Annotated in this window: 43 protein-coding genes; 18 read left to right on the top strand and 25 right to left on the bottom strand. The window is 68.4% G+C overall.

The genetic code is table 11. From position 1 onward, the window contains the following. Nucleotides 1-109: 109 nt before the first annotated feature. Both ACVOK1_RS09135 and ACVOK1_RS09130 read right to left on the bottom strand, forming a co-directional pair. A complete protein-coding gene (locus ACVOK1_RS09135) occupies nucleotides 110-439 on the bottom strand; it encodes an EF-hand domain-containing protein (RefSeq protein ID WP_481561824.1) in 330 nt (109 codons plus the stop codon). After that, entirely contained in the window at nucleotides 436-1638 is a 1203-nt protein-coding gene (locus ACVOK1_RS09130; protein WP_481561823.1) for a DesA family fatty acid desaturase, read from the bottom strand. Before ACVOK1_RS09130 ends, ACVOK1_RS09135 begins: the two co-directional genes overlap by 4 nt. Nucleotides 1639-1827: 189 nt before the next feature. On the opposite strand from ACVOK1_RS09130, the gene ACVOK1_RS09125 reads away from it, so the two are divergent. After that, nucleotides 1828-2613 carry an ABC transporter ATP-binding protein gene (locus ACVOK1_RS09125; protein ID WP_108770568.1) on the top strand — a complete coding sequence of 262 codons (786 nt, stop codon included), beginning with the start codon at nucleotides 1828-1830 and terminating at the stop codon, nucleotides 2611-2613. A 75-nt stretch (nucleotides 2614-2688) separates the two neighbouring features. Here the strand turns inward: ACVOK1_RS09125 and ACVOK1_RS09120 are convergent, their stop codons facing one another. Beyond that, nucleotides 2689-3891 carry a DUF4785 domain-containing protein gene (locus ACVOK1_RS09120; RefSeq protein ID WP_481561822.1) on the bottom strand — a complete coding sequence of 401 codons (1203 nt, stop codon included), beginning with the start codon at nucleotides 3889-3891 and terminating at the stop codon, nucleotides 2689-2691. An 11-nt stretch (nucleotides 3892-3902) separates the two neighbouring features. Continuing rightward, on the bottom strand, nucleotides 3903-4781 hold the full coding sequence (locus ACVOK1_RS09115; protein WP_116864375.1) for a lipase family protein: 879 nt from the start codon (nucleotides 4779-4781) through the stop codon (nucleotides 3903-3905). Between the two features lie 243 nt (nucleotides 4782-5024). On the opposite strand from ACVOK1_RS09115, the gene ACVOK1_RS09110 reads away from it, so the two are divergent. Then, on the top strand, nucleotides 5025-5864 hold the full coding sequence (locus ACVOK1_RS09110) for an acid phosphatase (protein ID WP_481561821.1): 840 nt from the start codon (nucleotides 5025-5027) through the stop codon (nucleotides 5862-5864). Between the two features lie 176 nt (nucleotides 5865-6040). Here ACVOK1_RS09110 and ACVOK1_RS09105 read toward each other — a convergent pair whose 3' ends face one another. After that, on the bottom strand, nucleotides 6041-8308 hold the full coding sequence (locus ACVOK1_RS09105; RefSeq protein ID WP_481561820.1) for a TonB-dependent receptor: 2268 nt from the start codon (nucleotides 8306-8308) through the stop codon (nucleotides 6041-6043). A 161-nt stretch (nucleotides 8309-8469) separates the two neighbouring features. Between ACVOK1_RS09105 and ACVOK1_RS09100 the strand changes: the two genes are divergently transcribed. Both ACVOK1_RS09100 and ACVOK1_RS09095 read left to right on the top strand, forming a co-directional pair. After that, nucleotides 8470-9528, top strand: a complete 1059-nt coding sequence (locus tag ACVOK1_RS09100; RefSeq protein ID WP_481561819.1) for a TIGR00266 family protein — start codon at nucleotides 8470-8472, stop codon at nucleotides 9526-9528. A 146-nt stretch (nucleotides 9529-9674) separates the two neighbouring features. Next, nucleotides 9675-10667, top strand: a complete 993-nt coding sequence (locus tag ACVOK1_RS09095; protein WP_481561818.1) for a patatin-like phospholipase family protein — start codon at nucleotides 9675-9677, stop codon at nucleotides 10665-10667. 41 nt (nucleotides 10668-10708) lie between these two features. On the opposite strand, the gene ACVOK1_RS09090 is transcribed toward ACVOK1_RS09095, so the two are convergent. Both ACVOK1_RS09090 and ACVOK1_RS09085 read right to left on the bottom strand, forming a co-directional pair. After that, nucleotides 10709-12706 carry a hypothetical protein gene (locus ACVOK1_RS09090; protein WP_481561817.1) on the bottom strand — a complete coding sequence of 666 codons (1998 nt, stop codon included), beginning with the start codon at nucleotides 12704-12706 and terminating at the stop codon, nucleotides 10709-10711. A gap of 86 nt (nucleotides 12707-12792) precedes the next feature. After that, the gene (locus ACVOK1_RS09085; protein WP_079224542.1) at nucleotides 12793-13275 is read right to left on the bottom strand and encodes an Lrp/AsnC family transcriptional regulator; all 483 of its coding nucleotides are present in this window, start codon (nucleotides 13273-13275) and stop codon (nucleotides 12793-12795) included. A gap of 125 nt (nucleotides 13276-13400) precedes the next feature. On the opposite strand from ACVOK1_RS09085, the gene phhA reads away from it, so the two are divergent. Then, entirely contained in the window at nucleotides 13401-14294 is an 894-nt protein-coding gene (gene phhA, locus ACVOK1_RS09080; protein WP_406233724.1) for a phenylalanine 4-monooxygenase, read from the top strand. Between the two features lie 9 nt (nucleotides 14295-14303). Here phhA and ACVOK1_RS09075 read toward each other — a convergent pair whose 3' ends face one another. Continuing rightward, nucleotides 14304-15506 (bottom strand): Fic family protein, encoded by a 1203-nt coding sequence (locus ACVOK1_RS09075; protein ID WP_481561816.1) that lies wholly within the window; start codon nucleotides 15504-15506, stop codon nucleotides 14304-14306. A gap of 135 nt (nucleotides 15507-15641) precedes the next feature. On the opposite strand from ACVOK1_RS09075, the gene ACVOK1_RS09070 reads away from it, so the two are divergent. Continuing rightward, nucleotides 15642-16310: a DMP19 family protein gene (locus ACVOK1_RS09070; protein WP_481561815.1), complete on the top strand. Its 669-nt coding sequence runs from the start codon at nucleotides 15642-15644 to the stop codon at nucleotides 16308-16310. A 46-nt stretch (nucleotides 16311-16356) separates the two neighbouring features. Here the strand turns inward: ACVOK1_RS09070 and ACVOK1_RS09065 are convergent, their stop codons facing one another. From ACVOK1_RS09065 to ACVOK1_RS09020, 10 genes are all read right to left on the bottom strand, one after another. Beyond that, nucleotides 16357-17454: a GDSL-type esterase/lipase family protein gene (locus tag ACVOK1_RS09065; protein ID WP_481561814.1), complete on the bottom strand. Its 1098-nt coding sequence runs from the start codon at nucleotides 17452-17454 to the stop codon at nucleotides 16357-16359. A 103-nt stretch (nucleotides 17455-17557) separates the two neighbouring features. Beyond that, entirely contained in the window at nucleotides 17558-18313 is a 756-nt protein-coding gene (gene kduD / locus ACVOK1_RS09060) for a 2-dehydro-3-deoxy-D-gluconate 5-dehydrogenase KduD (protein WP_108745609.1), read from the bottom strand. 80 nt (nucleotides 18314-18393) lie between these two features. Further along, complete coding sequence (kduI, locus tag ACVOK1_RS09055) at nucleotides 18394-19242, bottom strand: 5-dehydro-4-deoxy-D-glucuronate isomerase (protein ID WP_481561813.1); 849 nt, start codon at nucleotides 19240-19242, stop codon at nucleotides 18394-18396. Between the two features lie 249 nt (nucleotides 19243-19491). Then, complete coding sequence (locus ACVOK1_RS09050; protein WP_481561811.1) at nucleotides 19492-20550, bottom strand: LacI family DNA-binding transcriptional regulator; 1059 nt, start codon at nucleotides 20548-20550, stop codon at nucleotides 19492-19494. Nucleotides 20551-20588: 38 nt separating this feature from the next. Beyond that, on the bottom strand, nucleotides 20589-22181 hold the full coding sequence (locus ACVOK1_RS09045) for a family 43 glycosylhydrolase (protein WP_481561810.1): 1593 nt from the start codon (nucleotides 22179-22181) through the stop codon (nucleotides 20589-20591). Between the two features lie 34 nt (nucleotides 22182-22215). Next, on the bottom strand, nucleotides 22216-23364 hold the full coding sequence (gene pelA, locus ACVOK1_RS09040) for a pectate lyase (RefSeq protein ID WP_481561809.1): 1149 nt from the start codon (nucleotides 23362-23364) through the stop codon (nucleotides 22216-22218). After that, nucleotides 23361-24644: a TRAP transporter large permease gene (locus tag ACVOK1_RS09035; RefSeq protein WP_108767194.1), complete on the bottom strand. Its 1284-nt coding sequence runs from the start codon at nucleotides 24642-24644 to the stop codon at nucleotides 23361-23363. Before ACVOK1_RS09035 ends, pelA begins: the two co-directional genes overlap by 4 nt. Nucleotides 24645-24647: 3 nt before the next feature. Then, on the bottom strand, nucleotides 24648-25178 hold the full coding sequence (locus ACVOK1_RS09030; protein ID WP_164072981.1) for a TRAP transporter small permease: 531 nt from the start codon (nucleotides 25176-25178) through the stop codon (nucleotides 24648-24650). 10 nt (nucleotides 25179-25188) lie between these two features. Further along, entirely contained in the window at nucleotides 25189-26190 is a 1002-nt protein-coding gene (locus ACVOK1_RS09025) for a TRAP transporter substrate-binding protein (protein ID WP_200751316.1), read from the bottom strand. A gap of 40 nt (nucleotides 26191-26230) precedes the next feature. Continuing rightward, the gene (locus ACVOK1_RS09020; protein ID WP_108767191.1) at nucleotides 26231-27058 is read right to left on the bottom strand and encodes a 2-keto-4-pentenoate hydratase; all 828 of its coding nucleotides are present in this window, start codon (nucleotides 27056-27058) and stop codon (nucleotides 26231-26233) included. A gap of 174 nt (nucleotides 27059-27232) precedes the next feature. On the opposite strand from ACVOK1_RS09020, the gene ACVOK1_RS09015 reads away from it, so the two are divergent. The 4 genes from ACVOK1_RS09015 to ACVOK1_RS09000 all read left to right on the top strand — a co-directional run bounded on the left by ACVOK1_RS09015 (nucleotide 27233) and on the right by ACVOK1_RS09000 (nucleotide 31440). Then, nucleotides 27233-28252, top strand: a complete 1020-nt coding sequence (locus tag ACVOK1_RS09015; RefSeq protein WP_481561825.1) for an alpha/beta hydrolase — start codon at nucleotides 27233-27235, stop codon at nucleotides 28250-28252. Continuing rightward, on the top strand, nucleotides 28249-29874 hold the full coding sequence (locus ACVOK1_RS09010; RefSeq protein ID WP_481561808.1) for a carboxylesterase/lipase family protein: 1626 nt from the start codon (nucleotides 28249-28251) through the stop codon (nucleotides 29872-29874). The genes ACVOK1_RS09015 and ACVOK1_RS09010 overlap by 4 nt, the downstream gene beginning before the upstream one ends. A gap of 1 nt (nucleotide 29875) precedes the next feature. Beyond that, nucleotides 29876-30733, top strand: a complete 858-nt coding sequence (locus tag ACVOK1_RS09005; protein WP_200751314.1) for a rhamnogalacturonan acetylesterase — start codon at nucleotides 29876-29878, stop codon at nucleotides 30731-30733. 119 nt (nucleotides 30734-30852) lie between these two features. Next, a complete protein-coding gene (locus tag ACVOK1_RS09000; RefSeq protein ID WP_481561807.1) occupies nucleotides 30853-31440 on the top strand; it encodes a cysteine dioxygenase family protein in 588 nt (195 codons plus the stop codon). A 52-nt stretch (nucleotides 31441-31492) separates the two neighbouring features. On the opposite strand, the gene ACVOK1_RS08995 is transcribed toward ACVOK1_RS09000, so the two are convergent. From ACVOK1_RS08995 to ACVOK1_RS08985, 3 genes are all read right to left on the bottom strand, one after another. After that, nucleotides 31493-35311, bottom strand: coding sequence for a LamG-like jellyroll fold domain-containing protein (locus tag ACVOK1_RS08995; RefSeq protein WP_481561806.1), 3819 nt, complete (start codon nucleotides 35309-35311; stop codon nucleotides 31493-31495). 75 nt (nucleotides 35312-35386) lie between these two features. Then, on the bottom strand, nucleotides 35387-38569 hold the full coding sequence (locus ACVOK1_RS08990) for a TonB-dependent receptor (RefSeq protein ID WP_313204748.1): 3183 nt from the start codon (nucleotides 38567-38569) through the stop codon (nucleotides 35387-35389). A gap of 225 nt (nucleotides 38570-38794) precedes the next feature. Further along, a complete protein-coding gene (locus ACVOK1_RS08985) occupies nucleotides 38795-41557 on the bottom strand; it encodes a TonB-dependent receptor (protein WP_481561805.1) in 2763 nt (920 codons plus the stop codon). A 285-nt stretch (nucleotides 41558-41842) separates the two neighbouring features. On the opposite strand from ACVOK1_RS08985, the gene ACVOK1_RS08980 reads away from it, so the two are divergent. Continuing rightward, the gene (locus tag ACVOK1_RS08980; protein WP_108767184.1) at nucleotides 41843-42862 is read left to right on the top strand and encodes a sugar kinase; all 1020 of its coding nucleotides are present in this window, start codon (nucleotides 41843-41845) and stop codon (nucleotides 42860-42862) included. Beyond that, complete coding sequence (gene eda / locus ACVOK1_RS08975; RefSeq protein ID WP_481561804.1) at nucleotides 42849-43487, top strand: bifunctional 4-hydroxy-2-oxoglutarate aldolase/2-dehydro-3-deoxy-phosphogluconate aldolase; 639 nt, start codon at nucleotides 42849-42851, stop codon at nucleotides 43485-43487. Before ACVOK1_RS08980 ends, eda begins: the two co-directional genes overlap by 14 nt. 191 nt (nucleotides 43488-43678) lie before the next feature. Here eda and ACVOK1_RS08970 read toward each other — a convergent pair whose 3' ends face one another. After that, nucleotides 43679-45565: a sigma-54-dependent Fis family transcriptional regulator gene (locus tag ACVOK1_RS08970; RefSeq protein WP_481561803.1), complete on the bottom strand. Its 1887-nt coding sequence runs from the start codon at nucleotides 45563-45565 to the stop codon at nucleotides 43679-43681. Between the two features lie 238 nt (nucleotides 45566-45803). Here ACVOK1_RS08970 and adh point away from each other — a divergent pair, with 238 nt between their 5' ends. From adh to ACVOK1_RS08945, 5 genes are all read left to right on the top strand, one after another. Beyond that, complete coding sequence (gene adh, locus ACVOK1_RS08965) at nucleotides 45804-47333, top strand: aldehyde dehydrogenase (protein ID WP_481561802.1); 1530 nt, start codon at nucleotides 45804-45806, stop codon at nucleotides 47331-47333. Nucleotides 47334-47408: 75 nt separating this feature from the next. Further along, entirely contained in the window at nucleotides 47409-48437 is a 1029-nt protein-coding gene (gene adhP, locus ACVOK1_RS08960) for an alcohol dehydrogenase AdhP (protein WP_481561801.1), read from the top strand. A gap of 133 nt (nucleotides 48438-48570) precedes the next feature. Further along, nucleotides 48571-48948 (top strand): DUF779 domain-containing protein, encoded by a 378-nt coding sequence (locus ACVOK1_RS08955; protein WP_313051741.1) that lies wholly within the window; start codon nucleotides 48571-48573, stop codon nucleotides 48946-48948. 98 nt (nucleotides 48949-49046) lie between these two features. Continuing rightward, complete coding sequence (locus ACVOK1_RS08950; protein ID WP_481561800.1) at nucleotides 49047-49442, top strand: hypothetical protein; 396 nt, start codon at nucleotides 49047-49049, stop codon at nucleotides 49440-49442. A 117-nt stretch (nucleotides 49443-49559) separates the two neighbouring features. Next, nucleotides 49560-52361, top strand: coding sequence for a TonB-dependent receptor (locus ACVOK1_RS08945; RefSeq protein ID WP_481561799.1), 2802 nt, complete (start codon nucleotides 49560-49562; stop codon nucleotides 52359-52361). An 88-nt stretch (nucleotides 52362-52449) separates the two neighbouring features. Here ACVOK1_RS08945 and ligD read toward each other — a convergent pair whose 3' ends face one another. The 3 genes from ligD to ACVOK1_RS08930 all read right to left on the bottom strand — a co-directional run bounded on the left by ligD (nucleotide 52450) and on the right by ACVOK1_RS08930 (nucleotide 56343). Beyond that, a complete protein-coding gene (gene ligD / locus ACVOK1_RS08940; protein ID WP_481561798.1) occupies nucleotides 52450-54912 on the bottom strand; it encodes a DNA ligase D in 2463 nt (820 codons plus the stop codon). Nucleotides 54913-54915: 3 nt separating this feature from the next. Beyond that, complete coding sequence (gene ku / locus ACVOK1_RS08935) at nucleotides 54916-55845, bottom strand: non-homologous end joining protein Ku (RefSeq protein WP_481561797.1); 930 nt, start codon at nucleotides 55843-55845, stop codon at nucleotides 54916-54918. Nucleotides 55846-55944: 99 nt separating this feature from the next. Next, on the bottom strand, nucleotides 55945-56343 hold the full coding sequence (locus ACVOK1_RS08930) for a hypothetical protein (RefSeq protein ID WP_108767175.1): 399 nt from the start codon (nucleotides 56341-56343) through the stop codon (nucleotides 55945-55947). Between the two features lie 147 nt (nucleotides 56344-56490). Between ACVOK1_RS08930 and ACVOK1_RS08925 the strand changes: the two genes are divergently transcribed. Next, nucleotides 56491-56814: a hypothetical protein gene (locus tag ACVOK1_RS08925; RefSeq protein WP_108767174.1), complete on the top strand. Its 324-nt coding sequence runs from the start codon at nucleotides 56491-56493 to the stop codon at nucleotides 56812-56814. The last annotated feature ends 174 nt before the right edge of the window (nucleotides 56815-56988 follow it).

Below are 56988 nucleotides of genomic sequence, written 5' to 3'. Positions count from 1 at the left end.
GCCGCCCGCGGGGGGGGGGGGGGGGGCGGCGGGGGGGGGGGGGGGGGCCCGCGGGCGGGGGGGGGGGGGGTGGGCCCCGGGCGCTACCAGCGATCGCGGAACTGCAGAGTCAGCGCGGCGGCGCAGAAAGTTCACGTGCATCCAGGTAGCCATCGCCGTTGGCATCCTGCTTGTGGAAGCGCTGCACGATCACCTGGCGCTGCTGTTCGCGGGTGATCGGCCTGCCCTTGCCACCCGGCAGTTCGTCGGCGGTCAGCACGCCGTCGCCGTTGCGGTCCATGTGGTCGAAGGCATACAGCATCCACTGCACGTACTCGGCTTCGCTGACCTTGCCGTCGCCGTCGCTGTCCATGCGCTGCAGGTAAGTGGCGGTGTCGGTGACCTGCGCGGAGGCGACCAGCGGCAGCAGGCACAGCAGCGGAACCAGCAGCTCCCTCATGCGCCCACCAGGGTGTAGCCCTTCAACCGCGCGGCGTAGGCCTGCAGGGCGGCAATGCCGCTTTCCTCGGCCTCGTGGCACCACGCCTGCAGGTGGCGCAGGCGCTCGGCGGCATCATGGCCGCGGGCTTCCAGCAGCGCGGCCAGGCGCGCGCGGTACTCCACCAGGGTGCGGATGCGCGGGCGCTGCGCGACCCATTCGCTGAGCTGGGCACGGCTGTCCGGCTGCAGCCAGCGGCCATCGTTGACCAGGCCCCGGCGCAGGCGGCGCGGCAGCAGGCGGCGCAGCTTGGCCCCGGCCTGGGTGGCCTCTTCGCGCAGGGCCGGCATGAACACGTTGCGCTGGTAATCGGTCATTGCCTGGAAGCGGTGCGACAGCAGCGCCTTCAGGGTCTCGGCATCGGGCACGGCGATGTTCGGGCGCACGTCCATGGCTGGCGCCACCCGCAGCACCTTGGCCAGGCGCAGTGCCTGCAGCAGGCGGATCGCGCTCCAGCCGATGTCGAACTCCCAGCGGCGCATCGCAAAGCGCGCCGAGCTGGGGAAAGCATGGTGGTTGTTGTGCAGTTCCTCGCCACCGATCCAGAACGCCCACGGCGTCAGGTTGGTGGAGGTGTCGGCCGACTCGTAGTTGCGGTAGCCCCACCAGTGACCCAGGCCGTTGACCACACCCGCCGCCCAGAACGGAATCCAGGCCATCTGGATCGCCCACAGGGCCACGCCGGGCAGGCCGAACAGCACGCTGTTGATGACCAGCAGCAGCACCGGGCCAAGGGTGGCGCGCGGGGTGTACAGGTGGCGCTCGATGGCATCGTCCGGCGTGCCGCGGCCGTACTGATCGATGTCCGCACGCATGCCGCGGGCTTCGCGGTACAGCTCCACGCCATGCCAGAACACCTTGCCGATGCCGCGGGTGACCGGGCTGTGCGGGTCATCCTCGGTTTCCACCTTGGCGTGGTGCTTGCGGTGGATGGCCACCCACTCGCGGGTGATCATCGAGGTGGTCAGCCACAGCCAGAAGCGGAAGACATGTGCGACCGCCGGATGGAAATCGACCCCGCGATGGGCCTGGCTGCGGTGCAGGTACAAGGTGACCGAGAAGATGGTGAGCTGGGTGAATACCAGCAGCACCGCCAGCATGGCCCAGCCGCCCAGGCCGAACACGCCACCGGTGAGCAGGGAGATCAGGGCATCGGGCATGGCGGCACTCCAGATCGACGCGGGGATGGCAGACATGATGGGCGCTTAAGTTGCAAACTGCACCCTCGCGGCGGTGTTCGTGCACCGTCATAAAGTGCCACCGTTCACAGTTGGGGACCTGAGTTGTCGAGCCTTGATCCGCGCGCCCATGCCGTTACCGCTGCCCCGTCCACCGGGGCGCTGCCCCCGCTGATCGAACTGGACCACGCCAGCGTGGTGCGCGGACAGGTGAAGGTCCTGCACGGGCTCAGCCTGCGCATCGCGCAGGGCCAGCACACCGCGCTGCTGGGCCCGAACGGCTGCGGCAAGTCGACCTTCATCAAGCTGATCACCCGCGAGCTGTACCCGCTGGCCCAGGCCGACGGGCGGGTTGCGGTGAAGGTGCTGGGGCAGAACCGCTGGCAGGTTGATCGGCTGCGCTCGCAGCTGGGCATCGTCACCGGCGACCTCAGCAGCAACCTGTCCGACATGCCCGGCCTGACCGTGGAACAGGCCGTGCTGTCCGGCTTCTTCGCCAGCTATGTGGTGCCGGCGTTCCGCGAGGTGACGGCGGACATGCGGGCACGGGTGGGCGAGACGCTGGCGATGACCGGCGCGCTGGCCCTGCGCGAACGCGCCTATGCGGAACTGTCGGCCGGCGAGACCCGCCGCGTGCTGATCGCCCGCGCCCTGGTCAACCGGCCGCAGGCATTGCTGCTGGACGAGCCGTCCACCGGCCTGGACCTGGTGGCGCGCCAGCAGCTGGTCGCGACCATGCGCGTGCTGGCCCAGCAGGGCATCACCCTGGTGCTGGTCACCCACCATATCGAGGAAGTGATTCCCGAGATCGAGCGGGTGGTGCTGCTGCGCGATGGCCGCGTGCTGGCCGATGGCACCCGCGAGGAACTGCTGCGCGACGAGCCGCTGTCGGCGGTGTTTGGCGGTGCGATCAGCGTGGTGGAACAGAATGGGGTCTTGACCGCGTACGCGGGGTAATCGGCAGCCGAGCATCGGCTCGGCGCTACATCATGCAACGCGGCGGGCCGGTGTATCCGGCCCGCCAGGTTCTGCTCAGAACCGCAGCGCCAACGCGCGCGATTCGATCGGCGCCATCCGGCTCTGGTCCTGCAGCTGCAGGTCACGCAGCTCATACGGTGCGCCGAAGCCGGCCGGCAGCGCGGCCTGGTCGAACGGCAGCACCAGCACGCCACGGCCTGCACCTTCGAACCACGCCGCCGCATGCGCCTGTGCCACCGGCTTCAACTGGCCATCGGCGCCGGTGGCGTACAGCGTGCCGCGCGCCTCGTAACGGCCCGCGGCGGCCACCTGCAGCGGCAGGCTCACCTGGCGGCTGGCCGCATCGGGCGTGGCCTGGCCGCTGAAGCGTGCCGTAGGCTGCGCCACCGCGAAGGCCACCTTGCCATCGCGCAGCACGCCATCGGCCTGGGCAAACACCTGCAGTTCCCACAGCCCCTGCACCGTGCTGGCTTCGGCCGGAATGCGCACCTGCGCGCGCAGGCTGCCATCGGTGGTGCGCAGCAGGCGTTGCGGCCAGCTGCGGCCATCCGGTGCCACCAGCAGGGCTTCACCGCCCAGGCTGTTGCGGCGCGTGGCCAGCGTCGCCGTACTGGCACCATCCTCCAGCAGTCGCGCCTGCAGCTGCACGCTGCCGCCGGCCAGTACCTGCGCCTGGCTGGCCTGCACCTCCAGCCGCACCGGGCTGTTGGGTTCCAGCACCTGCACCACGTAGCGGCCCTGCGCCTGCGCGCTCTGCAGCCGGTAGGCGCCCACTGCGCTGCTGGCACCGGTGCGCAGCATGCTGCTGCCATCGTTCACCGCCATGCCCGCGGCCTGCAGCTGCCGCGCATCGACGCTGCGCGCCACGCTGGTGCGGCCGGCCGCATCGCGCACCTGCAGGGCGTCGGCGGGCAGCGCGCGGGCACCGGCGCCCGGACTGACCTGGATCACCGCATCCGGCGCGGTCAGCGGCAGGTCCAGGCCGCGTTGCAGCTCGGCGGCGTCGACCTGCTGCCAGTAGCTGCGGCTGACCGCCGCGTAAGCGCCCGGTGCCTGCAGCGGCTGCGCCGGATCCAGGGCCCAGGCGAAGGCCAGCGGCACGCGTTCGCTGTCATCGGCCGGCAGCGGCGCGGCCACCAGTGCCGCGGGCACCTGGTCACCGGCAGCGGCGGCACGCAGCGCCTGCGCGGCATGCACCGGTGCGACGGCGAGTGCGGCCAGCACAGCCGCGGCCAGCAGGGTGGAATGGATCTTCATGGTCATCTCCCTCACTGGGTCAGGTCGTTGCGCAGGATCGTGCCGAGGCCGAAGCACTCGCGGCGGCTCTGGTTGTGGCTCAGCGGCTCGGCGCCCTGGGTGCGCGCCTTGTCGGTGAACCACAACGTGCCCGCGGCCTTCTGGCTGCTGCACTCCAGGAAGCCGTCCGAACAGGACGACAGCCAGTTCTGGGTGAACTCCAGGCCGACGTTGGCCGCGTAGCCGCCGCAGTAGCTGTTGCTATCCCACACAGCCGATTCGACATCGCTGCCGACCACCGCGCGGAAGGGCTTGGGCAGTGCCGGTCGGCCTGCGGTGCCGTACAGGTTCTGCGCGTTGTAGGTGGCCATGTGGCCGACCTGCTGCATGCGCACCGCATCGTTCTTGTAGCCCAGCAGCCAGCCCAGCGAGGTTTCGAAGGTGTTGCCGTTGAGCACCGCGTCGGCCAGCGGCGTGCCCGCCGAGGACGGCGCCAGCGCGGTGACCTTGCGCACCGTGCTGATGATCTTCGGGTAGCGGCTGTCGTAGGTGGGGTTGGACAGGATCCAGCGCACCACGTTGCCGCCGTTGGAATGGGTGATGACCACCAGCTGGGTGATGCCGCGGCTGTCGATGAAGCTGGTCAGCTGGTTGGCCAGGCAGCCGGCAGCTTCCGGCTTCCACATGTACTGGGTGAAATCGCAGTTGATGACCACGTAGTTGCTGCTGTTCGGCAGGCCCTGGCGCACGGTGTCGATGATCGCCGGCTGCCAGTAGTCCTGGGTGGCATCGGTCTGGGCGCCGGTGCCGTGCACGAAGGCCACGCCGTAGACATCGGCGGCCTGCGCCGGGGTGCAGGCCAGGCCCAGCAGCAGGGCCAGGGCGGTACTTCCTGTTGCGGTGCTGCGCATCGCATCTCTCCCTCGTCAGCGGATCCCCCCGGCCCGGCTGTGGCCCGATGCTGGCGGCGAACGCGCGTGAAAGTCCGTGCGCTGCGCCCGTATTCGGGAGATTGGCGAAGATGGATGATCTTGTTGCAGGATAATGACTACCCAGAGCCACCATGCCGGGTCTGGCCGTATGACCCATGGACGCTGCGGGCGGCAGGAGGGGCTGCGATCATGGCCGCTGTGTTTCCTGTCTCGAGCCTGCCCATGTCTTTGCCTGCCCTCCCCGCCCGCCCCCTGCTCGGCCTGGCCATCGCCCTGTCGCTGGCCGGTTGCGCGTCCACCGCCACCACACCGACCGCGGTGGAATCCAACGTCACCACCAAGGCGGTGGGCTACCTCGACAAGGCCGCCGTGCCGGCCAGCATCGCCCTGGTGCCGGCGCCGCCGGCAGCCGGTTCGGCCGGCTTCGCGCTGGATGAGCAGGTCAGCCGCGAAGCCCGCGCCCTGCGTGGCACGCCGCGCTTCAGCCAGGCGACCCGCGATGCCGAACTCGGTTTCCCGGCTGGCGCCAACCAGTTCTCCTGCGCCGCCGACATCGACGTCGACGCGGTGAAGACCCCCGCCCTGTACCGCCTGCTGGAGCGCAGCCGCATCGATGCCAGCGCGGCCACCAAGGCCGCCAAGAACCAGTACCAGCGTCCGCGCCCCTTCATGGTCAACGGCGAGCCGACCTGCACGCCCGACGATGAAGCCGGCCTGCGAAAGAACGGCTCCTATCCCTCGGGCCACACCTCCATCGGCTGGGCCTGGGCGCTGATTCTCTCGGAGATCGCGCCGGACCGCGCCGATGCCATCCAGGCGCGTGGCCGCAACTACGGCGAGAGCCGCCTGGTGTGCAACGTGCACTGGCAGAGCGACATCCTCGAAGGGCGTTTCATGGGCGCCGCCGCGGTGGCGCGCCTGCATGACAACGCGGCGTTCAACAAGGATCTGCTGGCGGCGCGCAAGGAGATTGCCGACGCTCGCAAGGCCGGCCTGCATTCCAGCCGCGACTGCGCGGCCGAGGAAGCGGTGCTGAAGGTGCGGCCGGAAAGCGCGCTGTAAGGTCACGCGGATCCCGATGGGGTCAGAGCCCTTTCCTGCGGAAAGGGATCCGACCCCGGCAGGGTCAATGGGGGTCAGATCCCTTTCCGCAGGGAAGGGCTCTGACCCCCGCCGCAGAAAGCAGAAGGGCCGGCATTGCGCCGGCCCTTCTTCATTGCATCACGCCATCAACCGCATCAGAACTTCGCGGTGAACTCGACGCCGAACGTGCGCGGCTCGTTGAGGAAGCCGGTCAGGTTGTTGAAGTCGATCGCGCCGACCACGCGGGTCTGGTTGGTCAGGTTGCGGCCGAACACGGCCACGTCGTACTGGCCGTAATCCCAGTTGTAGCCCACGCGCAGGCCACCTTCCAGCGAGCTGCGGCTGCGGAACTCCGGCGACTCGTACAGGAAGAAGTTCACCGCGCTCTTGTACGCCCAGTCGGTGTAGACGTAGACCTCGCTGGCATCGTTCACCGGGAAGCCGGCACGCAGGGTCAGGTTGTGGATCCACTTCGGCGCCTGCGGCAGCGGGTTGCCGTTGACCAGCGCGTAGGTGCCACCGTTGATGATGGTGGTCGGGTCGGTGATGGTGCAGCCACCGCCACAGATCGCCACGGCCAGATCCTTGTCCTTGATCTCGGTGTCGTTGTAGCTGCTGCCCAGGGTCATCAGCACGTGGTCGGTCAGGTACGCCTCGAAGTCCAGCTCGAAGCCCTGGCCGATGGTCTTGTCGGCGTTGAGCAGGGTGGCGGTGTTGTTGCTGCCACCGACGGCGATCAGCTGCTGGCCATCGACGTTGTAGCGGAACACGTTGAAGCCCAGGCGGGCGCGACGGTCGAACAGGTCGGCCTTGATGCCGGCTTCATACGAGATCACCTTCTCCGAATCGGCCTGGGTGACGCCACCGAAGGCCAGGCGGCCCTGGATCGACGGTGCACGGAAGCCCTTGGCCACGCGCGCATAGGCGTTGATGTTGTCGGTGATCTGGTAGACGCCGCTCAGGTCCCAGCTGACATCGTCGACATCGCTGTTGGCCAGGTACGGGCCGCTGACCGGCGTACCGCCCGGCACGGCCTGCAGCACGCTGGCGGTGAAATCCTTCTTGTCCTGGGTGTAACGCACGCCGGCGCGCAGCTTGAAGCGATCAGTCACATCCAGGTCGCCCGAGGCGAACGCGGCCCAGGCCTTGTTGCGCTGGCTCTGCACGGCGTGGCCAGTCTGCGGGTTGCCCGGGGTCAGCGAGTCGTAGTTGAAGCTGTCGATGGTCACGTCTTCATCGAAGTAGAAGACGCCGGCCTGCCAGTCGAAGCGGCCCCACTCGTTGGATTCGACGCGGAATTCCTGCGTCCACTGGCGGTGACGCGGCAGGCCGTCAGCCGATTCGGACGGGAACGGAATCAGGCCCGGGCCGGAATTGCCGGCGCCCAGGAAGGCCGCACCGTAGCCGCCATCGACGTCGCCGTGGTTCAGCGATTCGGCGGTTTCATAGCCGGTGATCGAGTGCAGGGTGACGCGGCCCAGGTCCCACTTGATGCGTGCGCTGCCGCCCCAGGTTTCCAGGTTGGAGAAGTTCAGGCCGTCGGTGGAGACCTTGTCGCGGTCGAAATTCTCGACCAGCGCGTTGCTGCCCGGCTGGATGATGTTGGCGCGGAACAGGCGCGCAGTGCCGTTGAGCTTGCGCTTGTGCAGGTTGAACAGCGCTTCGACATCATCGCCTTCGTACAGGAACTGCACGCGGCCAGCGGCCTCGTCATAGCCTTCGAAGCCCGAGCTCGGCGCGTTGGCGACGGTGTTGTCGACGTAGTTCTCGCGGCGCTGGTACAGCGCCGACACGCGCGCCGACCAGCGGCTGGTCAGCGGGCCGCCGTAGGCGCCCTGCACGTTCCAGGTGTCATACGTGCCGTAGGACATCTTCACGTAGCCGTCGGCGTCCTGCGACGGACGGGCCGAATCGAACTTCACCACGCCGGCCGGGGTATTGCGGCCGAACAGCGTGCCCTGCGGGCCACGCAGCACTTCCACGCCGGCCAGGTCGAACAGCGGGAAGCCCTTCAGCAGCGGGCTTTCCTGCACCACGTCGTCATACACCAGCGACACCGGCTGCGAAGCGTTGAGATCGAAGTCGGTGTTGCCCAGGCCGCGGATGTAGAAGCGCGGGAAGGCACGGCCGTACGACGATTCGATGTTCAGGCTCGGCACGCGCGCGGACAGGAAGCGGATGTCGTCGCCGGCGGAGCCGAGCACATCCAGCTTCTCGCCCTGGATCGCGGTGATCGCGACCGGCACGTCCTTGGCGTTCTCGACGCGGCGCTGCGCGGTGACCTGGAGGGCATCGAGGGCAACCGGATCCTTGGCAGCGGGGGTTTCCTGGGCGGCTGCTACCAGCGGCAGCAGGGCGGAAAGAGCGGCAACGAGGGGACGCGCGACCGGAGTGCGGCCACGGAAAGTGCGGGTCGGAGACATGGCGGTAGGCTGTGTTTGGAGGGGTAGTGAAACGGCGCTACCAGATAATTGTTGCAATACAGCACCTACGCCGCAAATGCCGATCGTTCATGGCCCCTCACCGGCGGTGCCCCCGGCGGGCCGCTACACTCGGCATTTCCCCTTGCCACAGAGCTGCTGCGATGACCCAGTGGTACTTCCATGCCGCCGGCCAGGCCGAGCGGATCGGCCCGCTCGACGAGGACGCTGCGCGCCATTTTGCGCAGGCCAACCCGCACGCGCTGGCCTGGCGCCAGGGCATGGAAGGGTGGACACCCGTGTCCGAAATCAGCGTCCTGCATGGGTCTGCGGCAGCGGCAGCGCCTGCCGCACCCGCCCCGGCACCGCCGGTCCTGCCCGCTGCAGCACCGGCCACGACTGAAACCGTCAGCAGCAGCGGCGGCCACGGCGATCCGATCGATTTCCGCATCGTCGGCCATGAAATGCAGTTCGTGGAAATCGGCCTGGACCCGGGTGAAAGCGCGATCGCCGAAGCCGGCGCGCTGATGTTCAAGGAATCCACGGTGCAGATGGACACCGTGTTCGGCGACGGCTCGCAGGCCAGCAGCGGCTTCATGGGCAAGGTGATGGCCGCTGGCCGCCGCGTGGTGACCGGCGAAAGCCTGTTCGCCACCGTCTATACCCAGACCGGCACCGGCCGCGGCAAGGTCGCCTTCGCCGCGCCCTACCCCGGCACGGTGCTGCCGATGAAGCTGGACCAGCACGGCGGACGCCTGATCTGCCAGAAGGACAGCTTCCTGGCCGGCGCGCGCGGCGTGCGCATCGGCGTGCAGTTCCAGCGCAGGATCATGACCGGCCTGTTCGGCGGCGAGGGCTTCATCATGCAGAAGCTGGAAGGCGACGGGTGGGTCTTCATCCATGCCGGCGGCTGCGTGGTCGAGCGCGAGCTGGCGGCCGGCGAGCGTCTGGACGTCGATACCGGCTGCGTGGTGGCCTACCACCCGACGGTGGAGATGGACGTGCGCCGGGTCAGCGGCATCAAGAGCATGCTGTTCGGTGGCGAGGGCGTGTTCCTGGCCACCCTGACCGGCCCGGGCAAGGTCTGGCTGCAGTCGCTGCCGTTCTCGCGCCTGGCCGGGCGCATGTGGATGGCCGCGCCGCAGGGTGGCGGCCAGAGCCGTGGCGAAGGCTCGATCCTGGGCGGCCTGGGCCGCACGCTGGGCGGCGACAACCGGTTCTGACCCTGCACTTTAGCGCCGGGCAATGCCCGGCGAGCACAGCGGCACCTGAACCATCCGCCGGGCATGGCCCGGCGCTACCCATGGATTTTGCATCCTTCGGTATGCTGGCGCCCTTTCCTGAATCCGGCGCCCCGAGCGCATTGCCGATGAGCCTGTTCCGCCCCCGTGTGCTGCTGTCCGTCGCCCTGCTCGGCCTGCTGGCCGGTTGCGGTGGCGAAGAGGTCCGCCCCACTCCGCCGCCGCAGCCGACCCTGGTACCGCAAGCCAAGCCGATCAAGATCGGCATCGCCCTCGGTGGCGGCGCGGCCAAGGGCTTTGCCCACATCGGCGTGATCAAGATGCTGGAAGCCAACGGCTTCGAACCGGTGGTGGTGTCAGGCACCAGCGCCGGCAGCGTGGTCGGCGCGCTGTATGCCAGCGGCATGGACGCGTTCCAGATGCAGAGCAAGGCCGTGGCGCTGGATGAAGCCAGCATCCGCGACGTGCGTCTGTTCTCCGGCGGCCTGGTGCAGGGCCAGAAGCTGCAGGACTACGTCAACGAGCAGGTGGCCAACCGCCCGGCCGAGAAGCTGAAGAAGCCGTTCGCCGCGGTCGCCACCCAGCTGGAAACCGGCGAGCGCGCGATCTTCGTGCGCGGCAACGTCGGCCAGGCCGTGCGCGCGTCCAGCAGCATCCCCGGCGTGTTCGAGCCGGTGAAGATCGGTGGCCGCAACTACATCGACGGCGGCGTGGTCAGCCCGGTGCCGGTCGATGCCGCGCGCCAGCTGGGCGCCGAGTTCGTCATCGCCGTGGACATCTCCAGCAAGGCCAGCGGCAAGGCGCCGACCGGCATGCTGGGCATCGTCAACCAGTCGATCTCGATCATGGGCCAGCGCCTGGGCGAGCAGGAACTGGCACGCGCCGACATCGTCATCCGGCCGAAGGTGCTGGACATCGGCGCCGCCGATTTCAGCCAGCGCGGCACCGCCATCCTCGAAGGCGAGAAGGCCGCGATGGCAGCGATGCCGCAGATCCGCGCGAAGATCCTGCAGCTGCAGAAGGCACGCGCCGCTGCACTGGCACCGGCGGCACCGGTGGTGCCGAAGTGCGATGAGCCCTCGCGCCTGGGCAAGCTGATGGGCCGCAAGGACAAGTGCTGAGTGTTGCGGCGCGCCGCTGCTGAGCGGCGCGTGATCGTGTCCTAACGCGCAGGCCGGTAACCGCTGGCCTGCTGCCGCTCGCGCCTGCGGGCCTGGCGCGCCTGTTCCTGCAGCGCCGCGGTGTGCTGCAGCTGTTCCATGCCATCGGCCGGCACGTGCAGCTGGCGGCGGGCACGGGTCAGCGCCAGGTACACCGCGCGCACCGGGTTGTGCCAGATGCGCGCGCCCTGCCCCGCACTGAAGCACCCCGGCGACAGCGAGACCACGTCGAACTGCAGGTTCTTCGCGTGTTCGGCCAGGCACAGCACCACGCGCCCATCGGCGGGCGTGTCCTGGTCATCCAGTGCCTGCAGCAGTGACTGCACGCGGTCGGCGGAGGCGAACAACGCCTGCAGTGCGCCCTGCCCTTCGCCGGCCTGTGTGGACAGGAAACGCTCCTGCGTCTGGTTCGACCCGCTGTCGCGACGGCGCCATGCATCCAGCGGCCCCTGCAACGCGCTGCGCAGCGCGCGCAGCGATGCCGGGTGCAGGTAGGGCCGCAATCCGTGCGCGTGCAGCTGTGCCGCATCCAGGGCCAGATCGGCGACGTTGCCGTGGATGCGCAGGCCTTCGCGTGGCACCTGCGACCAGTCGCGGTAATGCAGCACGCCGGTGGCGCGGTCGGCGGCACCGACGAACGGACCGCTGTCCTGGCCCAGGCCGTCCAGCGCCAGCGTCTGGTTGACCAAACCATCGACCTGGTTGCCCTGGCGCACCGACTGGTGCATTTCCAGCACCTTCGATGCGGCCCAGCGCGGCACGGTGCCGGACAGGCACTGGTGCGGATCACCGAGGCTGACCACGCCGGGCGCATGGCCGGCCAGCAGCTGCTTCCACGACGGGCTCAGATCGTGCGCCTCGTCCACCAGCAGCATGCCCATGTCCTGTGGCGGGGTGACGCCGCGCAGCGCCAGCCACTTGCCGATGTGCGCGGGGCTGAGGCTGAGCAGCGTGCTCCGCTGCAGCTCGGCATCGAACATGCTGCGCCAGACGTGCTCGGCCGCCGCCAGGTAAGGCGCCACGTCGAGCATCGCGGCCGGCACCGAACGGTCGAAATGCTGGAAGGCCATGCGCGGTGCGGACGAGGCGCACCAGCGGTTGATGGCCTCGAAGGCGGTCAGCAGCACCTGCTCCGGGCTGCGCCCGCCGATGCCCTGCAGGCCGATGCGGCCGGCGATCTCGCGCGGGGTGCGGGTGCTGCGTCGGTAGCTGGCGATGAAACCGCCGGTCTGGCCACTGCGCGCGGCGTGCTGGGCCACGCGGTTGGCGAATTCGATCTGGGTCAGCAGGCGCACCGCCGTGCTGGCCGGCACGCGGGCGCGAAAGGCTTCGACCTGCCCGCGCGACGGCGCGATGTAGGTGTAGCGGCCCGGCCGCGCGTCCATCAGCGCCAGCACCAGATGGCCCTTGCCGGTACCAGCGTAGCCATCGAGGTCGATCAGTTCGTCCGGGTTGGCGGCGATCGCCCGCAGCACGCGGGCCTGCTCGGAGGTGTACAGGCCATGGTGTTCGACCGCCCGCGCATCGCTGGCAACGGCCTCGTCCTGGTCGTCGTCCTCATCATCGCTGGCGAACGCGGCCGGGAAACGGATCTCATGTTCGGCCAGGGTTTCCTGGCAGGCCTGCTGCAGGGCCAGGCCGGGGTACTCGCTGGGCGACTGCTCAGTGAAGTCCTGCAGGATCTCCGCCGGAGCCAGCAGCACGCCATGGGCGGCCAGCGCGGCCAGCCAGGCATCGAGTTCCGGCTGGCCACCGCCACCGGCACCGGCAAGCTGCGCGGCCACGCCGTCATGGCTGGCGAACAGCGCGCAGGCCTCGTGCAGCAGGCGCTCGATTTCCGCGGGTGTGTGCAGGCGCGCGCGACACAGCTGCGCGGCCATCAGCCCGGCCTGTTCCAGCGCGGTCTGCGGCGGCGTGCCATGGGCGATGTAGCGCGCCAGCGACTTGCGCTGCAGCGGCAGGAAGGTGGTGGTAAGCACCGGGTGCTGGAGTTCGGACATGCCTGGAACCGGAAAGGAACGCTGCGGCGCGCGCAGGGCGGTGATGCTCGGCTACCCGCCCGGCGCCGTCAAATCGCGGCGGCCGTTCATTCCAGCTGCGACAGCGGCAGCGCCTGGAAGCCCTTCACCGTGCGCAGCACGAAGCTGGAATTGGCATCGGCCACGCCGCCGGCGTTGAGCAGCCTGTCCAGCAGGAAGCGCGAGAAGTGTTCAAGGTCGCGCACGTAGACGTGCAGCAGGTAGTCCATGTCGCCGGTCAGGGCATGGCAGGCCACCACCTCATCCCAGCCCTGCACGCTGTCCACGAAGTGGCCGATGGCGGCCTGGTCGTGCTTTTCCAGCTGCACGCGAACGAAGGCCTGCAGGCCCAGGCGCAGCTGGCGCGGCTCCAGGCGCGCGCCGTAGCCGACGATCACCCCTTCGCTTTCCAGCCGCTGCAGGCGGCGCAGGCAGGCCGACGGCGACAGGTTCACCCGCGTCGCCAACTCCGCGTTGGTGGCGCGACCATCACGCTGGATCTCGGCCAACAGGCGTATATCCGTGCGATCGAACTGGACTTCTCCGGCCATTGCTGCTCCGCAACACGGTGAGTACGCAAGGATATTGCGCCACGGGGCCTGTTACGCGCAACTTTTGCAACCCTGTTGCGCGCGCCCTGCCCTAGCATCACCGGTATCCCTTCAAGGAGTGCCCCATGGACCTCGCCCAGCCCCGCCGCGTCGAACACCAGCAGACCGACAAGGGCTACGTGCCGGTGTACACCACCGCGCTCGTCGAGCAGCCGTGGGAGACCTATACCGCCGACGACCACGCCACCTGGAGCACGCTGTACCAGCGCCAGCGCGAACTGCTGGTCGGCCGCGCCTGCCAGGAGTTCCTGGACGCGCAGGACGAGATGGGCATGAACGCGCACATGATCCCGCGCTTCGACCAGCTCAACGAAGTGCTGGGCGCGGCCACCGGCTGGACCCTGGTGGGCGTGGAAGGCCTGCTGCCGGAACTGGATTTCTTCGACCACCTGGCCAACCGCCGCTTCCCGGTGACCTGGTGGATCCGCCGCCCGGACCAGATCGACTACATCGCCGAACCGGACCTGTTCCATGACCTGTTCGGCCATGTGCCGCTGCTGATGAACCCGGTGTTCGCCGACTTCATGGAGGCCTACGGCCGCGGCGGCGTCAAAGCCCACGCGATCGGCCCGGACGCGCTGCAGAACCTGACCCGCCTGTACTGGTACACGGTGGAGTTCGGCCTGATCGACACCGCCGACGGCCTGCGCATCTACGGCGCCGGCATCGTCTCGTCCAAGGGCGAATCGCTGTACTCGCTGGAATCGGCCGCGCCCAACCGCATCGGCTTCGACCTGCAGCGGATCATGCGTACGAAGTACCGCATCGACACCTTCCAGAAGACCTACTTCGTCATCGACAGCTTCGAGCAGCTGATGCAGGCGACGTCACCGGACTTCACCCCGATATACGCTGCGCTGGCCGACCAGGCGCACCTGCCGGCCGGTGACGTGCAGGCCGACGACTGCGTGTTCCAGGCGGGTACGGGTGAGGGTTGGGCGGACGGCGGGGATGTGTGAGGCGAAGGCTCAGCGCAGGCGCTCAGGAAGTGCCGTTGGGAGCTGATTGAGCCGTTGCAGGACCGCGTGCGCGTGATAGGTGCGCCCCCAGCGGCGATCACTACCGGGGACGAGGATGCCTTCTGCCTCAAGCGCGTAGATCCCTGTCAGGGCTGAGCGATCAGAGACCCCCAGCAAGGCAGCCACCTGGCCTGCCGTCACCACCGGGTGGCCAATCAGCAGGGGCGGAAGCCTGCGCGCCACCGAGTCGCGGCGATAGCCTTGAAGTTCAATCTCCCATGCTGCAGTGAGCCGTGACATGTCATCGGCGATGGAAATCGCATCGTGCGCAGACTCGACCACGGCCTGGCACAGCATATCCATCCATGGCCCCCACTCACCGCGAAGCTGGACCTGGTTGAGCGCGTCGTAGTAGGCGCTTTTGTTGCGTAACAAGGCGCCTGACAGATAGAGCGGCGGGTGGCCTTCGGCGGCGAGGATCAACGGCAGCAGCAGCCTTCCCGTGCGCCCATTGCCGTCCTTGTAGGGATGGATGGTTTCAAACTGGGCGTGGGCAATCGCGAGCTGCGCGATGATGTTGAGTTCGAACTGCTCTTCCTCGGCGGGCTCGTACTTCAACATGGCGCGCTCGAGTTCACGCATCGCTGCGTCGATGCGGTCGGGCGGCGAAGGAATGAAACGGGCATCCTCGGGTCGTCCCCCCAGCGGACCGATGGTGGCCTGCTCCTGGCGGTACCGTCCCTTGGGAAAATCGTCCGGGGCATCCTGCATCAACACCGCGTGGAGCTGATTGACCAGTGCGAGATCGAGCGCCTCGCGACCGCTGGCACGCACGGCATCAAGGCCCTCTTGCAGTGCCTGCACGTAGCGCTCGGTCACCACGACATCGGCAGGCAGACCATCCAGGCCGAGCGTGACCTCAAACACCAGCAGTTCGTCCAGGTTGGTCTGGGTACCCTCGATCTGGGAGCTCTGGACGGCTTCGCGTCGCGCGAGCGTCCGGGTCACCATGTCAGGGGCTGGCCATTGCCGCATCGCCTGATCCAGACGGTCCAGCGATGCATTTGCAGCGATGAGGCGCTGCCGCGAGCCCGTATGCCCTTCAGGCAACCGACGAGGCGTCGGAGGAGGCGTCATGGCCAGCAGATTGGGCCGACCTTCCACGGGAACGAGGTAGGCCTGCAACGGCCCTGCAATGTCTGCGCGACGCATCGGTAATCTCCGCTGGGATCACCCCTATCCTTCAAAAGTCTCCCATGCTTTTGAAGTTTATGCAACTAAACTTCAAAAGCGTTCGGGTGTTTTGAAGTTTCCGGGTAGGCTGGCAGCGCCGCTATCCTGCACGGCATGACTGAAGAATTTGCCGGCCTGCGCGTAACCGACGTCGCCTTCAACGACGACTTCATCCTGCTGACCCTGGCCGATGGCCGCCGCACCCGCCAGCCGCTGCGCTGGGCGCCCGCGCTATTCGAAGCCACGGCCGAACAGCGCGCGCACTGGGTTGCCACCGCCAACGGCCTGGGCGTGAACTGGCCCGCCCTGCTGCCGCCGCGCGAGGCAGGCGTGGTCGATATCCCCAACCAGGTGTGGGATGACCGCTACGAGGCCGCGCTGGCGCGCCTGAAGGCGGCCGCGTGGACGCTGGATGCGCTGTCCGACGAAGACCAGCAGCTGGTGGCGCTGTGGCGCATGGAAGCGGACATCAACAACGGCGGCTTCATGCAGTTCCTGTGCAACTGGGGCGATCCGACCTGCCAGCTGGCGCTGCGTGCGCTGCAGGCGATGGGCGCGGTGCAGACCCACGCGATCCTGGCCGGCATGCGCGGGCTGCTGGACCGGCTGGAGGACGACCCGGCGATCAAACAGCTGCACGACCTGTACGGCGCGATGACCGAGGATGAGCAGGCCGCCCTGCACGCCTTCGACGAAGCCTATTTCGAGCGGCCGGAAGACCTGGCACGGTTGGGGCTGAAGCACTTCGGCCCGGAGCCGGTAGAGTCGAGCTTGCTCGACTGACGCTTTGCCAGGATAAGGAGCATTCGAGCAAGCTCGACTCTACGGTTCAACGCGGGTACGCCAGCAACACCACCAGATCCTCCTCCCCCACCTGCTGCAGCGCGTGCGTGCTGCCTGTGCGGGTCAGCAGCGCGTGGCCCGCGCGCACGTCGTGCTGCTTGCCATCCAGCACGTAGCTGCCCTGCCCGCTCACGATGTAATAGATCTCGTCCTTGTGCTGCGGGTGCAGGCCGATGCCGGCGCCCTTGTGCAGCACGCGCTTGCGCAGCACGAACGGCAGGTCCGTCGCATCGGCGAAGAACGGGTACGCGGTGGTCGGCCCGGCGCCGCCATGCGGGCCGGGCTGCATGCGTGCAACCGTGTCTTCATGCAGCACCTGCGAGGGTCGCTGCGCATCGGCGCCCTGCCCTGCGCCCATCACATCGCAGTCGATGTCACGCACCAGCGCTGGTTTCAGCGCCGGCAGCAGCGGCACCGCCTCGCGCAGCACCAGGCAGGCCACCGCATTGGCACCGGCCACGCTGAAATGAGTGCCGTCGGCCTTGTTCTGCTCGGGCACGAACAGGAAGTACGGCCGCGCACCCTGCTCGCCCAGCGCACGGATCCAGCGCGTGCTGCGGTCGTTGAACTCGATCAGCGCGACGTGCTCGCGCGCCGCCAGCTGCTGCATTGCCAGCGTGTAGCGCGCGTGCGTATCCAGCAGTGATCCGAAGTCGTACAACAGCCGCGCCACCGGCGTGACCAGCACAGGCGTGGCACCCTTGTCGCGCGCCACCTGCACATAGCGCATCAGCAAACGCGGGTAGTCGGTGTCCGGATCGGTATAACGCGTGCGGTCTTCGAACTTCGCATCGTTGTGGCCGAACTGGATCAACAACACGTCGCCGCGGCGCAGCTCGCTGGCGATCGCCTCCAGGCGCCCTTCGTCGATGAAGCTGCGCGTGCTGCGCCCGCCCCTGGCGTGGTTGTGTACCTCGAAACGCGTCGGGTCCAGGTAGCTCTGCAGCGCCTGGCCCCAGCCCGCCTGCGGTGCACGCTCCGGCCCGTACTCGGCGGCGGTGGAATCGCCCGCGATGAACAGCCGCACCGCCGCCGCCTGCGCGGTGGTGCACGAGAGCAGCAACAGCAGCAACAGCCTTCGCATCGCGGGCCCCCGGTAGTGTCGGCCGCTGGCCGGCAACCTCATGAACGATGGACGCATCGCCTTGATGCCGGTCAGCGGCCGGCACTACGCAGACACGTGCGCCTCAGCGCGCCAACCAGCCACCATCGACCGGCAGCACGGCACCGTTGATGTAATCCGATGCCGACGACGCCAGGAACACCGCCGCACCGGCCAGGTCTTCCGGGTTGCCCCAGCGGCCTGCCGGAATGCGCTCGAGAATCGCCTTGTTGCGGTCCGCATCGGCACGCAGGGCGGCCGTGTTGTCGGTGGCCATGTACCCCGGCGCGATGGCATTGATGTTCACGCCCTTGCCCGCCCACTCGTTGGCCAGCAGACGGGTGATGCCGGCGATGCCGCTCTTGCTGGCGGTGTACGACGGCACGCGGACGCCGCCCTGGAACGACAGCATCGAGGCGATGTTGATGATCTTGCCGTGGCCCTGTTCGATGAAGTGGCGGCCGGCGGCCTGCGAGATGAAGAACGCAGACTTGATGTTGACGTTCATCACGTCGTCCCAGTCCTGCTCGCTGAAATCCACCGCATCGGCGCGGCGGATCAGGCCGGCGTTGTTGACCAGGATGTCCAGCCCACCCAGGCCTTCGATGGTTTCGCGTACCACGCGCGCCACCGGCTCGATGCTGATCAGGTTGGCTTCGATGGCCAGGCAGCGGCGGCCCAGCGCGGTGATCTTTTCGATGGTTTCGGTGGGCGGGGCGATGCCGGCCACGGCGACGTCGGCGCCAGCGGCGGCCAGTGCCACGGCGATGCCCTGGCCCAGGCCGGTATTACCACCGGTTACCAGAGCGACCTTGCCTTCCAGGCTGAAGGGATTAGCCATTGCGTATGCGTTCCTTGGTAGAGGCGAGCGGGGATGCGGCGACGGCCGCCGGCACGCGGTGCGCGGCGGCCGGGCAGGGCTTACTTGAGCTGGCAGATGTCCAGCACGTGCATGTCGGTGTAATCCAGGTTCTCGCCGCCCATCGCCCAGATGAAGGCGTAGTTGCTGGTACCGGCACCCATGTGGATCGACCACGGCGGCGACACCACCGCTTCGTTGTTCTGCATGACGATGTGGCGCTGCGCGTCCGGTTCGCCCATGAAATGGTAGACGCGGTCGTTGGCACCCAGGTCGAAGTAGAAATAGACCTCGCTGCGGCGGTCGTGCAGGTGCGGCGGCATGGTGTTCCAGACGCTGCCCGGCTTGAGCACGGTCAGGCCCAGCAGCAGCTGCGAGGACTGGCAGGTGGCCGGCACGATGTACTGGTAGATGGTGCGCTCGTTGCTGGTTTCCAGCGCGCCGCGGTCCAGCGCCACCGCATCCTTGATCGACAGCTGCTTGGTTTCAAAGCGCGCATGGGCCGGGGTCGAGGCCAGGTAGAACTGTGCCGGGTTGGCGGCGTCCTGCGAAGCGAACACGACGTCCTTGCTGCCCATTGCCACGTACAGGCCGTCCTTCGGCCCCAGCGTGTAGACGGTGCCGTCGACGGTGACCGTACCGGTGCCGGTGCCGACGTTGATCACGCCCAGTTCGCGGCGCTCCAGGAACGGATGGCCGGCGGCCGAGGCCGGCTCGGTCTGCGCCGGCAGGGCCAGCGGGGCATCGACCGGGGCCGCGCCGCCGAGCACGAAGCGCTCGTAGTGGGTGTACTTCAGGGTCACCTGGCCGGCATTGAACAGGCCGTCGAGCAGGTACAGCTCGCGCAGCTGGTCGTTGCTGGCGCCCTTGATGGCGTCGGGATGGGTGGCGTAGTGGGTCTTGCAGTACATGGCTTCTCCAGAGCAGGGGGCGGGCCGAAGGGTTCGGCCCCGGCGCGGTTCGTGGTCGATTCTAGCGACGTTGGTAACCGGTGTCATTTTGCGCCGCACGATAGCGGGGCTGGCCGGGTGGGGTGAGGTGGTTGGGGGGCAGGCAGGCGAAGTGTCACGACCAACGGTCGTGACCCACCGACCTACCGGACTGATGCCTGGATGTGTCACGACCAACGGTCGTGACCTACCGGATTGAGGCCTGCGGCCTCAATCCTCCGGCGGCTGGCAGGAGTCGCGGACGATCAGGTGCGGGCGCACGCTGGCGATCTGCAGCGCGGCCTGGCTGTCGGGCTGGATCAGCATCGCCGCGGCGGTGCGGCCGGTGTCGCGGGTATGGCGGCGCACCGAGGTCAGCGACGGCCACAGGCGCGAGGCCAGCGGGCTGTCGTCGTAGCCGACGATGGACAGCTGGCGCGGGATGTTGATGCCCGCACGCAGCGCCACCTTGTAGATGCCGGCGGCCATTTCATCGTTGCCGGTGAAGATGGCGGTCGGCCGGCGCTTGCCCAGCAGCAGCTTCTCGGCGGCGGCCACGCCCGATTCGAAGGTGTAACCCGCCTCGATGATGCGGTCCTTCGGCAGCTCGATGCCGCGCTGGGCCAGCGCGTCGATGAAGCCGGCGGTGCGTTCGTGCGCCGAACGGTAGGCGCTGGGGCCGGTCACCAGGGCGATCTCGCGGTGGCCCAGCGAAAGCAGGTAATCAGCCGCTTCGGCGGCACCATCGCGGTCGTGGGTGACCACCATCTGCGAGGTTTCATCCAGCGGCAGCGCGGCCACGCGGGTGAAGCGGCAGCCGATCTCCTCCAGCATGTCGGCCAGCGCCTGGTCTTCGGAGGCACGCGGCACCAGGATCACCCCGTGCAGCTTCTGCTGCTGCACGAAGCGGCGCACGCCGTCGATGTAGCCCGGGCTGCGGCTGTCGCAGGGGTGCACGACCAGTTCGAAGCTGGAACCGCGCAGCGCGTCCAGCGCGCCGTACTGCATGTCCACGATGTACTGGGCGGTCGGGTTGTCGTAGACCATGCCGATCAGGAAGGAGCGGCGGAAGGCCAGGCCACGGGCCAGCGGATCAGGCGTGTAGCCGACCTCGCGCATCAGCGCCTCGACCTTGTCGCGCGTGTCCTTGCGCACCAGGGGCGAGTTGTTGATGATCCGTGAAACCGTTTTCTTCGATACTCCCGACAGTCGCGCGATGTCGTTGATCGTGGCGGCCTTGCCCTTCGCCAATGCCGGCGTGGCGGCATCGTTCTTGTTGCGCACTGACATGTAGTGAACCCGGTAAGTCTGGGGATTCCAGCGCGCGCTCAGTCCAGCGCGCGATAGCGGAAGCTGCGGAAGGTTACCGCACCGTCGCCGGCCGCATACAGCGCCGGTTTCAGTGCCAGGAACTTGCCCGCCACATTGTGATGGTAACCGGACACTTCCATCTGAACCGGGTACTTCTGCCAGCGCTGGCCGTCGGTGCTGGAGTGGATGGTGACGATGTGGCGGTTGTTGGTCACCCGCAGCCACAGCTTGCCGCCCTTTGTGCTGGCCGCCAAGCGGGTGGGGCGCTCTTCGCCGTAGCGGTGCATGATGAACTTCTCGCCGTTGCTGCCCACGCCCACGTACAGGCGGTCGCTGTAGAACAGCAGGGCGCCGCCCACCGCACCCGGGGCGATGTCCATCTCCACCTCGAACTGGTAGGCCTTGTCGCCGGCGATGGCGGTCAGCGGCGAGCTGTCGCGCGGGGTCTGGCCCTTGCCCTGCAGCACCAGGCCCTGGCCGCTGAAGCCCAGCCGCCGGTACTCGTCCTGGGCCGGGCTGAAGAACGACCACTGCGGGCCAAGCGCCTTGCCGCGGAAGTCATCGGACAGGGCCATGCCATGGCGGCCCACCGATTCCCCGGAAGGCTTGCGCAGGGGCTGGCCCAGGTCGCCGCCCTTGGCCACGAACCAGCCATCGTCGGTCCACTCGATCGGTTCCAGCAGGGCCTGCCGGCCCAGCGTCCAGTACCCGTTCTCGTAGCCGTGGTACATCATCCACCAGCGCCCGTCGGTGCCTTCGATCACCGTGGCATGGCCGCGCGACCACCAGGGTTCGGCGGCCGACTGGGTGCGCATGATCGGGTTGTTGGGTGCGTTCACCCACGGCCCATGGATCGAGCGCGAGCGCGCGGTGATCACCATGTGCCCGGTGGGCGGGCCGGCAGTGCCGCCCACGGCGGTGGTCATGTAGTACCAGCCATCGCGGAAGTGGAGCTTCGGGCCTTCCTGGGCGTAGGCCTCCACGTCCCAGCTTTCCGGGTATTTCCAGCCGTCGTAGACGTGCTTCGGCGTGCCGACCACGCTCAGGCCGTCGTCGGCCAGCTGCACGTAGTCGCCGCCGCTGAGGAACAGGTAGCGCTTGCCGTCCTCGCCCACGGCATGGCCGGGGTCGATGTAGCCGCCCAGGCCGATGTCGATCGGCTCGCTCCACGGACCCTTGATGCTGTCGGCCCAGACCACGAAGTTGCTGCGGCTGTCGCCGGTGCGGGCCGGGAAATAGATGTAGTAGCGGCCCTCGTGCTTGACGATGTCCGGCGCCCAGATCGCGCCCACGTTCTTCGTGATCGCATGGCCCAGCGGCTGCCAGTTCACCAGGTCGCGCGAATGCCAGATCGGCAGGCCGGGGTAGGCGTCGAACGAGGACAGGGTGAGGTAGTAGTCCTGGCCGTCCTTCAGCACCGACGGATCGGGGCGGTCACCGGCGAACACCGGGTTGAGGAAGGTGCCGTCGCCGAGGTCGGCTTGGCGCTGGTTCTCGATGCCACGCTTCCACGACGTGGCGGGTGCCTGCGCCTGCGTCTGCGCGAGGGCGGGCACGGCCAGCAGCAGGGTGGCGGCAAGCAGGGACTTCAGAGCGGTGCGCGACAGCATCGGGTTCCTCCGTGGTGCGGGTGCAGTGTCAAAGTTAGGGGGCAGGGCGCCCAATGCGGGCACGCCAGGCCGGCGCGTCGCGGTCGAGCAGGGCCTGCGGCCAGGTGCCATACCAGTGGTAGCCGGTGCGGCGCTCGCGGCCGACCTGTTCATAGGTCTGCAGGCGTTCGCCCTGGCGGTTGGCCAGCACCACGCTGTTGTCGGCCAGGTCGTGGAAACGGCCCCACAGCAGCGGTGCGGCCGGGTCGGCCAGCAGGCGGCGATCCACGGTGCTGCGGTGGTGGGCGAACTGTTCGGGCGGTGCGTCGACGGTCTGCAGGCGCAGGCCGTGCAGGGCGTTGGCCTGGAACCACGCCAGCGCGCCCTCGATGGCCTGCACCGTCTGCGGCGACGGATCGGGGATGGACATCAGGTAGCGCACCACGCCCACGCTTTCGTCGGTCACCAGCGCGGCCAGTTCGAATCTGCGTCCGGGCGCCGGCTGCAGCGTGGTGGCATCGTACTGGCCGGCCCAGAGCGTCGGCTGGCCGTGCTGGCGTACCTGCAGGCGCAGCAGGCAGGCATCGCCGCGCTGCACCGCCGCGGCCACCCGCGCGCGGCGCGCGGCGTCGACGAAAGCGAAGCGCGGTGCGTCCTGCACCTGGCGCAGGGTGGTCAGCACGCCGCTGGTGACGTCATCGGCGAAGGTGATGCGGTCGTGGTAATCGGTGCGCGCCGGCACCGAATGTGGCCAGCCGCCACAACTGCGGATCTGCTGGTCGAGGATGAAGTCCAGACCGCGCAGTGCGGCGTCGCGATAGCGGCGGTCGTTGCTGCGGGCGAAGGCTTCGGCGAGGTAATCGACCTGGGTGTAGGTGGTGCGGTTGTCGAAGCTGCCGCCGGCCTCATCCTGGGCCGCGCGGGCCGCCTCGCGCGCGGCGGCGTCCAGCACCCGCAGCGGGTCCTGGTTGACCGGCCAGCCCCCGGAGCGGCGTTGCAGCAACAGCAGGTTGTCGGCGATCTCCCGGTACTGCTCTGGATCCAGCCGTGCGTAAGGGTCCGCATGGCCGCTGCGCCAGTGGTTCACCCCGTCGTTGAAGCTGCCCACCGGGATGGCAGGCGTTGCCGCCGGCGGCGCGGCATGGGCCGCCGTGGCGGCCATGCCCACACCCAGCAGCAGCGGCAGCGCGCGGCGCCGGATCATGCGCGCAACGCGGCCGGCAGCCACAGCGACAGCTGCGGGAAGAAGGTGACGATCAGCAGCACCGCCAGCGCGGCGAACCAGAACGGCCAGATGGTGCGCATGCTCTGGCCGACAGTGATCTTGCCGATCGACGTACCGATGAACAGCACCGAGCCCACTGGCGGCGTCACCAGGCCGAGGCCACCGGTCAGTACCAGCACCAGGCCGAAGTGGATCGGATCGATGCCATAGGCCTTGGCCACCGGCAGGAAGATCGGCGTGCAGATCAGGATCATCGGCGCCAGGTCCATGAAGGTGCCCAGCAGCAGCAGCATCACCACGATCATCAGCAGCACCATGAACTGGCTGTGCGCGAACGACTGCAGGAAGTCCACCGCAGCGGTCGGCACCTGCAGGTAGGCCAGCAGCCAGCCGAATACCGCAGCGGTGGCGATGACGAACAGGATGACGCCGGTGCTGCGCGCAGCATGGATGACCGTGTCGAAGAACTCGCGCCAGCGCAGCTGCCGGTACAGCACGGTGGTCACCAGCAGGGCGTAGACCACGGCGATGGCCGCGCTCTCCACGGCGGTGAAGATGCCGGCACGGATACCGACGAAGATCAGCGCCACCAGGCCCAGGCCGGGCAGGGCGGAGATCACGCGCAGCAGCACCGCGCGCCAGCCCGGGAAGATTTCCACGCCATAGCCGCGGCGGCGTGCCACGGCGTAGCCGGTCAGCATCAGGGCGACGGTCATCAACAGTGCCGGCACGATGCCCGCAGCGAACAGGTCGGCGATGGACAGGCCACCACCTGCCGCGGCCGAGAACAGGATCAGGTTGTGCGAAGGCGGCACCAGCAGCGCCACCAGCGCGGCGGTGATGCTGACGTTCACCGCGAAATCGCGGTCATAGCCGCGCTTGACCATCTGCGGGATCATCGTGCCGCCGACCGCCGAGACATCGGCGATGGCCGAGCCGGACACGCCGCCGAAGAACAGCGACGACAGGATCGACACCTGGCCGAGGCCACCGCGCATGCGGCCGACCAGCGAGGACGCCAGTGCGATCAGGCGCTCGGAGATGCCGCCGCGCATCATGATCTCGCCGGCGAAGATGAACAATGGAATGGCGATCAGCGAGGCCGAGCCGGTGCCGGCCGAGATCTGCTGCACCAGCACGATGCTGGGGATGTCCAGATAGAGCAGGGTGGCCAGCGCGGCCGCGGCCAGTGCGTAGGCCACCGGCACGCCGAGCAGCAGCAGCACGGCGAATACGGCGAACAGGATGGTGATGCCCATGGGTCAACGATCTCCTTCAGCGTCGTCGCTGCCAGCGTCGCTGGCCTGCAGCGCTTTCCACGCACGGTTGAGTGCGAACAGCACCATCAGCGCACCACCCACCGCCAGCGGCAGGTAGTTGATGCTCTGCGGCAGGTTGGCGCCGGCGGTCTTGATGTCCATCCCGTCCAGCAGCAGGTCGGCCGACCAGAAGGCGATGAAGCCGCCCAGCACCGCCACCACCAGCTGCACCAGCACGTCCACCGCGCGGCGCAGGCCGGGGCCCATGTAGGCGTGCAGCAGGAAGAAGCCGAAGTGGCGGTTGGTGTGCACGCCACAGGCCGCACCCAGGCTCATCGCCGTGGCCAGCAGCAGCAGGGTGACCGGCTCGGTCCAGCTGGGCGAATCGTTGATGACGTAGCGGGCGAACACCTGCCAGCCCTGCACCACCACCAGCCCGAGGAGGGCGGCGACGGCACAGTAGATGGCGATGTCGGCGATGCGGTCCAGCAGGCGCTGTCCCGGCCCGGCGGCGGGCGGCAAGGTCTCGGTCATGGCAGGTTCCTCAGGCAGCGCGGATGCGGTCGACCAGCGCGGCAATGTCCGGCTGTTGCAGGTACTCCTTCAGCAGCGGCTGGGCCGCGGCGCGGAAGGCGGGCATGTCCACTTCATTGGCTTTCACCCCGAAGTCGAGCACCGCGCGGCGTGCAATGCTTTCCGATGCATCCCACTGTTCGCGCATCACGCCCACCGAAGCACGCGCGGTGTGCAGCAGCAGCTGGCGGTCATCCGGCGAAAGGCGTTCGAAGCTGGCGCGCGACATCAGCAGCACGTCCGGCGCGTAGGAGTGATCGCTCTGCGACCAGTAGTGCGCGGCCTCGAAATGACGGCTGGAGTGGAAGCTGCGCATGTTGTTCTCGGCACCATCGATCATGTGCGTTTCCATGCCCGAGAACGTGTCGCCCAGCGACATCGGCGTGGGGTTGGCACCGAGCAGGCGCATCAGCTGGATGAAGATGTCCGAGGAGGCCACGCGCAGCTTCAGGCCATGCAGGTCCTTCGGCGAAACGATCGGATGCTTGGTGTTGTAGAAGCAGCGCGCGCCGGAATCGTAGATCGCCAGGCCGACCAGGTCGCGGCTTTCGAAACCGCGCAGCACGGCCTCGGCCACGCCGTCGTCCAGTGCGGCGCGCTGGTGCGCCACCGACTTGAACACGTAGGGCAGGCACAGCGCCTGGGTCAGCGGGAAGGCGTTGTTCAGCGCACCGGCGTAGACGCGGGTGATGTCGATGGCACCGAAGCGGGCCATGTCGATCGCTTCCGACTCGCGGCCAAGCTGGCCCGAGTGGTACTGGCGCAGCCGCAGGCGGCCGTTGGTCTCGCGTTCCAGCGTCTCGCCGATCCACTTCACCGCGGTGACGGTGGGGTAGTCGGCCACGTGCACGTCGGTGGCGGTCAGCAGGGTGCCGCCGTCCACGCCAGCGGCCGGCCCGCGGCCACAGGCCGCGAGCATCGGCGTGGCCAGGGCTGCAGCGCCACCGGCCAGGAAATTACGTCGTGTGATCATCTGCGCCCTCCCGCGCGTGTTCACCAGGGCTGGCCGGCGGTCATCCCGCTGGCACGGCCCGGCAGGCAATGTCGCCGAAGCCGGCGAAACGCACCAGCGCGGTCTGCCCGGCGGTGATGTCATGGATGCCGGTGGCGTTGCCGGTGGCGATCAGGTCGCCCTTGCGCAGCGGCCGGCCACGCAGCGCCGAACGGGACAGCGCGAACGCATAGGCGGCGCGCAGGCCACCCGGCAGGCGCGTCGCACCACCGGTGCCGACCACTTCGCCTTCGATCAGCGTCTCGGCACGCAGCGAGGTTTCGTCGCGTGCGGTCCAGTCGACGATCTCCGGCCCCAGCACCAGGCCGTTGTTGTTGCCGAAATCGGACACCACCACGCGCGGGCCGAGTTCGTTGATGGTGGCCAGCGGGCTGCTGGCCACTTCCACGCCGATGTACAGGCGCGCGGGCAGGGCTTCAGCCTGTTCCGGCGACCAGTGCAGTTGTCCGGCCGGAGCGTCCTCCAACAGCTCCAGCACGTACTCCGCTTCGACCGCAGCAAAGCCGCCGACGAACACCGGAATGTCCGTTGTTCCACCGGTAGCATTTTTCAGTTGACGAGAGAAAACCGGGCCCAGCAGGCGGTCATCCGCGGAGACATCACGGCGCTCGGCGGCGATGTAGCCCACTTTCCAGCCGACCACGCGGTCATCCCAGGCGGCGATGGCCAGGTCCTGCACCTGGTAGGCACCCACCAGGGTGTCCGGGATGGTGCCCGGGAATGCGGCCAATGACTGCCCGGCGCGGCGGGCGGTGGTGAAGGCCTGGGCGATCGCGGCCGCATCGTCCGGCGGCGGCGTCTGCCCATGTGTGCCGTGTTCGTTGCTCAAGAACGGTCTCCCTGTGTTTGTTGCACTGCCCATCGACAGCGTCTGCAGGAGGTGTATATGGTAAACCGGTGTCATCGTGCAAGCCGCAGCGCATCACGTGCTGCCACCGGATGCACCAGACACCCTGTCCCCGTCCTGCCGGAGCCGTTGCCTGCCATGCGTCTGCGTCCTGTCGTGCTGTTGTTGTGCGGGCTGTTGCTGGCCCTGCCGTTGACCTCCACCGCCGCGCCGCCGCGCGACAACGAACGCCGCGGCCAGGAGCTGGCTGGCGAGCGGATCGCCCTGTGGCCGGACGGCCAGGTTCCCGGCGAGCAGGGCCCGGCGCGGCCGGCGCGGGTGGTCGAGCGCAGCATCGACCCGGCGCACCCCGACCGCTACGTCGACCAGGTCGATGCGCCCTACCTGCTGGTGCATGCACCGGCACGGCCGAACGGGCGCGCGCTGCTGGTCATCCCCGGCGGCGGCTACCAGCGCGTGGTGATCGACAAGGAAGACAGTGCGCTGGTGCCGGAATGGGTGGACCGCGCCGGCTACACCCTGTTCGTGCTGCGCTACCGCCTGCCGCAGCCCGGCCGCGACCGCCAGGCCGCGCTGGCCGATGCGCAGCGCGCGCTGCGGGTGGTGCGCGGGCAGGCCGCGCGGCGCGGTCTGGATGCCGGCAGCGTCTCGGTGATGGGCTTTTCCGCAGGCGGCCACGTCGCCGCGCGGCTGGCCACCGGCTTCGATACCGCGGTGTACCCGGCACGCGATGCCATCGACCGGCTGAGCGCGCGCCCGGCCCGCGCGGTGCTGGTGTATCCGGTCATCGACATGGGCGCGCATGCGCACAGCGGCTCGCGCGGGCGCCTGCTCGGCGAGCACCCCGATGCGGCGCTGGCCGCCCAGTACTCGATGCAGCAGCAGGTGCGCGCGGACATGCCGCCGACCCTGCTGATCCACGCCAACGACGACCGCGTGGTGAGCGTGCACAACAGCGAGCTGATGGCTGCGGCGCTGGCCGACGCCGGGGTCGAGCACGAGCTGCACCTGTTCGCCCACGGTGGCCATGGTTTCGGGATGCGCGTGCCGGCGGGGTCGACACTGGCGGTGTGGCCGCTGCTGGCGGAGGCGTGGCTGGCAGCTGCGGGTGAGACGGGGGTGGGGTCAGAGCCCCTCTCCTCTGGCGAGGGGATCCGACCCCGGGGGGGCCGATGAACACCGCGCCGAACGATGTGCAGCGCCGCCGTTTCCTGCGCGACAGCGCGCGCTGGGCACTGGCCACGGCCACCGTGGCGGCACTGCCGGCCGCGCTGGCGGCACCCGGCCCGCGCGATGACACCCAGGTGCTGGCACGGGTGCGTGGCGGGCGCGTGCGCGGCCAGCGCGAACAGGGCGTACTGGTGTTCCGCGGCCTGCGCTACGGCGCGGACACGGCCGCCTACCGCTTCCAGCCGCCGCGGCCCGAAGCGGCCTGGCGCGGCATCGCCGACGCGCTGGAGTACGGCGCGGCGGCAGCGCAGGGGGGCGCCGAAGGCCCCGGCAGCGAGGACTGCCTGTTCCTCAACGTGTGGACGCCGGCGCTGGATGCGCGCGCGCGGCGGCCGGTGCTGGTCTACATCCATGGCGGCGGCTTCAACAACGGCTCCGGCAGCGACCCGCTGTACGACGGCAGCGCGCTGTGCCGGCGCGGCGACGTGGTGGTGGTCACCCTCAACCATCGCCTGAACACCTTCGGCTACCTGTACCTGGGCGCGCTGGGCGACCCCCGCTACGCCGCGTCCGGCAATGCCGGCCAGCTGGACCTGGTGCAGGCGCTGCAGTGGGTGCGCGAGCACGCCACGACCTTCGGCGGCGACCCGGGCAACATCACCGTGTTCGGCCAGTCCGGCGGCGGCGCCAAGATCGCCACGCTGATGGCGATGCCGGCCGCATGCGGCCTGTTCCAGCGGGCGTGGACGATGAGCGGCCAGCAGGTCACCGCCGCCGGCCCACGCGCGGCCGCCCAGCGCGCGGCGGTGGCGATGGAGGCGGTGCACGCGCCGGACCTGGCCGCGCTGCTGCGCCTGCCAGCGGCCGACCTGCTTGCAGCCACCCGCGCCCGCGATCCGTCGCGGGTGGAGGACACCGCGCTGTACTTCGGGCCGGTGCTGGACGAGGTGGTGCTGCCGGTGCATCCATTCTGGCCACAGGCACCGGCACAGTCGGCCGCCATCCCGATGGTGATCGGCAACACCCACGATGAAACCCGCGCCTTCCTCGGCAACGACCCGGGCAGCTTCGGGCTGGACTGGAACACCCTGCCGGCGCAGCTGGAAAAACAGCAGTTCGTCGATCTGCTGCCGTCGGTGGTGATCGAGCACTATCGCCGCCTGTACCCGCACTACACGGCGTCGGAGGTGTTCTTCGCCGCCACCACCGCCGGGCGCTCCTGGCGTGGCGCGGTGGAGGAGCTGGAAGCGCGTGCGCGGCAGCCGGCCACGGCGGCGCCGACCTGGTCCTACCAGCTCGACTGGCCCTCGCCGGTGGAAGAGGGGCGCCTGCGCGCCTTCCACACCCTGGATATTCCGCTGGTGTTCGACAACGCCGGCCTGCCCACGGCGCGCACCGGCGGTGGCGAAGACGCATGTGCACTGGCGGCGACCATGAGCGACGCGCTGATCGCCTTCGCCCGCCATGGCGACCCCAACCACGCCGGGCTGGCGGACTGGGCCCCGTACACCCTGCCGCAGCGGCGCACGATGCTGTTCGACGTGCGCAGCCGCGGCGCCGATGACCCGCGCGGTGGCGAGCGCGAGCTCTACCAGCGCGTCCCCTTCCTGCAACGAGGTACTGCCTGAGATGCGCCTGCTGCCTGTCCTGTTTGCCCTGGCCGTGGCCGGCGCGGCCCACGCCGCGGTCGACCCGTCGATCAGCGACCGCCCGGCACCCACGCCGATCCGCGCCAGCAAGATCGTGCTGGTCGGCGATTCCACCACCGCCGTGCAGGGCGGCTGGGGCCCGGCCTTCTGCGCCGACCACGTGACCTCGTTCGCCGCCTGCCTGAACCTGGCGCGCGGTGGCCGCAGCACCTACAACTATCGCGCCGAGGGTTCGTGGGCGCTGGTCGAGGCGGAGATGCGCACGCCGGGCTACGCCGCCACCTGGGTGCTGATCCAGTTCGGCCACAACGACCAGCCTGGCAAGCCGGGGCGCTCGACCGACCTGCAGCATGAGTTCCCCGACAACCTGCGCCGCTATGTGCAGCAGGTACGCGCGGCCGGCGCCAAACCGGTGCTGCTGACCCCCCTGACCCGACGCCAGTTCGCCGATGGTGTGCTGGTGGACGACCTGGCACCGTGGGCCGACAGCGTGCGTGCGGTGGCGCGCGAACTGCAGGTGCCGCTGGTCGACCTGCATGGCCGCAGCCGCGCCCTGGTGCAGGCGCTGGGGCCGGTAGCGGCGATGCGGCTTGCGCAGGCACCCGCCACGCAGGCGCAGGTGGCCAGCGCCCTGGGCGGCAGCACGGTCGGCGCCAGCCCGGCCCTGGCCGGCGCGCCAGCTTCGGTGCAGAACGCCGCGCTGGAACCGATGGGGCAGGCCAAGCAGGCCTTCGATTACACCCATCTGGGCGACGAGGGCGCGCGGGTGTTCGCTACCCTGGTGGCCACGGAACTGGCGCGCGAAGTGCCGGAGCTGCGCGCACTGCTGCTGCCATGATGGCGGCAATATCGCTTAATTGCGTCCAATTGCGCTTAAAGTTGTCGCAATTCGCATTATCTAGAAAAGATGAAGGTCTGAAAACATTCTGTTAACCCGGCTCGCCTAGACTGGCCGACATGGGAGCGACGTTCACACCACTGCCGTTCACGGGCCGGGATCGCCTGCTGGCGGCCATCGACGGCGCGGTCTGCCTGGCGGATCCGGCGCTGATCACCCACGCCCTGCAGAAGGTGCTGCGCGAGGCCATCATCGATCCGCTCATCGAACTGCCGCCGTGCGTGCGCCGCCCGGTGGACCGCCACTACGCACGCCGCGAACTGCACCGCAGCCCCACCCTGGGCTACAGCGTCATCGCCATGTGCTGGGGCCCGGGGCAGGGCACGCCGCTGCACGACCACGATGCGATGTGGTGCGTGGAAGGCGTCTGGCAGGGCGAGCTGATTGTCACCCCGTATGCGCTGCTGGAACGGCAGGGCGACCGCCACCGCTTCGCCGCGCAGGAAGCCCTGTACGGCTACCGCGGCAGCGCCGGCAGCCTGATCCCGCCGCACGAGTACCACACGCTGCGCAACGCCAGCGATACCGACGTGGCAGTGTCGGTGCATGTGTACCAGGGGGTGATGGAACGCAGCGCCGTGTTCGATCCACTCGACGATGGCTGGTACCAGCGCCGGGTGAAGATGATGGAGACCGACGCGGCCTGACCGCGCCACGCCCCAGGCAGCGCCGGGCCATGCCCGGCGGCGCCGCCTCCCATCAACGCGGCACGTCGGCCACGTTGTTCAACCGGGTCACTTCCTCGCCGCCATCGGCCAGCGCCACGCGCACCCGCAGGGCACTGCGGTCACCCGCTGGCAGCGGCAGCGACACCACCACCGTCTTCGGCTGCAGATCCACCGGTGCGGCCATGGCCGGCACCTCGGTGCGGGCGATCTCGCGGCCACGCGCATCCTCCAGCACCGCCACGCCCACGCCGCTGCCGGCATGGCCCAGGCTGTGCACGGTCACGTGCACCTGGCGGCCATCCACCCGCACATCGCCACGGCCAATGCCCAGGTCCGCGCGGGTCTCCACCGGCGTGCCGGCACTGATCCGCTCGAACTCGAACACCTCGGTGCGGCCCGGGCGGAACTGCATCGGCACCGAGGCGCTGGTTTCCAGCTGCACGCTGCGTTCGGCGGCGGTGCCGTCGATGCGGCCATCACCATCGGCGTCCACGCCGCTGCGCACGCGCCAGGTGCCGCTCGCCACGTTCCAGCCGGTCATGTCGGCGGCGATGGTGCGCGTGCCCAGGTTATGGCTGGTCACGGTGAAGCGTTCGCGCGACGGCGCGTGCACCAGCAGGGCAACCTGCTCGGCGGCTCCGTCGCGGTCGAAGCGCCAGCTGACCGTGTGGCCGGGCCAGCTCTGGTTGCGCTTCAGCGCGATGCCGCCCAGGCGCGCGCGCTGCAGGAACTCGCTGGGCGCTTCCACGCGGTCGGACCACCAGTGGCCCTCGGTGTTCATGTAGGCGCGCTGCACCTTGGCCTGCAGGCCGTCGGCGTGCAGCGCGTCGATGTACTTCGTATCGCCGCTGGCCTGCCAGGCCATCAGGCTGGCGAAGCCGGTCTTGCCGGCATCGGCCTCGGCGGTAAGCTTCGGATACCAGTCCTGCTGCCGGCCCAGGACGTCGACGTAGTTCTCGCCGAGGTTGGCCAGCGCGCCCGGCCCGCCCCGGGCCACGCGGTAGTCCAGCGCCTGCAGGTACTTCGCATCGCCGGTCCAGCGCCACGCGGCCCAGAACGTATGCATGGTGTCGCCGCCGCCGGAGCCGTTGTTCAACTCGCCGCCACGGGTGGCACCGGTGGCCCAGTTGATCTCGTTGGGCAGGGTGAAGCGGCCCTTCTCGTCGGTGCCGGCGTGGGCCAGGTAGCCATCGGCCAGGCCGATCACCAGCTTGCGGCCGGTCGGGTCGGCGTTGTACTGGCCGAGCAGGAACGCCGGGTGCAGCACCGGGAAGGAATAAGGCTTCTGCCACTGCCAGTTCGGCTCGCGGTAGACCTTGTTGCCACCGAACCAGTTGCTGGAGAACAACAGGTTGCCCTGCGGGTTGCGCAGGATGATGCGCTCGTCGAAGGCCTTGACCGTTTCCATCAGGCGCTCCAGGGTCAATGGGTCGCCCCAGTTGAGGTAGAGCATGGCGCTGTTGGTGTTGATGCCTTCCTCGTAGGAATGCAGTTCGTCGGTCTCGATGGTGCTCAGGCCATTGCTGAACATGCCATTGCGGTACACCGCATCGGACAGCGCGGTCAGCGAGGCGTTCAGCCGATCCGGCTGCACGCCCATCAGCGCCAGGCCGGGCCACTGCTGGGTCAGGTCGGAATCATCGGAGATGCCGCCGCCGAAATCGCCGTAAGCCACCTGCCGCTCGTCGATCCACCAGTCGACGAACTGGCGTACCTGGGCCAGGTCCTGCACCTGGTTGAACGCCCACGCCGGCACGCCCTTGGGCACGGCCGGTGCGGTGTAGGGCGGGCGGCCCTGGCTGTTGTAGCTGATGTAGTTCCAGTACAGGCGGCCGAGCTCGTGGTCCGGGTCCACCCGCAGCAGGTCGCTGAGGTCGGCGTACACGCGCGCATACAGGCGCTGGCGCTTGGAAGTGGTGTGTTCCTCGACCAGGAAGCCCCAGTTGTCGCGCACCTGGTTGAAGCGGTCGGCCACGTGTTCCTTCAGCGCTTCGGCGCGCGGCTTGAACACCAGGCGGATCTGCGCGCCGTCCAGCGCGGCGGCATCGAAGCCCGGCGCGGCCGAGGCGATGCTCAGCCACAGGCTGTCGGGGGTGAGGATGCGGTCGCGCAGGTCCAGCCACAGCGTGCGCTTCTGCCCCGGCTGCACAGACACCGAAACATCGATCATGTCGCGCGCCGGCCAGATCGGATCCTTGATGCGGAGGTTCAGCGGAATCAGTCCGTCGTGGGTAGCCGGCAGGTCCAGCGCGGGAAGGTCGATGGCCACGCCGTCCAGGCCGTCATGCATGTTTTCCCAGCTGTAGGCCCAGCTGCGGATCAACGGCTGGTTGGCCGGCGCGTCACCGACGCCCGAGGGAATCAGCACGTGCACGATCGGCCGCGGCCGCGTCGGCAGGCTGTCGGCACCACGGCGGCGCGAGCCTGCGCCCTTGGGCAGGGCCATCACCGTGCTGCGCTCGGCGGCCGGGAAGCGGCCATCGATGTAGTGCCGCAGCGCATCGAGGTTGGTGTAGTCGGGCAGGGCCTGGCTGTCGATCACGTAGGTCTGCTTGACCGTGCCTTCCGGCTCGGCGCCCTCGCTCACGTTGTAGGCCCAGACTTCCTGGATCGGGGTTTCCTGTTCGACGTTGCTGAAACGCAGCACGCCGCCCTGCTGCGCGGGAATGTCCTGCACGCTGCGCACCACGCCGCGCGGCCGCGTGGCCAGCACCTCGGTGGCATGCTCGGCATCGGGCCCATGCGCCAGGCTGCCGAAGGCCGCACCGCGGATCTCCATGCGGTTCACCGTCTCGCCGGCCGGCAGGGTCAGGTCCAGGTGCTGGCCGCTTTCCACGTAGGTGTTCCAGTCCGGCAGCTGGAAGTAGTCGTTGCGGCCGGGCAGGCGCGAGCGGTTGTAGACGCCCGGCCAGGTGGTTTCCGCGATGCCGTCGGTAGCCTTCCACATCCACGCCTTGTGGTCGCGCGTATCGGCGAACTCGATCTTGCGGATGCGCGTACCGGCCGACGCCAGTGCCGGCGGTGCCGCGCCTTCCCAGCCGAAGCGATGGCGCCACGCGCGCTCGTCGCTGGCCGGCGCCACCGCGCTGGCCGGCGCCTTGCCACCCGCCAGTGCCTGCACGGCGGGGGCGTCGAGCATGCGGTCGTACACGCGGATGTGCTGGAAATCGCTGCCACGCAGGAAGTTGTAGCGGCTCTGCACCTGGTAGGGCGCCATCACCCGCCCGGCCAGCCCCAGCTGGTCCAGCGCAGCATCGTAGTCACCGGTCGCCTGTGCACGCGCCACTTCGCGGCCATCGACGAACAGGCGCACGCCCTGGTCCTCGTCCCAGGCGAAGGCCAGGTGCAGCCACTGCTCCGGCCGCGGCGGCGTATCCATGCGGAACGACACGCGGCTGCGTGCGAGGTTGGCATCGGTGACGAAGGCATCGAAGCCGTGCCCGTTCCAGTCGATGCGCAGCCAGGCCATGTCCCAGCTGCTGTGGTCGGCATAGCCGACGCGGAAGATCACGAACGGCGCTTCGCCCACCGCGTAGCGCGGGCGCCAGTCGAAGGCCAGGGTGCCGCGCTGGGCCTGGATGTTGCCCGGTGCATCCCAGGCCAGCACGCCATCGTCCTCCCACTGGATGGCCTTGCCGCGTGCCCCGTCATCGACCACCGCCGCCTTGTCGCGGAAGTTCGGCACCGCTTCGCCCTGCGCCGTCACGGCAGTCAGTCCCTGGTTGGCGTCGACGTGGAACAGCAGCGTCGGCGACGGTGCGGCCAGCGCGGGCAGCGCGGTGGCCAGCGACAGCGCGGCCACCAGCAGGCGACGGCGCGGGCGGGGCAGGACAGAAGCGGTACGGTGCATGGAACCTTCCTTTCAGCAGCATTCGACGGTGCAGCGGCATGGCGGCGGTGCGGTACGGCGGGGCAGGGCGTGCGCTCAGAACTTGTATCGCAGCCCCAGGTAGTACTGACGCCCGGTGTGGGTGTAGCGGTCGGGCAGTGACAGCGCTGAATCGACGTAACGTTCGTCGGCACTGTCCAGCAGGTTGATCGCCTCGAAGCTGACGGTCAGCTGTTTGTTGAACTTCCAGGACATGTTGAAATCCACGTTCTTGACGCTGTACTTGCCGGTGACGTCGGCGGTGGCGTACTGGTTGCCGTCCAGGTCCCAGACGTTCTCCTGGGTCAGGATCTGGTTGATGTAGGCATCGCGGTAGCTGGTGGACACGCGTGCGCTGAAGCGGCCGTCGTCGTAGTACACGGTGGCGTTGTACGAGTTGGGCGACAGGTTCAGCAGGTCGTTCTCGGTATAGGTGGTGACGATGGTGTCGCCACTGCCGGAGCTGAAGAGATATTTGATCTTCGAATCGACGTGGGTGTAGTTCAGCTGCACGCCGAAGTTCTTCCAGAAGCCGGGCAGGAAGCTGAAGGGCTGCTGGTAGGTCAGCTCATAGCCCTTCAACGGACCGCCCGGGGTGTTGAAGTAGCTCTGCACGTTGAACAGCGTGTTCGGGCTGAAGCCGGCCGGCAGCAGGTCCAGCGAATAGCCCATGTCACCCCAGGTGGTCAGCAGGCGGGTGCGCTGCACGTAGGTTTCGATGTCCTTGTAGAACACCGCCGCCGACAGCAGGGCGCCTTCCTGGAAGTACCACTCCGCGCTCAGGTCGTAGTTGGTGGAGCGGAACGGATCCAGCTTCGGGTTGCCCAGGTTGATCGAGTAGTAGCGGTCCTCGTCGAGGAAGCTGGTCGGGCCACCGCTGACGCTGGGCGAGAGGTTGGACAGGGTCGGCCGGGCCATCGTCTTGGCCGCACCGAAGCGCAGCACGACGCTGTCGGTCAGGTCCCAGGCCAGGTTCAGCGAGGGCAGCCAGTCGTCGTAGCGGTGCCCGACGGTGGTGGCCACCAGCAGGCGCTCGCCGGCATCGGCGGTGGCGCTGGCCACGCCCAGGAACGGTTCGCAGGCTGCCGACAGATCGCTGCTGCTGGCCGCCTGGCACGGCGCGTAGCCGCTGGCGTCGATCTCGGTGCGCACGTAACGCAGGCCGAGGTTGCCGCGGAACGGGCGGTCCCACAGCTCGGTGTTGAAGTCCAGCTGCAGGTAGCTGGCGTAGCTCTTTTCGGTCACGTCGAAGTTGTTGTTCGATGCACCGAAGTGGCCAACGCCGGCCAGGCGGTAGTCACCGCCAAGGGTGCCGGTGTTGCAGTTGCAGTAGATGTCCAGCAGCTCGGCGATGCGGTTGAAGTCGGGGATCAGCCAGCTGCCCGGCGTGCTGCCGTCCAGGCCCTTGCCGAAGCCATCGAGCGTGGTGGACAGGTCACCCACGCCGACGCCGTCGGGCAGCGCCTGCGACATGCGGCCATAGCTGATGTTGCGGTACTCCTGCGTGCGCATGCCGTAGTCCTTGTAGGCCAGGCCGCCGCGCAGGGTGAAGGTGGGCGACACGTTGAAGGTCAGGTCGACCTTGGCGGTGTCGAAGCTGTTGTCGACGTACTGCGGGTTCAGGCGCACTTCGCTGATGTTGCCGCCGCGTGCGGTCCCGTTGGCATTCACCGGCGCGGTGCCGTAGCCCAGCCACTGCCACGACGCCGCATCGCCCAGCGCGAAGGGGAAGGTCATCGACGGCATGCTGGCGCCGTTGCGCATGTCCAGCACGAAGCCATCCAGGTTGCTGTTGTCGAAGCTGACCATGGAGAACACCGGCCGCTCGAAGCTGGACGAGGAGTGGCCGACCAGCGCATCCAGACGCAGCGCATCGTTGAAGCGGTGTTCGAAGTTCAGGCTGGCCTGCTTGAACTCGGTGCTCTCTTCGATGGCGGTCGACTCGGTGCGGAAGTCGACGTTGTCGAACACGCCGTAGACCAGCCGGTTCTGCGCATCCACCTGCGCCTCGCGCACCACGATCTGGGTCTTGCCGCCGTACTGCGCGGTGCGGTGCAGGTTGGCGCCGATCGAATCCTCGCGCTGGTCCTTGTCCAGCTTCGAATACATCAGGTCGAGGTTGAGCAGGCTGTCCGGGCTGAAGCGGAACTGCAGCGCGCCGGTGACACCCAGCCGTTCGATCTCGTGCTCGGTGCGGATGTAGCGCGGGTAGCGCGGGATCCACGCATTGGTGGCCGTCTCGTAGGCAGCAATGTTCCCGGCGGTCGCTTCCGGGCGGTCGATGCCGGTGCCGCAGTGGGTGGCATCGATGCCGTAGCTGCCCCAGCCGTTGCTGCGCGCCTGGTTGGCGGCGCTGCCGACGCCCTGCGCGGTTTCATTCGCGGCCGGGTTGCGCGGCGTCTGCGGGTCGTAGCCGGCCGGGCTGCAGAAGCCGTAGGTGCCGTTGTTGGCGGCGGTGGCCTGGTTGGAGTTGCGGTAGTTGCCGTGCTCCCAGCGCACTGGGTTGTAGCCTTCCTCGAAGATCGTGCGCTTGCTCCACGCCACCGACATCAGCGCACCGAAGCGTCCATCGGCCCAGGTGTTGCTCAGCAGCGCCGACACGCGCGGGTCCTTCGAGCGCGACAGTTCGTTGTAGCCGTACTGGCCGTTGAGCGAGGCCTGGAAGCCTTCGAAATCGAACGGCCGCGATGCACGCAGGTCGACGGTGGCGCCGAGCGAGCCTTCGTCCATCTGCGCCGACTGGGTCTTGTTGACCTTGACCCGGCTGAAAAGTTCGGAGGCGAAGGTGTTGAAGTCGAAGCCGCGGCTGCGGTTGACGCCGGTGGTGCCGCTGCCGGCGGTGGACAGCGCTTCCAGGCCGTTGATGCGCACTCGGGTGAAATCCGAACCCAGGCCGCGCACCGAGATCTGCTGGCCTTCGCCGCCTTCGCGGTCGATGGAGACACCGGCGATGCGCTGCATCGATTCGGCCAGGTTCAGATCGGGAAACTTGCCGATGTCCTCGGCGTAGATCGCATCGACCTGCTCGACGCTGTAGCGCTTTTCATCCAGCGACTGCTGCAGGCTTTCGCGGTAGGTAGCCTTGACCTCCACCTTGTCCAGGTCGACCGCATCGGGGGCGGCAGCAGCCGCTTCCGGGGTCTGCTGTGCATGCGCGGTGTGGCTCAGCACCAGTCCGATCGACAGGGCAAGCACGGTGAGCGGCGCGCGGCCGCGGTGAAGCGCGAGCGACGAATCCATCTGAAATCCCCTCCCAGGGTGTCCTCAAGCGTTGCGAAGGCGTTCTAGCGTTCGTACCGGCCTCCTCCGGTACGACGCAGGTGCAACGACTTGCTGACACCGCTGGTCACGCGTGAACGTAACAAAGCACAGGGCGCGCGGCATCTTGCGCCGCAGCAGCTGCAGCGGCGTTTCTTCGTTGCACTCGAAGTGGGGCGGTGTGACTGCACGCCGCCGCGTCAGCGGTCAGAACTTGTAGCGCACGCCCAGCAGGAACTGGCGGCCGGTTTCGGTGTACTGCAGCGGCAGGCGACCGGTGAGCGGCGAGTACACCCACTCGTCCGACGCTTCGTTGGTCAGGTTGATGCCTTCCAGGCTCAGTTCCAGCTGCTCGCTGATCTTGTAGCGGATGGACGCATCGATGACCGTGGTGCCGGTCATGCCGTGGTAGCCATCCAGGTTGAAGCCGGTTTCCTGGCCCGGTGCCTGGGTCAGGTAGTCATCGCGGTTGGTGGCCGAGACGCGGCCGGCGAAGGTTTCGCCTTCGTAGAACAGCGTCGCGTTCCAGGACGACTTGGACAGACCGGTCAGGTCGGTCTTCATCACCGGCTGGCCAGCGGAGTTCAGGTACTGGATCTTCGATTCCACCCAGGTGTAGTTCAACTGCACGCCCAGGTTCGACCACTTGCCGGGCAGGAAGCTGAAGGGCTGGGTGTAGTTGGCTTCCACGCCATGCAGTTCGCCACCCGGCGTGTTCACCGGACGGGTATAGGTGAAGTCATCGCTGGCCGACGCGCCGGTACCGGCCAGCAGCGATTCGGGCAGGCCGCTGTCGCTGAAGGGGCGGACTTCGCGGGTGGTCTGCACGAAGCTCTCGATGTCCTTGTAGAACAGGCCGATGCCGGCCATCGCGCCTTCGGCGAAGTACCACTCGAAGCCGAGGTCGACGTTGGTGGCGCGGATCGGGTCCAGCGTCGGGTTGCCGCTGGAGATGGTGCGCGCACCGCCGGCCACGGCCACGGTCGCGCCCGGGGTCAGGCTGCCCAGGCCCGGGCGGCTCATCACCTTGGCCGCGCCGAGGCGGATCAGGAAGTCCGGGGTGACTTCGGCCACCAGGTTGAACGAGGGCAGCGTGTCGTCGTAGCTGCGGCTGACGGTGGTCTGCGCCGTGCCGGTGGACAGCGTGGACAGGCCGGTGGACGACTGCTTGGTGCGCACGTAGCGCACGCCGAAGTTGCCCGACAGCGGCAGCGAGCCCAGCTCGGTGGAGAACTCGCCCATCAACCACGCGCCGCGGTCCTTCTCTTCCACGCTGCGCACGTTGTTGGCGCGCGGCGCGACGGCGAAGGTGCCGCTGTTGCTGTAGATGTCGAACTGCTCGGCGATCGCATCCAGGTCCGGCACCACCCAGTTCGACGGGCTGCCCTGGATGCCCTTCAGGCCGGCCTGACTGGTCAGGTCCACCGGCACGATCTTCGTGCCATCGGCGAAGGTGGGCACGGCCAGTTCGCTGGCGCGGCGCAGTTCGGTGGTCTTGAAGGTGTAGTCCTTGGCCAGCACGCCGCCCTTCAGGCGGAAACCGGGGCTGATGTTCCAGTTGAAGTCCAGCTGGCCGGTGTCGAAATCGTTGTCCACGTACTGCGGACGCAGGCGGATCTCGGCCAGTTCCCAGCCACTGGGATCGGTCGGATCGATGCCGTAGTTGATGACCGGAAAACGGCTGTTGCCACGGTAGTCGTAGCTGTAACCCTTGACGTCGTACTTGTCCATGATGACCGTGGTCTGCACCGGGTTCTCGTGCTTGGAGCGCGAGATACCGACCTTTCCGGACAGGGTGAAATCATCACCGAAGCGGTGCTGGCCGTTCAGGCTGAGCTGCTTGAACTCGGTGCTCCACTCGTCGTGGCGGTTCTCGGTACGGATGTCGACGTTGTCGAACTCGCCATACAGCAGCGCGTTGTCGCGGATCTCGCCGTTCTTGACGATGGTGCTCGGCTTGCCCACCAGGCGCGGCGTGGTGCTGGTGCCGCGGCTGAAGGAGATCGCTTCGATGTACTGCTCGTCACGGGTGGCGTCGATCTTGGAGTACAGCGCGTCCAGCGAGATCTCGGTGGCATCGCTCGGCTTCCACTGCAGCGAGCCGGTCACGCCCAGGCGCTTCTGTTCGTGTTCCATCTGCACGTAGCGCGGGAAGCGCGGGTGGAAGACATCGGCTGCGCGCGCCGCGGTGAACGGCGAGGCGGCGGAGAAGTTGCCGTTGCTCGGGCCATTGGCCCAGCGCCCGGTGTTGGAGCCTTCTTCCAGCGCCTGGCGCTCGGAGTAGGCCACCGACAGCAGTGCGCCGAAGGTGCCATCGGCGAAGGTGTTGGAGATCAGCGCGGACAGCCGCGGGTCGGCCTTTTCGGCCATGCCGTTGTAGCTGGCCTGGCCGCTGGCGGCGAAGGTGAAGCCGTCGTAGTCGAACGGCCGCGCCGTGCGCAGGTCGACCGTGGCACCCAGCGAGCCTTCCTCGATGTCGGCCGAGGCGGTCTTGCGCACGATCAGCTGCGAGAACAGGTCCGAGGCGAACACATTGAAGTCGAAGCCGCGGCCGCGGTTGGTGCCGCCGCTCTGGTCACCGGCGCCGACCGTGGTCAGCGCTTCCATGCCGTTGATGCGCACGCGGGTGAAATCGGGGCCAAGGCCACGTACCGAGATGTTGCGGCCTTCACCGGCCTCGCGGGTGATGACCACGCCCGGGATGCGCTGCAGCGACTCGGCCAGGTTGAGGTCGGGGAACTTGCCGATGTCTTCGGCCACGATGGCATCGACCACGCCGGATTCACTGCGCTTGATGTCCAGCGCCTTCTCCACGCTGGCGCGGTAGCCGGTGACGTTCACCGTATCCAGGTTGGTGGCGCTGGGCGCCTCGCTCTGCTGCTGGGCAGCGGCGCCTGCCGACAGGGCCAGGCTGACCGCCATGGCGAGCAAGGTAACCGGTGTCTTTTTTGCGTGGTTCCGAGAATGCATGCCTTTCCCCTCTCCCAAAGGTCTGGTCTCGCGAGTGTTTCAGCGGAATGACACCGCTGGTCAGAGCCGACGGTAACAGCACGTTCCCTCGGCGGCATCTTGCACCGCAACAGACCTGTAATGTCTCCAAGACGCTTGCGGGACAATGGTTCCGACAGTTTGATAGGCTGTGCCCACGGCCGGTCGGCTTCTTGATGACACCGATGGTCAGCCGCCACGCGGGTGCGTGGCGCGATTCCACGCCGCCCAGCAGTTGCTGCTGGCGGCCAGCGTAAGGGAGCGGAAATGGGTCGTGTCGTATGTTTCGGGGAATTGCTGCTGCGTCTGGGCGCACCGGGTAACGAACTGCTGATGCAGTCGCCGCAGCTGCAGGTGCACGTGGGCGGGGCGGAAGCGAACGTGGGTGTCTCGCTGTCCCGCTTTGGACATGAGGTCGCCATGGTCAGCACCGTGGCCGGCAACGCACTGGGTGCCCACGTGCTGGGTGAACTGCGCCGGCACGGAGTCGACACGCGCAGCGTGCGGCAGGACCCGGACGGGCGCATGGGCCTGTACTTCCTGACCACCGGCGCGGTGCAGCGCGCCAGCGAAGTGGTCTATGACCGCGCCGACTCCGCCTTCGCGCGCAGCACCGCGGCCGACTACGACTGGCCGGTGCTGCTGCAGGGCGCGCAGTGGCTGCACCTGTCCGGGGTCAGCCCGGCGCTCGGCCCCGACGTGGCCCAGGCCACCCTGGCGGCGGCGCGCGCGGCGCGTGCGCTGGGCGTGCGCGTGTCCTTCGATGGCAACTTCCGGCCCAAGCTGTGGCAGCGCTGGGGTGGCGATGCGCAGGCGATCCTGCACGAGCTGTTCGCCCAGGCCGACATCGTCTTCGCCGACTACCGCGACATCGAAGTCATCCTCGGCCAGCGCTTCGAGCAGGCCGACGTGGTGGCCAAGGTCGAGGCCGCGGCCGCTGCGGCGTTTGCCGCTTTCCCGCAGCTGCAGTGGATGGCGTGCACCCAGCGCCAGACCCACAGCGTCGACCACCATGCGCTGGGCGCGCTGCTGCTGGGCCGCGATGGCACCCGCGCCCAGGCACCGGTGCGCCAGCTGCAGGGCATCGTCGACCGCATCGGCGGTGGCGATGCATTCGCCGCGGGCATCCTGCATGGCATCCTGTCCGGCTTCGATGCCGACGCCACCGTGCGTTTCGGCCTGGCCGCCGGTGGACTGAAGCACTCGATCCCCGGCGATTTCAACCCCGTCAGCGAAGCTGACGTACTGGCCCTGGTGGGCGAGGAGCGATTCGATGTCCGGCGCTGATCCGCGCGTACGTGCGGTACTGAAACTTGCACCGGTGATCCCGGTGTTCACCCCCGATGACGTGGACGATGCGGTGCAGGTGGCACAGGCTCTGTTCCGCGGTGGTCTGCCGGTGATCGAAGTGACCCTGCGCACGCCGCGTGCGCTGGACGCGATCAAGGCGATGGTCGAAGCGGTACCCGATGCGGTGGTAGGTGCCGGCACGGTGCTGACGCCGGCGCAGATGGACGCGGCCAAGGCCGCCGGCGCGCGCTTCGCGGTGTCGCCCGGTGCGACGCCGTCGCTGTACGCGGCCGCGCGCGATGCCGACCTGCCTTACCTGCCTGGCGTGGCCACCGGTTCGGAACTGATCCTCGGCCTCGAGGCCGGCCTGGATACGTTCAAGTTCTTCCCGGCGGTACAGTCCGGCGGCGCGCCGCTGCTGTCGGCATGGCACGGCCCGTTCGCCGATGTGCGCTTCTGCCCGACCGGTGGCATCAGCGCGCAGACCGCGCCGCAGTTCCTGCACCTGCCCAACGTGCTGTGCGTGGGCGGTTCGTGGCTGACCACCGCGGCCCTGATGCAGTCGCGCGACTGGGACAGCATCGAGCGCCTGGCCCGCGAAGCAGCGGTGCTGGCCGGCTGACCGGCGCGCGGGTGGCCGTCGCCCCTGCGCGACGGCCGTCGCGTCGTGGCGTGGGGGGGGGGGTGGGGGGGGGGGGGGGGGCCCGCGGCCCCGGGGGGGGGGGGGGGGGGTGTTTGGGGGGGTGTGGCTCGGGTGGCGGGTCGCCATCCCCCTTGCAGACCCCTCGACTCTACCAGGCCCGCCGCGCGTGCTCAGCGCGCGGCGGGTTGGCCCAGGCGCCGGTACAGGGTGCTGCGGCTGATGCCCAGCTGCCTGGCTGCGGCGGTGACATTGCCGTCGGCGTCCTGCAGGGCCTGCCGCATCGCGTCCTCGGCGATGTCACGCAGCCCGCCCGATGCAGTGCTGGCGTTGGCCGCCTGTACCATCGGCACCTTCAGCAGTTCGGCAGGCAAGTGCGCAGGCGTGATCTGCTCACCCGGGTCGCTCAACGCCACCAGCGTGCGCAGGCAGGCCTGCAGCTGGCGCAGGTTGCCTGGCCAGCGCTGCCGCTGCAGCACCTGCAGGACTTCCGCCTGCAGCACGCGGCCCTGCGCCATCGGTGACCACAGCGCCTGCAGCAGGGCACCGCGCTCGTCCAGCTCACGCAGGGCCGGCAGATGCACGACATGATCGGCGATGCGGTAGTAGAGATCAGCCCGGAAGCGCCCCTCGGCCACGGCCTGCTGCAGGTCGCAGTGGCTGGCACAGATCAGGGCGAAATCCAGCTTCACCGGGCGGCCACCGCCCAGCGGCGACAGCTCGCGTTCCTGCAGCACGCGCAGCAGGCGCGGTTGCAGGGCCAACGGCATGTCGCCGATCTCATCCAGGAACAGCACGCCGCCCTGCGCCTGCCGCAGCAGGCCGGTACTGCCCTGCCGGCGCGCGCCGGTGAACGCGCCTTCCTCGTAGCCGAACAGTTCGGCTTCGATCAGGCCTTCAGGCAGTGCCGCGCAGTTCACCGCCACCAGCGGTTGGCCGGCACGCGCGCAGCGGCGATGCAGCTCGCGCGCGAAGACTTCCTTGCCGGTGCCGGTTTCGCCCTGCACCAGTACCGGCAGCCCCGCATCCAGCACCCGCACCGCCTGGCGCAGCTGCTGCTGCACCGGCGCCGCCAGCACCGTGCCGGGTGCCGCCAGCAGCGCGGGCGCGGCGGCGGCAGGGGCCACGCGGGGCGTGCGCGCAACCACGGCGCCAGCGGCACGCGTGTGCCGCCTGCCGTCGCTGTGGCCGTACAGCGCACGCCCCTGCCGGTCCAGCAGCATGCCGTCGTCATGCAGGCGCGACAGCGGCTGGTCGAACAGGGCCTCGTAGGACGCGTGGCCGATGTCGTGGCGGTCCAGCCCGAACAATCCCAGGCCGACCCGGTTGGCGGCCACCAGCCGGCCGTTGCGGAAGCCGAGCAGGGCTTCGCGCGGGCTGCCCAACAACAGCGGCTGCGCATGCAGGTGCAGCAGCTCGCAGTCATCCAGCCCGTCGGCGAAATAGCGGTGCTCGATCTGGTCCACCGCGTGGCGGCCCAGCGCCAGCGCATGCAGGTGGGCGTGGCGCGCATCGCCGGAAATATCGAGCACGCCGACGCGCTGCCCGAACGGATCGAAGATCGGCGTGGCCGAGCAGGTCAGGATGCCGTGCGGGGCGAAGAAGTGTTCGCCGCCGCGCACCTGCAGGGCACGGCCTTCGACGATGGCCGTGCCGATGGCATTGGTACCGACCGTGCCTTCGTCCCAGCGCACCCCCGGCATCAGCGCGACCTGTCCGGCGCGGTCGAGGAAGCTGTTGCTGCCCTCGGCGTCCAGTACCCAGCCTTCCTCGTCGGTGAGCAGCACGATGCCATCGCTGCTGGCCAGCGAGCTTGCCAGCCCTTCCAGCTCGGGACGGGCCAGCCGCCACAGGCGCTCGCGGCGCTGGCGCAGTTCACGCAGCGACAGCTCGGGTACCGGGGCCACGTCGGGACGCGCGTCCACCGACAGGCCCTGGCGCTGGCAGCGCCGCCATGACTGCAGGATGGCATCGGGCACCGCCCCGGCCGGCGATGCGCCGCGCTCGAAGAAGGCACGACGCGCGCCACCTACGCGCTCGGGAAGAATCGGCTGGGACACCCTGACGCTCCTGTGTCGCATTCTGCGACAGTTGTTGCGGGCACTGTTCCGATTAAAAGCACATCCGCGCTTCAGTTGCGATGACGACTGCTGGTGCGCCGCCGCATTCCACGCGGGGGCCGCCAGCAACTGCGCTGCCGCAGCCCGTGACGCGCCGCAGCACGCGCGCGGTTGGCACGCTCGTTGCGGTAGGGGAGGCAGGCCCCGGGTTGTCCGGGCCATCCAAGGAGTGCCCACGATGAATGCCGTTGCCTCGCCCTCGACCGACCCGGCCGACCCCAGCGCCCTGTTCAAGCCCCGCTACGACAACTACATCGGCGGCCAGTGGGTGGCCCCGCGCAGCGGCCAGTACTTCGACAACACCACGCCCATCACCGGCAAGGTGCTCACCTCGGTGGCGCGCTCGAATGCCGAAGACATCGAGGCCGCGCTGGATGCCGCGCACGCCGCCAAGGATGACTGGGGCAAGCGCTCCACCACCGAGCGCGCCAACATCCTCAACCGCATCGCAGACCGCATCGAGCAGAACCTGGAGCTGATCGCGCGCGCCGAGACCTGGGACAATGGCAAGCCGATCCGCGAAACGCTCAACGCCGACATCCCGCTGATGGTCGACCACTTCCGCTACTTCGCCGGCGCCGTACGCGCGCAGGAAGGCAGCCTCTCGGAGATCGACAAGGACACCGTGGCCTACCACTTCCACGAGCCGCTGGGCGTGGTCGGGCAGATCATCCCGTGGAACTTCCCGCTGCTGATGGCCGCATGGAAGCTGGCCCCGGCACTGGCCGCCGGCAACTGCGTGGTGCTCAAGCCGGCCGAACAGACCCCGGCCTCGATCCTGGTGCTGATGGAGATCATCGGCGACCTGCTGCCGCCGGGCGTGCTCAACATCGTCAACGGCTTCGGCCTGGAAGCGGGCAAGCCGCTGGCCAGCAACCCGCGTATCGCCAAGATCGCCTTCACCGGGGAAACCACCACCGGCCGCCTGATCATGCAGTACGCCAGCCAGAACCTGATCCCGGTGACGCTGGAACTGGGCGGCAAGTCACCCAACATCTTCTTCGCCGACGTGATGGCCGAGGACGATGATTTCCTCGACAAGGCGGTGGAAGGCTTCGTGCTGTTCGCGCTGAACCAGGGCGAGGTGTGTACCTGCCCGTCGCGTGCGCTGGTGCAGGAATCGATCTACGAGCGCTTCATGGAACGCGTGCTCAAGCGCGTGGCCGCGATCAGGCAGGGCGACCCGCTCGATCCGGACACCATGATCGGCGCGCAGGCGTCGTCCGAGCAGCTGGAGAAGATTCTTTCCTACATCGACATCGGCAAGCAGGAAGGCGCCGAAGTGTTGATCGGGGGCGAGCAGAACAAACTCGGCGGCGAACTGGCCGGCGGCTATTACGTGAAGCCCACCGTGTTCAAGGGCCACAACCGCATGCGCATTTTCCAGGAGGAAATCTTCGGGCCGGTGGTGGCGGTGACCACCTTCAAGACCGAGGAAGAAGCGCTGCAGATTGCCAACGACACGCTGTACGGCCTCGGTGCCGGCGTGTGGAGCCGCGATGCCTCGCGCCTGTACCGCATGGGCCGCGCCATCCAGGCCGGGCGCGTGTGGACCAACTGCTACCACGCCTACCCGGCGCACGCGGCGTTCGGTGGCTACAAGCAGTCGGGCATCGGCCGCGAGAACCACAAGATGATGCTCGACCATTACCAGCAGACCAAAAACCTGCTGGTCAGCTACTCGCCGAAGAAGCTGGGCTTCTTCTGATGGATTGATCGGGATCAAGGCGCGGGCATGGGGCCGGCGCCATCCTGTCTGCAAGCGCACTACGGAGTAACCCGCATGAATAGAACCATGAAGGCTGCCGTCGTCCGTGAGTTCGGCAAGCCGCTGGTCATCGAGGAAGTCGTGGTACCGCGCCCGGGGGCGGGCGAGGTCCTGGTCAGAATCGAGGCCTGTGGCGTCTGCCACACCGACCTGCACGCCGCCGAGGGCGACTGGCCGGTGAAACCGAACCCGCCATTCATCCCCGGCCACGAGGGCGTGGGGCACGTCGTGGCCGTGGGAGGCGGGGTAGGGCACGTCAAGGAAGGCGACAGGGTCGGCATCCCCTGGTTGTACTCGGCGTGTGGCCATTGCGAACACTGCCTGGGTGGCTGGGAAACGCTGTGCGAAACGCAGCGCAACACCGGCTACTCGGTCAACGGCGGCTTCGCCGAGTACGCACTGGCCGATGCCAACTATGTCGGCCTGCTTCCGAAGGAAGTGGGCTTCGTGGAGATCGCGCCGGTGTTGTGCGCCGGCGTGACCGTCTACAAGGGCCTGAAGGTCACCGATACCAAGCCCGGTGACTGGGTGGCGATCTCCGGCATCGGCGGCCTGGGCCACATGGCGGTGCAGTACGCACGTGCAATGGGCCTGAACGTGGCGGCCATCGATGTCGACGACGGCAAGCTGGCCCTGGCCCGGCGGCTGGGCGCGCAGGTCACCGTCAACGCGCGCATCACCGATCCGGCCGCGTTCCTGAAGAAGGAGATCGGCGGCGCGCATGGTGCGCTGGTCACCGCGGTATCGCCCAAGGCCTTTGAACAGGCGCTTGGCATGGTCCGCCGCGGCGGCACGGTGTCGTTGAACGGCCTGCCGCCGGGCAACTTCCCGCTGGACATCTTCGGCATGGTGCTGAACGGCGTGACCGTGCGCGGCTCGATCGTCGGCACCCGCCTGGACCTGCAGGAATCGCTGCAGTTCGCTGCCGAAGGCAAGGTCGCGGCGACGGTCAGCACCGACCGCCTGGAAAACATCAACGAGGTGTTCGCGCGCATGCACGCCGGCACCATCGAGGGCCGCGTGGTGCTGGACTTCGCCGCCTGATCATCCCGCGCATGGCTGCCGCGCCCGTCCCCCTCTCCCGCGGACGCGGCGGCCGTGCAACGGTACCCTGCAAGGGGTCGGTTCCCTCCCACTCCGCCAGGAGTGGAGGGCTCTGACCCCGGACGAGGCACTCATGAACGAACTTCCGCACCAGGTCATCGCCACCCTCGCGGCGCTGCAGCTGATCGACAGGCTGCGCGCGCGCCATGGCCCGCTGATGTTCCACCAGTCCGGCGGCTGCTGCGATGGCTCCTCGCCGATGTGCTTCGCGCAGGGCGACTTCATCGTCGGTGATCGCGATGTCTGCCTGGGCGAAATCGGCGGCGCGCCGTTCCATATCAGTCCCTCGCAGTTCGAATACTGGAAGCACACCCAGCTGATCATCGACGTCGTGCCCGGGCGCGGCGGCATGTTCTCGCTGGAGAACGGCGAGGGCGTGCGCTTCCTGGTGCGCTCGCGGCTGTTCAGCGACGAGGAATTCGCCGCGCTGCAGACCGCCGGCAAGGCCTGAGCCCCTGTAGAGTCGAGCTTGCTCGACTGCAGCCGCACGGAACAGAGCAGTCGAGCAAGCTCGACTCTGCGCAGCCCGGAGCGCCGTACAATGACGGCATGCCCGAGATGCTCAAGACCGTTTTCCTGTCCGTCGTCGCCCTGGTCGGCGCGCTGCTCGCGCTGGCCCTGGTCAGCAGCGCCGGCGGCTGGCTGCCGTCGTTGTTCGGCCTGCACCCCGGCAGCGAAGCGCAACTGGGCTGGGACCTGGCCTTCACCGTGCTCGGCGGCATCGCCGGCATCGCCTTTGCCAGCTACTACGCACCGTGCTGGCCGCGTGCGCACGGCACCTCGATCTGGACCCTGCTGGTACTCGGCAGCGGCTACGGCCTGTGGGTGATGGGCGGCGATTTCCCGCGCTGGTTCGCCATCGCCCTGCTGGTGTCGCTGCCGGTGCAGCTGCTCGGTGGCTGGTGGTTTGGTCGTCGTCCGTCCCGCAGCGCAACACAGGCTTAACAATTCCCCCCTAGGCTCGGTGCCCGCCGAACGTCGGCAACGCGGCGCAGGGGCCTGCACCCACGGAACACGGGCAGGCGCGGCGTAAGTCACCACAGGGAACCGGGAAATCATCCGATGCGTTACCAGAACCGGGAGGCCGCCGCTGCGGCCCCCCATGCGAAGCTTTTGTCCCGCGCCGTGCATGCGGTGCTGATCGGCGGCCTCGCCGTACTGCCCCTCGATGCAATGGCTGAAGAAGCCGCCGATGGCGATACCCGCGAACAGCTGCAGCAGCTGGACACCGTCACCGTCTCCGGCAGCTATGCCAAGAGCCTGGAACGCGCGGTCGACCTCAAGCGCGCCAACATCGGCTTCTCCGATTCGATCGTCGCCACCGACGTCGCCGATTTCCCGGAACAGAACCTCGCCGAAGCGCTGCAGCGTATGCCCGGCGTCACCATCGAGCGCAACAAGGGCCTGGGCAGCAAGGTCAGCGTGCGCGGCCTGCCCAGCGAGTTCACCCTGGTCTCGATCAACAACCTGGCCACCGCTTCGGGCAGTGGCGGGCGCGATGTGCAGTTGGACATCTTCGCCGCCGACGTGGTGCAGACGGTCACCGTGCAGAAGTCGCCGACCGCCGCCGACGAGGAAGGTGGCATCGCCGGTTCGGTCTACATCGAAACGGCCAAGCCGTTCGACTTCCCCGAGCCGAAGTTCAGTGTCTCGGCCGAAGCCTCGCACAACTCGATCAACGGCAAGATCGACCCGAAGATCTCCTTCCTCGCCAGTGACACCTGGGGTGACTGGGGCGGCCTGGTGTCGTTCTCCAAGGCCAAGCGCACCAACCGCACCGACTCCAACTCGGGCATCAACTTCCGTCCCATGGGCCGCTTCCTGGAAGCGTCGGGCACGCGTGGTTCGCAGGCCGCCGCCGTGCTGGCGCGCGATGCCGGCATCGTCGTGCAGGACCGCATGGACAAGGACGAGACCAGCCGCATCATCTTCCAGGACAAGGTCGGCGACCGCGTCTACCTCAACGAGCAGGACCAGTGGGGCGCCACCGCGTCGCTGCAGTTCAAGCCCAGCGACACGTTCTCGCTCAGCTTCGATGCGATGCTCGGCGGCTATGACACGCACGAGGACGAGTACGATGCCGCGGCGTACTCGGCGTCCAGCCGCAGCACGCTGGACACCATCCACGACTACGACAGCGACACGCTGTCGGCCTACGGCATCACCGTGCTGAAGGACGTGTCCTACACCGCCACCCAGCACGAGATCCTCAGCAAGGAACGCAACGCCAACACCGACTACCGTCAGTTCAGCAGCAAGCTGGACTGGAAGGTGGGTGGCTGGGACATCGACGCGCTGGTCGGCTATTCCGGCGCGCGCAAGGATTCGGACTACGCCAACCTCAAGCACGTGGCCTACGCGCCGTCGCGCACGCGCTGGACCAGCAACGGCGGCGAGACCGTGCCGAGCACCACCGGCGGTTTCGACATGTACAACGCCGCGGACAAGTACCTGTTCGAAGCGTACGAAACCGAACTGGAGAAGGTGAAGGATGACAAGTACGCCGCGCAGCTGGACCTGCGCCGGCAGATGAACCTGGCCTTCTTCCCGGCGTTGAGCGCGCTGCAGTTCGGCGCGCGCTATACCGACAAGACCAAGGAACGCGAGTTCGGCAGCGGCAAGATCCAGGGCCCGACCGCCGGCAGCGCTGCGTGGGTCAACACGCGCACGCTGGCCGACAGCAACCCGGTGTGGATCAGCCAGCTGGCACCGGGTGGTGCGTATCGCCCCAGCGACCTGGACTGGCAACAGGTGTCCAACGCCTATGCGCGCGCCACGTTCCGCTACCCGGGCTATGAAACCCCGATCGATCCGGGCCAGTACTACGAGGTGAAGGAGAAGACCCTGGCGCTGTATGCCATGGCCGACTTCTACTTCGACATCGGCACCGTACCGGTGTACGCCAACCTGGGCGTGCGCTCGATCGACACCGATGTCGACTCGGCCGGCTTCCACCCGGTGCAGAACGCCGATGGCAGCAACGGCTACACGCCGACGCCGATTTCCAGCAGCGGCGACTACAGCAAGATCCTGCCCAGCTTCAACATGACCGCCGAGATCGCCGACGGCCTGGTGCTGCGCGGTGCCGCCTCGGAAACGCTGATGCGTCCGTCGCTAACCGACATCGCCTACCGCCGCACCGTCAGCTGGAGCAGCTTCCGCTTCATGGACGGCAACCCGGCGCTGAAGCCGACCACCGCCAAGCAGTGGGAAGTGGGCCTGGAGAAGTACCTGCAGAACGGTGGCCTGCTGGCCGCGTCGTACTTCTCCAAGAAGATCGACGGCGTGGTGCGGCAGTCGCTGACCGGCATCGTGCCGAACGTCGAGAAGCTCAACGCCAACGGTTCGCTGGACGGCTACTACGACTTCGAGGTCTACCAGCCGGTCAACGCCGACGGTTCCTACAAGGTCACCGGCGTTGAGCTGGTCGCGCAGCTGCCGCTGTCGATGCTGCATCCGGCATTGGAAGGCTGGGGCATCAACGCCAACTACACCCAGCTGGACAACTCGCTGACCGGTGCGTCGGACCTGGACATCCCGACCCCGCCGGAAGGCCTGGCCGAGAAGGCGTACAACTTCACCCTGTACTACGAGAACGACCGCTTCAGCGCGCGCGCCTCGTACAACTACAAGGACAAGTACGTCGAGTACATCCACCTGAACGTGTATCCGGTCTACCGCGATGCCTATGGCCAGCTGGATGCCTCGATCGGCTTCCGCCTCAACGACACCTGGAAGCTGAACCTGGAAGCGATCAACCTGCTGGACGAGAAGACCAGCGGTTACACGATCGACAAGGCGTTCCCGACCCAGTACGAGTTCTCCGGCCGCCGCGTCACCTTCGGCATCCGCGCGGACTTCTGAGCCACGCCGCATTGATCTGGTAGCGCCGGGCCGTGACCGGCGACACGCAACGTATCCGCGCTGCGCGCTCGCCGGGCGTGGCCCGGCGCTACCGATTACCGGTCGGCAACACCTGCTTCAACCGTTCCATCCCGCGCCACGGGTCGTCCTTCAGGCGCTTCGCGCGGGCCAACGCCTTGTCCATCGGGAACGCATCGGCGGCGCCCACTCTCGCCAGCTCTTCCCAGCGCAGCGGCACCGCCACGCCTGCGCTCTCCCGCGCACGCAGCGACCACGAACACACGCTGGTGGCGCCGCGCGTATTGCGCAGCCAGTCGATGAAGATCACACCCCCGCGTTTGGCCTTGCTCATCGTCGCCACGTAGCGGTCGGGCTGTTCCAGTGCCATCGCTTGGGCGAAGGCTTCGCAGAACGCCTTGACCTGTTCCCAGCCGGCCTTCGGCTGCAGCGGCACCACCACGTGCACGCCCTTGCCGCCGGACAGCCGCACGAAGCTCTGCAGGCCGACCTGCAGCAGGCGGTCGCGCACATCGCGCGCGCCCGATTTCACCTGCGCCCAGCTCACGCCGTCGCCGGGGTCCAGATCGAACACCAGGCGGTCCGGATGCTCGGGATCCTCGATCGTCGCGCCCCACGGGTGAAGCTCCAGAGTGTTCATCTGCACCAGCTGCAGCAGGCCGCGCGCGTCATCGATGTAGACGTAGTCCTCGCGGCCGCTCTTCTGTTTCAGCGGCACCGCATGCACGGCGTCGCCCAGACCGGCGCCATGATGCTTCTGGAAGAAGCAGGCCTTGCCGACGCCATCCGGGCAGCGCAGCAGTGACAGCGGGCGGCCGGCGATCTCCGGCAGGATCCAGCGCGCCATCTGCCGGTAGTAGTCGGCCACGTCGCCCTTGCTGAGCTTGCGCTGCGGGTACACCACCCGTTGCGGATGGCTGATGGCCACCGCTGCGTCATCGCTGCCTGCTTCCTGCGTCACGCCCAGGTCCTGCGTCTGCTTGTCGCTGCGCAGGCGCTTGAAGCTGGCCTGGCGCAGCAGCCCTTCCTTGCCCCAGCCACGGAATGCCACTTCGGCCACCACCACCGGTTTCACCCAGCGCACGCTGGCCGCGCGGAAGGGAACATGCGCCGGCAGCTCCAGCACCGCTTTCTTCACCGCCAGCGGCTCCAGCGCGCTGCCCAGCGCCTTCAACGCCGCATCGTCGAAGCCGGTGCCGACCCGACCGACATAGCGCAGGCCGCCGGCCTCAGGCGTGGCCAGCAGCAGCGAACCGAAGCCGACCCGGCTGCCCTTGGGCGCGGTGTGGCCGACGATGACGAATTCGTCGGTGTCCTCGTGCTTCACCTTCACCCAGCTGCGCGCGCGGGCGTTCGCATAGGGCGCATCGACCTGCTTGCTGACGATGCCTTCGAAGCCGGCCTCACCGCTGGCGGCGAACACCGCAGGGCCGTGGTCGAGCACGTGTTCGCTGTAGGCCAGCGTGCCCGGCTCCGGTCCGATCAGGTCCTTCAGCAGGGCCTTGCGTTCCAGCAGCGGCGCGCGGCTGATGTCCACGCCGGCCACGCCGGGCAGATCGAACACGATGTAGCGCAGGGGCTGTTTCGAGCTGCCATCGATGACACGCTGCAGGGCCGCGAAGTCGCTGCGACCCTGCTTGTCGAGCACCACCAGCTCGCCGTCCAGGCGCGCATCACGCACCGGCAGCGCGCGCACGGCCTGGGCGACTTCGGGGAAGTCGTCGGTCCAGTCCAGGCCATTGCGCGAGCGCAGTTTCAGCTCGCCGTCGTGCAGGTCGGCCAGCAGGCGATAGCCATCCCACTTGATCTCATGCAGCCAGCGTTCGCCATCGGGTGCGGTGTCGCGGTGATCGGTCAGCTGCGGCTTGAAGCCGCGCGGATACGGATGGTCGCGTGCACCGGCGAGCTTCAGCGCGCGCGCATGCCAGCGTGCGTCTGCCTTGCGGGGCGCGGCGCGCGTTGCCTTTTTCGCCTTCTCTGCTGCGGCCCTGGATGCAGGCATGGCGTTCTCCAGAAGATCATCGGCCTCGGTATCGCGCGCGTCGGCATCGTCACGCTTGATCAGCAGCCACTGCACCTGGCGCCCTTTCATGGCCGTGCGCACCAGCTTCCAGCCGCCACTCAAGCGCTGCCCGTGCAGTACGAAGTCGAGCTTGCCATCGGCCAGCGCCTGCAGCGGGTCGCCTTCGCAGGCCCAGCTGCCATGGTCGAACACCTGCACGTGGCCGGCGCCGTAATGGCCTTCGGGAATATCCCCTTCGAAGCCGGCGTAGGACAGCGGATGGTCCTCCACTTCCACCGCCAGGCGCTTCTCGCCCACCCGCAGCGACGGGCCCTTCGGCACCGCCCAGCTCTTCAGCACGCCGTCCATTTCCAGGCGGAAATCGTAGTGCCGCGAGCTGGCATGGTGCAGCTGGATGACGAACTGCGGGCGCCGCTTCGGGTTGCCCGCGGCCGGGCCATCATCCGGCTCCGGCGTCTGCCCGCTGCCACCGCCAAGACGGCGCTTGCGGCGGTACTGATGCAGCGACATGGCTCAGCCTGCCTTGCGGCGCGGTGCGGCCTTCTTCGTCGCCTTGGCGGCCTTGCCGGCGGTCTTCTTCGTGGCTTTCTTCGCAGCCTTCTTCGCCGGTGCCTTGCGCGTCGCGGTCTTCTTCGCCGGCGTGCGCTTGTTGGCATCCAGGCTCTTCTGCAGCAGCGCCATGAAGTCCACCACGTTGGTGCTGGCATCCTCGTGCGCCACCGGCTCCTCCTCCACCTGGGTGGTGCCGCCCTTGGTCTTGATGCGCTTGTTCAACACCTGCTGCAGGCGCTCGCGGAATTCATCGTGGTACTGCGATGGGTCCCAGTCAGCGGCCATCGATTCGATCAGCTGCCCGGCCATCGCCGTTTCCTTGGCAGTGATGCGGTAGTCGGACAGGCTGGCGGTGGGCAGCTTGTAATCCTCCGGATCAACCAGCTCCTGCGGATAGCGCAGGATCATCAGCACCAGCGCGTGGCCCTGCGGCATCACCGCGCACAGGTATTCGCGGGTACGCACCACCACCCGCGCGATCCCGGCCTTGCCGGTATCGCGCAGGGTTTCGCGCAGCAGCACGTAGCCCTTTTCGGCCTTCTTGCCGGGCAGCAGCAGGTAGGGCTTCTCGTAATAGCGGGGATCGATCTGGCTGGCGTCGACGAAGGCCTCCACCTCCACCGTCTCATGGCTCTCCGGCGCGGCCGAGCGGATATCGCCTTCTTCCAGCACGACGTAGCTGCCCTTGTCGTACTCGTAGGCCTTGACGATGTCCTTCCAGGGCACTTCCTCGCCGGTATCGGCGTTGACCCGTTCGAAGCGGATCGGCTTGCGGTCGCGCGAATCGAGCATGCGGAACTGCAGGTCGACCTTGCGTTCGCCGGACATCAGCGAGACCGGCACGTTCAGCAGGCCGAAGGAGAGGGTACCGGTCCAGATCGGGCGGGCCATGGCACGCACCTGCATTGCGGCGGGGCGGCCAGCTTCGGTCGCCCACCGTGAAACGGCCGTGTCGGCCCCGTGCAGGCCAGGTGGCCCGCGGCGACGGGGTTACTGCAGCAGCGGCCGCACGGCGGCGGTGGGAATGTGGTCCAGTGCCCGCCAGGCGTCTTCCACCACCGGCCGCGCCTGCGCCCAGCCCAGCCGCGACTGCCCACGCATCTGTTCCCAGTGCGCGGCGAGCTCCTCGCCGGTATCGGCATCGCCGCCGCGCGGCCAGTCGGCGGCATGGGTGGTCAGGGCAAAGGCATACACCGGGCACAGGTCGCGCCAGTTGCGGTGGCCGTTGGCGCGGCGTCGCTCGTAGTCGTTGAGCATGTACTGCAGGTAGTCCTGCGCCACCGCCTGCGGGTCTTCACGGCGGCGGGCCCGGCGCAGGGGCGTTCGTGCGCCCAGGGGGTCGAGCAGGGCGTTGAACACGGACGGGGCGGGGCGTTCAAGACGGGCCATGACCGGCTCCTGCAGCAGGGCGGGTGGGCAGGAATACCGGCGGTGCCGTTATCCAGCCGTGACAGATGTGTTCATGACGCCGGGTTCGCGGCGGCTTTACCTGTGCCGCGCTGTAGTGGAGCCCCCCGCCAACGCCAGGTAATCGCCATGTCCAACCGTGACCCGCTGCGCCAGACCCATGCCCCCGTGCCGGGCGAATCCCGCGCCAAGCACGACCTGGCCGATGCCGAGGACCGTGGCGCCGGCATGAGCGTGCCGCACGAAGACGCGCTGCCGGCGGTGCATCACCCTGAACAGGCCGCGCTGGACCGCAAGGACTGCGGCGACCGCCACCGCGGTGGGCAGGAAAGCCCGCTCAAGCGCCGCGAGCGCAAGCAGCACGCCAGCGACAACCAGGACCAGGCGCTGGAAGAGACCTTCCCGGCCAGCGACCCGACCTCGCCGTTCGTGCCGGCCAAGGCGCCGGATTGACCCTCCATTGACGGTAGTGCCGGCCGCTGGCCGGCAGACACGCAATGCGGATGGATGGCGCGTTGGCCGGCCGCGGGCGGCCCGTCCCGCGGGGGGGCAGGGTGGTACGGCCCCCCCCCCCGCGGGCCCCCGCGGCCTACACCAGGGCCCGCGGGGCGCCCTGGGCCGGCCCCC

This window comes from Stenotrophomonas sp. STEN087, assembly GCF_056759115.1.
The sequence above is the reverse complement of the archived record's forward strand: the minus strand, read 5'-3'. Positions and strand labels throughout refer to the sequence as shown.

What these genes read in the sequence shown, in the direction of transcription:
- ACVOK1_RS09085 (WP_079224542.1), bottom strand. Translation starts at nt 13,275, where the DNA reads ATGGCCGGAGAAGTCCAGTTCGATCGCACGGATATACGCCTGTTGGCC.
- ACVOK1_RS08945 (WP_481561799.1), top strand. Translation starts at nt 49,560, where the DNA reads ATGCGTTACCAGAACCGGGAGGCCGCCGCTGCGGCCCCCCATGCGAAG.
- pelA (WP_481561809.1), bottom strand. Translation starts at nt 23,364, where the DNA reads ATGATCCGGCGCCGCGCGCTGCCGCTGCTGCTGGGTGTGGGCATGGCC.
- ACVOK1_RS09010 (WP_481561808.1), top strand. Translation starts at nt 28,249, where the DNA reads ATGAACACCGCGCCGAACGATGTGCAGCGCCGCCGTTTCCTGCGCGAC.
- ACVOK1_RS09105 (WP_481561820.1), bottom strand. Translation starts at nt 8,308, where the DNA reads ATGTCTCCGACCCGCACTTTCCGTGGCCGCACTCCGGTCGCGCGTCCC.
- ACVOK1_RS08995 (WP_481561806.1), bottom strand. Translation starts at nt 35,311, where the DNA reads ATGCACCGTACCGCTTCTGTCCTGCCCCGCCCGCGCCGTCGCCTGCTG.
- ACVOK1_RS09135 (WP_481561824.1), bottom strand. Translation starts at nt 439, where the DNA reads ATGAGGGAGCTGCTGGTTCCGCTGCTGTGCCTGCTGCCGCTGGTCGCC.
- phhA (WP_406233724.1), top strand. Translation starts at nt 13,401, where the DNA reads ATGGACCTCGCCCAGCCCCGCCGCGTCGAACACCAGCAGACCGACAAG.
- ACVOK1_RS09110 (WP_481561821.1), top strand. Translation starts at nt 5,025, where the DNA reads ATGTCTTTGCCTGCCCTCCCCGCCCGCCCCCTGCTCGGCCTGGCCATC.
- ACVOK1_RS09090 (WP_481561817.1), bottom strand. Translation starts at nt 12,706, where the DNA reads ATGTCCGAACTCCAGCACCCGGTGCTTACCACCACCTTCCTGCCGCTG.
- ACVOK1_RS08955 (WP_313051741.1), top strand. Translation starts at nt 48,571, where the DNA reads ATGAACGAACTTCCGCACCAGGTCATCGCCACCCTCGCGGCGCTGCAG.
- ACVOK1_RS08930 (WP_108767175.1), bottom strand. Translation starts at nt 56,343, where the DNA reads ATGGCCCGTCTTGAACGCCCCGCCCCGTCCGTGTTCAACGCCCTGCTC.
- ACVOK1_RS08925 (WP_108767174.1), top strand. Translation starts at nt 56,491, where the DNA reads ATGTCCAACCGTGACCCGCTGCGCCAGACCCATGCCCCCGTGCCGGGC.
- ACVOK1_RS09075 (WP_481561816.1), bottom strand. Translation starts at nt 15,506, where the DNA reads ATGCGTCGCGCAGACATTGCAGGGCCGTTGCAGGCCTACCTCGTTCCC.
- ACVOK1_RS09000 (WP_481561807.1), top strand. Translation starts at nt 30,853, where the DNA reads ATGGGAGCGACGTTCACACCACTGCCGTTCACGGGCCGGGATCGCCTG.
- ACVOK1_RS09100 (WP_481561819.1), top strand. Translation starts at nt 8,470, where the DNA reads ATGACCCAGTGGTACTTCCATGCCGCCGGCCAGGCCGAGCGGATCGGC.
- ACVOK1_RS09070 (WP_481561815.1), top strand. Translation starts at nt 15,642, where the DNA reads ATGACTGAAGAATTTGCCGGCCTGCGCGTAACCGACGTCGCCTTCAAC.
- kduI (WP_481561813.1), bottom strand. Translation starts at nt 19,242, where the DNA reads ATGTACTGCAAGACCCACTACGCCACCCATCCCGACGCCATCAAGGGC.
- eda (WP_481561804.1), top strand. Translation starts at nt 42,849, where the DNA reads ATGTCCGGCGCTGATCCGCGCGTACGTGCGGTACTGAAACTTGCACCG.
- ACVOK1_RS08950 (WP_481561800.1), top strand. Translation starts at nt 49,047, where the DNA reads ATGCCCGAGATGCTCAAGACCGTTTTCCTGTCCGTCGTCGCCCTGGTC.
- ACVOK1_RS08990 (WP_313204748.1), bottom strand. Translation starts at nt 38,569, where the DNA reads ATGGATTCGTCGCTCGCGCTTCACCGCGGCCGCGCGCCGCTCACCGTG.
- ligD (WP_481561798.1), bottom strand. Translation starts at nt 54,912, where the DNA reads ATGTCGCTGCATCAGTACCGCCGCAAGCGCCGTCTTGGCGGTGGCAGC.
- ACVOK1_RS09035 (WP_108767194.1), bottom strand. Translation starts at nt 24,644, where the DNA reads ATGGGCATCACCATCCTGTTCGCCGTATTCGCCGTGCTGCTGCTGCTC.
- ACVOK1_RS09050 (WP_481561811.1), bottom strand. Translation starts at nt 20,550, where the DNA reads ATGTCAGTGCGCAACAAGAACGATGCCGCCACGCCGGCATTGGCGAAG.
- ACVOK1_RS09005 (WP_200751314.1), top strand. Translation starts at nt 29,876, where the DNA reads ATGCGCCTGCTGCCTGTCCTGTTTGCCCTGGCCGTGGCCGGCGCGGCC.
- ACVOK1_RS09030 (WP_164072981.1), bottom strand. Translation starts at nt 25,178, where the DNA reads ATGACCGAGACCTTGCCGCCCGCCGCCGGGCCGGGACAGCGCCTGCTG.
- ACVOK1_RS09045 (WP_481561810.1), bottom strand. Translation starts at nt 22,181, where the DNA reads ATGCTGTCGCGCACCGCTCTGAAGTCCCTGCTTGCCGCCACCCTGCTG.
- adh (WP_481561802.1), top strand. Translation starts at nt 45,804, where the DNA reads ATGAATGCCGTTGCCTCGCCCTCGACCGACCCGGCCGACCCCAGCGCC.
- ACVOK1_RS09115 (WP_116864375.1), bottom strand. Translation starts at nt 4,781, where the DNA reads ATGCGCAGCACCGCAACAGGAAGTACCGCCCTGGCCCTGCTGCTGGGC.
- ACVOK1_RS09130 (WP_481561823.1), bottom strand. Translation starts at nt 1,638, where the DNA reads ATGCCCGATGCCCTGATCTCCCTGCTCACCGGTGGCGTGTTCGGCCTG.
- ACVOK1_RS08985 (WP_481561805.1), bottom strand. Translation starts at nt 41,557, where the DNA reads ATGCATTCTCGGAACCACGCAAAAAAGACACCGGTTACCTTGCTCGCC.
- ACVOK1_RS09095 (WP_481561818.1), top strand. Translation starts at nt 9,675, where the DNA reads ATGAGCCTGTTCCGCCCCCGTGTGCTGCTGTCCGTCGCCCTGCTCGGC.
- kduD (WP_108745609.1), bottom strand. Translation starts at nt 18,313, where the DNA reads ATGGCTAATCCCTTCAGCCTGGAAGGCAAGGTCGCTCTGGTAACCGGT.
- ACVOK1_RS09025 (WP_200751316.1), bottom strand. Translation starts at nt 26,190, where the DNA reads ATGATCACACGACGTAATTTCCTGGCCGGTGGCGCTGCAGCCCTGGCC.
- ACVOK1_RS08980 (WP_108767184.1), top strand. Translation starts at nt 41,843, where the DNA reads ATGGGTCGTGTCGTATGTTTCGGGGAATTGCTGCTGCGTCTGGGCGCA.
- ACVOK1_RS09065 (WP_481561814.1), bottom strand. Translation starts at nt 17,454, where the DNA reads ATGCGAAGGCTGTTGCTGCTGTTGCTGCTCTCGTGCACCACCGCGCAG.
- ku (WP_481561797.1), bottom strand. Translation starts at nt 55,845, where the DNA reads ATGGCCCGCCCGATCTGGACCGGTACCCTCTCCTTCGGCCTGCTGAAC.
- adhP (WP_481561801.1), top strand. Translation starts at nt 47,409, where the DNA reads ATGAATAGAACCATGAAGGCTGCCGTCGTCCGTGAGTTCGGCAAGCCG.
- ACVOK1_RS09120 (WP_481561822.1), bottom strand. Translation starts at nt 3,891, where the DNA reads ATGAAGATCCATTCCACCCTGCTGGCCGCGGCTGTGCTGGCCGCACTC.